Origin of the sequence: Cellulosimicrobium sp. CpK407 (assembly GCF_051844275.1) — a bacterium.
Classification (GTDB): Bacteria; Actinomycetota; Actinomycetes; order Actinomycetales; family Cellulomonadaceae; genus Cellulosimicrobium; species Cellulosimicrobium cellulans_G.
On sequence record NZ_JBGNYC010000033.1, the window covers coordinates 1 to 55,367 of the forward strand.

General features: G+C 72.3%; 43 protein-coding genes. 22 read left to right on the top strand and 21 right to left on the bottom strand.

The features are described from left to right. Positions 1–101 precede the first annotated feature (101 nt). A complete protein-coding gene (locus ABWU78_RS14310; RefSeq protein ID WP_439158757.1) occupies positions 102–2,573 on the top strand; it encodes an OmpL47-type beta-barrel domain-containing protein in 2,472 nt (823 codons plus the stop codon). Between the two features lie 259 nt (positions 2,574–2,832). Here ABWU78_RS14310 and ABWU78_RS14315 read toward each other — a convergent pair whose 3' ends face one another. Next, positions 2,833–3,462 carry a glycosyltransferase gene (locus ABWU78_RS14315; RefSeq protein WP_439158758.1) on the bottom strand — a complete coding sequence of 210 codons (630 nt, stop codon included), beginning with the start codon at positions 3,460–3,462 and terminating at the stop codon, positions 2,833–2,835. Between the two features lie 184 nt (positions 3,463–3,646). After that, positions 3,647–4,639 (bottom strand): SHOCT domain-containing protein, encoded by a 993-nt coding sequence (locus ABWU78_RS14320; protein WP_439158759.1) that lies wholly within the window; start codon positions 4,637–4,639, stop codon positions 3,647–3,649. Positions 4,640–4,792: 153 nt separating this feature from the next. Here ABWU78_RS14320 and ABWU78_RS14325 point away from each other — a divergent pair, with 153 nt between their 5' ends. Beyond that, a complete protein-coding gene (locus ABWU78_RS14325; protein ID WP_439158760.1) occupies positions 4,793–5,314 on the top strand; it encodes a hypothetical protein in 522 nt (173 codons plus the stop codon). Between the two features lie 575 nt (positions 5,315–5,889). Here the strand turns inward: ABWU78_RS14325 and ABWU78_RS14330 are convergent. The 5 genes from ABWU78_RS14330 to ABWU78_RS14350 form a co-directional block, all read right to left on the bottom strand. Continuing rightward, entirely contained in the window at positions 5,890–6,627 is a 738-nt protein-coding gene (locus ABWU78_RS14330) for a hypothetical protein (protein WP_439158761.1), read from the bottom strand. Between the two features lie 72 nt (positions 6,628–6,699). Further along, positions 6,700–9,951, bottom strand: a complete 3,252-nt coding sequence (locus ABWU78_RS14335; protein ID WP_439158762.1) for a helicase-related protein — start codon at positions 9,949–9,951, stop codon at positions 6,700–6,702. Next, positions 9,941–11,827, bottom strand: a complete 1,887-nt coding sequence (locus ABWU78_RS14340) for a hypothetical protein (protein WP_439158763.1) — start codon at positions 11,825–11,827, stop codon at positions 9,941–9,943. The genes ABWU78_RS14335 and ABWU78_RS14340 overlap by 11 nt, the downstream gene beginning before the upstream one ends. Beyond that, a complete protein-coding gene (locus tag ABWU78_RS14345; protein ID WP_439158764.1) occupies positions 11,827–13,104 on the bottom strand; it encodes a DUF6361 family protein in 1,278 nt (425 codons plus the stop codon). Before ABWU78_RS14345 ends, ABWU78_RS14340 begins: the two co-directional genes overlap by 1 nt. After that, the gene (locus ABWU78_RS14350; RefSeq protein ID WP_439158765.1) at positions 13,101–13,892 is read right to left on the bottom strand and encodes an EcsC family protein; all 792 of its coding nucleotides are present in this window, start codon (positions 13,890–13,892) and stop codon (positions 13,101–13,103) included. The genes ABWU78_RS14345 and ABWU78_RS14350 overlap by 4 nt, the downstream gene beginning before the upstream one ends. A 433-nt stretch (positions 13,893–14,325) precedes the next feature. Between ABWU78_RS14350 and ABWU78_RS14355 the strand changes: the two genes are divergently transcribed. Genes ABWU78_RS14355 through ABWU78_RS14370 form a run of 4 tightly spaced genes read left to right on the top strand, consistent with a single transcriptional unit; the run spans position 14,326 to position 21,468 of the window. Then, positions 14,326–15,864 (top strand): N-6 DNA methylase, encoded by a 1,539-nt coding sequence (locus tag ABWU78_RS14355; protein WP_439158766.1) that lies wholly within the window; start codon positions 14,326–14,328, stop codon positions 15,862–15,864. After that, entirely contained in the window at positions 15,861–17,354 is a 1,494-nt protein-coding gene (locus ABWU78_RS14360) for a type I restriction-modification system subunit M (protein ID WP_439158767.1), read from the top strand. Before ABWU78_RS14355 ends, ABWU78_RS14360 begins: the two co-directional genes overlap by 4 nt. Continuing rightward, positions 17,351–18,532, top strand: coding sequence for a restriction endonuclease subunit S (locus tag ABWU78_RS14365; RefSeq protein ID WP_439158768.1), 1,182 nt, complete (start codon positions 17,351–17,353; stop codon positions 18,530–18,532). Before ABWU78_RS14360 ends, ABWU78_RS14365 begins: the two co-directional genes overlap by 4 nt. Continuing rightward, on the top strand, positions 18,532–21,468 hold the full coding sequence (locus ABWU78_RS14370) for a type I restriction endonuclease subunit R (RefSeq protein WP_439158769.1): 2,937 nt from the start codon (positions 18,532–18,534) through the stop codon (positions 21,466–21,468). Before ABWU78_RS14365 ends, ABWU78_RS14370 begins: the two co-directional genes overlap by 1 nt. Positions 21,469–22,754: 1,286 nt before the next feature. Here the strand turns inward: ABWU78_RS14370 and ABWU78_RS14375 are convergent. Further along, entirely contained in the window at positions 22,755–23,207 is a 453-nt protein-coding gene (locus ABWU78_RS14375) for a response regulator transcription factor (protein WP_439158770.1), read from the bottom strand. A 10-nt stretch (positions 23,208–23,217) separates the two neighbouring features. Beyond that, complete coding sequence (locus ABWU78_RS14380; RefSeq protein WP_439158771.1) at positions 23,218–23,430, bottom strand: response regulator; 213 nt, start codon at positions 23,428–23,430, stop codon at positions 23,218–23,220. Between the two features lie 98 nt (positions 23,431–23,528). Between ABWU78_RS14380 and mug the strand changes: the two genes are divergently transcribed. Together mug and ABWU78_RS14390 are read left to right on the top strand one after the other, a co-directional pair. Beyond that, positions 23,529–24,110 carry a G/U mismatch-specific DNA glycosylase gene (gene mug / locus ABWU78_RS14385; RefSeq protein ID WP_439158772.1) on the top strand — a complete coding sequence of 194 codons (582 nt, stop codon included), beginning with the start codon at positions 23,529–23,531 and terminating at the stop codon, positions 24,108–24,110. A gap of 174 nt (positions 24,111–24,284) precedes the next feature. Next, entirely contained in the window at positions 24,285–26,462 is a 2,178-nt protein-coding gene (locus tag ABWU78_RS14390) for a family 43 glycosylhydrolase (RefSeq protein WP_439158773.1), read from the top strand. Between the two features lie 341 nt (positions 26,463–26,803). On the opposite strand, the gene ABWU78_RS14395 is transcribed toward ABWU78_RS14390, so the two are convergent. Further along, a complete protein-coding gene (locus tag ABWU78_RS14395; RefSeq protein ID WP_439158774.1) occupies positions 26,804–27,538 on the bottom strand; it encodes a PKD domain-containing protein in 735 nt (244 codons plus the stop codon). Positions 27,539–27,699: 161 nt separating this feature from the next. Further along, positions 27,700–28,272: a DUF6318 family protein gene (locus ABWU78_RS14400; RefSeq protein ID WP_353708216.1), complete on the bottom strand. Its 573-nt coding sequence runs from the start codon at positions 28,270–28,272 to the stop codon at positions 27,700–27,702. 381 nt (positions 28,273–28,653) lie between these two features. On the opposite strand from ABWU78_RS14400, the gene ABWU78_RS14405 reads away from it, so the two are divergent. The 4 genes from ABWU78_RS14405 (at position 28,654) to ABWU78_RS14420 (ending at position 33,015) form a co-directional block, all read left to right on the top strand. Beyond that, positions 28,654–29,787: an ABC transporter permease subunit gene (locus tag ABWU78_RS14405; RefSeq protein ID WP_439158775.1), complete on the top strand. Its 1,134-nt coding sequence runs from the start codon at positions 28,654–28,656 to the stop codon at positions 29,785–29,787. Next, on the top strand, positions 29,784–30,692 hold the full coding sequence (locus ABWU78_RS14410; protein WP_253054400.1) for a carbohydrate ABC transporter permease: 909 nt from the start codon (positions 29,784–29,786) through the stop codon (positions 30,690–30,692). The genes ABWU78_RS14405 and ABWU78_RS14410 overlap by 4 nt, the downstream gene beginning before the upstream one ends. A 152-nt stretch (positions 30,693–30,844) precedes the next feature. Continuing rightward, entirely contained in the window at positions 30,845–32,233 is a 1,389-nt protein-coding gene (locus ABWU78_RS14415; RefSeq protein WP_439158776.1) for an ABC transporter substrate-binding protein, read from the top strand. After that, on the top strand, positions 32,230–33,015 hold the full coding sequence (locus ABWU78_RS14420; protein ID WP_439158777.1) for a glycerophosphodiester phosphodiesterase: 786 nt from the start codon (positions 32,230–32,232) through the stop codon (positions 33,013–33,015). Before ABWU78_RS14415 ends, ABWU78_RS14420 begins: the two co-directional genes overlap by 4 nt. 54 nt (positions 33,016–33,069) lie before the next feature. On the opposite strand, the gene ABWU78_RS14425 is transcribed toward ABWU78_RS14420, so the two are convergent. Next, on the bottom strand, positions 33,070–33,639 hold the full coding sequence (locus tag ABWU78_RS14425; RefSeq protein WP_253054392.1) for a dihydrofolate reductase family protein: 570 nt from the start codon (positions 33,637–33,639) through the stop codon (positions 33,070–33,072). A gap of 108 nt (positions 33,640–33,747) precedes the next feature. Further along, complete coding sequence (locus tag ABWU78_RS14430; RefSeq protein WP_253054386.1) at positions 33,748–34,689, bottom strand: ribonuclease Z; 942 nt, start codon at positions 34,687–34,689, stop codon at positions 33,748–33,750. A 97-nt stretch (positions 34,690–34,786) separates the two neighbouring features. Here ABWU78_RS14430 and ABWU78_RS14435 point away from each other — a divergent pair, with 97 nt between their 5' ends. The 7 genes from ABWU78_RS14435 to ABWU78_RS14465 all read left to right on the top strand — a co-directional run bounded on the left by ABWU78_RS14435 (position 34,787) and on the right by ABWU78_RS14465 (position 42,364). After that, positions 34,787–35,476, top strand: a complete 690-nt coding sequence (locus ABWU78_RS14435) for a histidine phosphatase family protein (protein WP_253054384.1) — start codon at positions 34,787–34,789, stop codon at positions 35,474–35,476. A gap of 61 nt (positions 35,477–35,537) precedes the next feature. After that, positions 35,538–36,407, top strand: a complete 870-nt coding sequence (locus ABWU78_RS14440) for a tryptophan 2,3-dioxygenase (protein ID WP_374615174.1) — start codon at positions 35,538–35,540, stop codon at positions 36,405–36,407. Continuing rightward, positions 36,404–37,561, top strand: coding sequence for a hypothetical protein (locus ABWU78_RS14445; protein WP_253054382.1), 1,158 nt, complete (start codon positions 36,404–36,406; stop codon positions 37,559–37,561). The genes ABWU78_RS14440 and ABWU78_RS14445 overlap by 4 nt, the downstream gene beginning before the upstream one ends. Further along, on the top strand, positions 37,558–38,802 hold the full coding sequence (locus tag ABWU78_RS14450; RefSeq protein WP_253054380.1) for a kynureninase: 1,245 nt from the start codon (positions 37,558–37,560) through the stop codon (positions 38,800–38,802). Before ABWU78_RS14445 ends, ABWU78_RS14450 begins: the two co-directional genes overlap by 4 nt. Next, the gene (locus ABWU78_RS14455; RefSeq protein ID WP_253054378.1) at positions 38,799–39,686 is read left to right on the top strand and encodes a PaaX family transcriptional regulator; all 888 of its coding nucleotides are present in this window, start codon (positions 38,799–38,801) and stop codon (positions 39,684–39,686) included. The genes ABWU78_RS14450 and ABWU78_RS14455 overlap by 4 nt, the downstream gene beginning before the upstream one ends. A 19-nt stretch (positions 39,687–39,705) precedes the next feature. Beyond that, positions 39,706–40,041, top strand: coding sequence for a nuclear transport factor 2 family protein (locus tag ABWU78_RS14460; RefSeq protein ID WP_253054376.1), 336 nt, complete (start codon positions 39,706–39,708; stop codon positions 40,039–40,041). A 172-nt stretch (positions 40,042–40,213) separates the two neighbouring features. Beyond that, positions 40,214–42,364: a fibronectin type III domain-containing protein gene (locus ABWU78_RS14465; protein ID WP_439158778.1), complete on the top strand. Its 2,151-nt coding sequence runs from the start codon at positions 40,214–40,216 to the stop codon at positions 42,362–42,364. Between the two features lie 70 nt (positions 42,365–42,434). On the opposite strand, the gene ABWU78_RS14470 is transcribed toward ABWU78_RS14465, so the two are convergent. After that, on the bottom strand, positions 42,435–43,811 hold the full coding sequence (locus ABWU78_RS14470) for an ADP-ribosylglycohydrolase family protein (protein ID WP_439158779.1): 1,377 nt from the start codon (positions 43,809–43,811) through the stop codon (positions 42,435–42,437). Positions 43,812–43,837: 26 nt separating this feature from the next. Between ABWU78_RS14470 and ABWU78_RS14475 the strand changes: the two genes are divergently transcribed. Continuing rightward, positions 43,838–44,317: a heme-degrading domain-containing protein gene (locus ABWU78_RS14475; protein ID WP_253054368.1), complete on the top strand. Its 480-nt coding sequence runs from the start codon at positions 43,838–43,840 to the stop codon at positions 44,315–44,317. Positions 44,318–44,444: 127 nt separating this feature from the next. On the opposite strand, the gene ABWU78_RS14480 is transcribed toward ABWU78_RS14475, so the two are convergent. The 4 genes from ABWU78_RS14480 to ABWU78_RS14495 form a co-directional block, all read right to left on the bottom strand. Continuing rightward, a complete protein-coding gene (locus ABWU78_RS14480) occupies positions 44,445–44,978 on the bottom strand; it encodes an Hsp20/alpha crystallin family protein (protein WP_439158780.1) in 534 nt (177 codons plus the stop codon). Between the two features lie 139 nt (positions 44,979–45,117). Next, positions 45,118–46,470: a carbohydrate-binding protein gene (locus ABWU78_RS14485; RefSeq protein WP_439158781.1), complete on the bottom strand. Its 1,353-nt coding sequence runs from the start codon at positions 46,468–46,470 to the stop codon at positions 45,118–45,120. Positions 46,471–46,623: 153 nt separating this feature from the next. Then, positions 46,624–47,649, bottom strand: coding sequence for a hypothetical protein (locus ABWU78_RS14490; protein WP_439158782.1), 1,026 nt, complete (start codon positions 47,647–47,649; stop codon positions 46,624–46,626). Continuing rightward, positions 47,646–48,983 carry an exonuclease domain-containing protein gene (locus ABWU78_RS14495; protein ID WP_439158783.1) on the bottom strand — a complete coding sequence of 446 codons (1,338 nt, stop codon included), beginning with the start codon at positions 48,981–48,983 and terminating at the stop codon, positions 47,646–47,648. Before ABWU78_RS14495 ends, ABWU78_RS14490 begins: the two co-directional genes overlap by 4 nt. 208 nt (positions 48,984–49,191) lie before the next feature. On the opposite strand from ABWU78_RS14495, the gene ABWU78_RS14500 reads away from it, so the two are divergent. Beyond that, positions 49,192–50,958, top strand: coding sequence for a M28 family peptidase (locus ABWU78_RS14500; protein ID WP_253054357.1), 1,767 nt, complete (start codon positions 49,192–49,194; stop codon positions 50,956–50,958). Positions 50,959–51,080: 122 nt separating this feature from the next. Then, positions 51,081–52,340, top strand: a complete 1,260-nt coding sequence (locus ABWU78_RS14505; protein ID WP_439158784.1) for a hypothetical protein — start codon at positions 51,081–51,083, stop codon at positions 52,338–52,340. Between the two features lie 3 nt (positions 52,341–52,343). Here ABWU78_RS14505 and ABWU78_RS14510 read toward each other — a convergent pair whose 3' ends face one another. The 3 genes from ABWU78_RS14510 to ABWU78_RS14520 form a co-directional block, all read right to left on the bottom strand. Then, a complete protein-coding gene (locus tag ABWU78_RS14510; protein ID WP_253054353.1) occupies positions 52,344–53,027 on the bottom strand; it encodes an SDR family oxidoreductase in 684 nt (227 codons plus the stop codon). Between the two features lie 147 nt (positions 53,028–53,174). Further along, a complete protein-coding gene (locus ABWU78_RS14515; RefSeq protein WP_353708220.1) occupies positions 53,175–53,768 on the bottom strand; it encodes a hypothetical protein in 594 nt (197 codons plus the stop codon). A 112-nt stretch (positions 53,769–53,880) separates the two neighbouring features. Further along, entirely contained in the window at positions 53,881–55,200 is a 1,320-nt protein-coding gene (locus tag ABWU78_RS14520; RefSeq protein WP_439158785.1) for an NAD(P)/FAD-dependent oxidoreductase, read from the bottom strand. Positions 55,201–55,367: the final 167 nt, after the last annotated feature.

Genomic DNA, 55,367 nt, shown 5'->3' on the forward strand with positions numbered 1-55,367 from the left:
GGCGGCCCCCGGGGCAGGCCGCATGGCCCGCCCGACCCGCGCCCGACCAGCCCGAACCCAGCCTGACAGAACCCCAGACACCCCCGGAGGAGTGCACCCTCATGGAACGACGTACCAGTCCCGGCGGCTCCCGCCGCCGCGGCCCGCGGCGGCTCCTCGCCGCCACGGTCGCCGGACTCACCGCGACGACGGTCCTCACCGTCGCCCCGGCCTCGGCGACCCCCACCGCACCGGCGACGGCGTCGTCCGCCGTCGTGTCCGCCGCCGACGCCACCGTCGCCGCCGAGCAGGTCCTCACCTGGACCGCGGACAACAGCGTGACCGACTACAAGACCTTCCCGGCAACGGCCGAGGCCGGCCCTGCGACTCTCGTCTTCGAGAACAGCATGGCGACCGGCAGCACGTTCGGCATGAGCCACACGCTCACGTTCGACACGGGGACGGCCGGCTACAACCACGACGTCGACGTCAACATCCTCGCGAGCCCGTTCGACGCCAACGGCGGGCGCCACGAGGTCCAGGTGAACCTCACGCCGGGCACGTACCGCTACTTCTGCGCCATCCCCGGGCACGGGGAGATGTGGGGCGAGCTCGTCGTCACCGACGGCGGCGGGGGCGACGACACGACGGCCCCGTCCGTGACCGCCCAGGTCACCGGCGAGCAGGACGGCGACGGCGCCTACGTGGGCGGCGCGACCGTCACCCTCGCTGCGACCGACGACGACTCGGGCGTGGCCGGGGTCGAGTACGACCTCGACGGCGCGGGCTGGCAGGCGTACACCGAGCCGTTCCTCGTCGACGCCGTCGGCGCGCACACCCTGCAGTTCCGCGCGACCGACACGGCGGGCAACACGTCCGAGGCCCAGACCGCGGAGTTCACCGTCGTCGAGGGCGACGTCGAGGAGGACACGACCGCGCCGACCGTCGAGCCCATGGTCATGGGTCAGCAGGACGAGAACGGCGCGTACATCGGCACGGCCGCGTTCATGCTCCACGCCTCGGACGAGGGGTCGGGCGTCGCGTCGGTCGAGTACCAGGTCGACGGCGGCGCGTGGCTGCCCTACACGACGACGGTGCCGTTCACCGAGCTCGGCGAGCACACCGTCTCCTACCGCGCGACCGACGTCGCGGGCAACGTGTCCGAGGTCGGCTCGGTGACCTTCACGGTCGTCGAGGACGGCGAGCAGGACACGACCGCCCCGACCGTGACCGCCGAGATCACGGGCGAGCAGGACGACAACGGCGCGTTCGTCGGGTCCGCCACGGCGACGCTCACCGCGACGGACGACGCGTCCGGCGTGGAGACCGTCGAGTACGACCTCGACGGCGCCGGCTGGGCCCCGTACACCGCGCCGCTCGTCGTCGACGAGCCCGGCGAGCACACGCTCGTCTACCGGGCGACCGACGTCGCGGGCAACGTGTCCGAGGAGTCCGTCACGGAGTTCGTCGTCGTCGCCGACGCCGGCGAGGACACGACGGCCCCGGTCGTCGAGACGCAGCTCAGCGGCACGCAGGACGAGGACGGCGCCTACGTCGGCTCCGCGTCCGTGCAGCTCACCGCGACCGACGACGGCTCCGGCGTCGCGTCCGTCGAGTACGACCTCGACGGTGCGGGCTGGACCGAGTACACCGAGGCCGTCGTCGTCGACGAGCCGGGTCGGCACACGCTCGCCTACCGCGCGACCGACGTGGCGGGCAACGTCACGGAGCCCGCGAGCCTCACGTTCGACGTCGTGGCCGGCCAGGGCGGCGACACCGTCGCCCCCACGGTCGACCACCGCGTGATGGGCGGGACGAAGAACGAGGCCGGCGAGTACCTCTCGACCGTCTTCCTGCGCCTCCTCGCGACGGACGCCGACTCCGGCGTCGCCTCGGTCGAGTACCAGGTCGACGGCGGGGAGTGGCTCCCGTACGCGAAGCAGATCTCCGTGCGGACCCCCGGCGCGCACACCGTCACGTACCGCGCGACGGACGTCGCGGGCAACGTCTCCGCCCTGAAGACGGCGACGTTCGTCATCGCGGGCGGCGAGGAGCCGGGCGACACCGACGGCCCCGTCGTCACGGCCGCCGTCAGCGGCAGCCGGACCCGCGACGGCGACTTCGTCGCCAGCGCCCGGGTCACGCTGACCGCGGTCGACGAGGAGTCGGGCGTCGACCGCATCGAGTTCCAGGCCGACGGCGGTTCCTGGCAGCGCTACGCGGCCCCGGTCGCGTTCGCGGCCGACGGCCAGCACGTGGTCCGCTACCGCGCCGTCGACGGCGTCGGCAACGTCACGACGGGCGAGGTGACCTTCACGGTGCTGCAGCTCGTCCGTGACCGCTGCGTGGGCTCGGACGTGCGTCCGACCGTCGTCATCGACGGCCACGACAGCACCGTCCAGAACTACGACGACGGCACGGGCTGCACCGTGAACGACTACGTCGCCGAGACCGACGAGTACCCGACGCACCGCGAGTTCGTCGACCACGTGAGCCTCGTGACCGAGGACCTCGTGTGGGACGGCGTGCTCGACGACGCCGAGCGCGAGCTCATCATCGCCGCGGCCGAGCTGTCCGACATCGGTCGCCGCTGACCGACGCCTGACGGTCCGACCTGACCAGTCCGATCGACGACGGCCCGACCCCGCACCCCCCAGGTGCGGGCTCGGGCCGTCGTCGTACCCGCTCCACCCGGTCCACCCGGCTGCCGCCCTCCCGTTCCCGCGCCGAACACGACATGAAGGTCGTTATCGGTCGCCTGGCGACTCTCATGTCGTGCTCGACGGCGGGTGAGGTCGTGTTCGGGGAGCTGACGTCAGGGAGGCGGCGGACGGGGCGACGTCGGCGGCCGGGTCAGGCGGGCGGGTCGCCGTAGACCGGGCGCGCGAACGCGAGGACGATGCCCACGCCGCCGCGCTGCGCGAGGCGCGCGCGGTCCTCCGGGTGGTCCAGCAGGTGCCGCAGGACGCGGGCGACCGCCTCGGCGTCCGCGACGTCGACCGAGTCCGGGTCCGGCCCGTTCGCCGGGCGGACCTGGAGCAGGTCCTCGCCCTCGGCGTGCCGGGCCCGCGCGCCGTCGCGCAGCTCGACCCGCAGCGCCGGACGCCGCTCGCCCTCCAGCACCCGCACCCCTGCGACGTCGTCCCACCGCACGACGACGCGTGCCGGCTCCGGCCCCACGGGCAGCTCGATCTCGTGCGGGCGCAGGACGACGGCCTGGTTCGACGGCCCGCGCACGTAGGCCATCAGCGCGACGCCGAAGCCGACGACCAGGAAGCACGAGACCGCCGCGGCGACCCCCTCCTCCTGGAGCAGCAGCCACACGACGAACCACACCGACCCGCCGAAGAGCACGAGCAGGACGAGCAGGACCGCGAGGTAGTCGACGACCGGGGTCAGGCGCTCGCGCCCCCGCACCCCGCCGGGCACGGCGGCCCACACCATGCCGGTCCGGTGCGGGGGACGGGGCGGGCGGCTGCTCACGGGGACAGTCTGCCGGGACTCCGCCCCGGCGCCGAACACGACATCGACGTCGTTATCGGGCTCAGAACGACACGGATGTCGTGCTCGACGGCGCGCAACCTCGTGCTCGACGGCGCAGCAGGGGTGGGTCCGACGACGCGCCCGGTCGGTTGGGTGCGCCGTCCTCGCCGGGGCGTCCGGTCGGTCAGGACCCGCCGAGCAGCATCCGCTTCGCCGCGGCGAACTCGTCGTCGGTCAGGGCACCCGAGGCGTGCAGGTGCGCGAGCTCCGAGAGCGCCGCCGCGATCCCGTGCTGCAGGGTGACCTCGGGAGCGCCCCCGCCGCGGGTCGTCCGGGTCGTGGTGGTCGTGGTCGTCGACGAGGCCGGCGTGGGTGAGCCCCAGGCAGGCGTGTCCTCCGGTGTCCTCGGGGTCACCGGGCTCAGGGACTCGGCGACCGGCGACTCGGCCACCGGGGACGCGGTGACCGGCGCGTCGGTGACGGCGCCGGGGGCAGCCGCCCGTGCGGCGTCGTGCAGGGCGCGCGTGCGGTCGCGGCGCGCCTGCACCACGACCCGCTCCCCGGGCAGGCGCCACACGACCACCGGGTCGCCGGGCTGCGGGACCTCCGACGGGAGCAGGTTCGTCACCGGCGCGAGACGCGTGACCGTCGTCGTGAGCGCGCCGTGCCGCACGCGGACCACGCACTGCGCGACCCCGCCCGAGTCCGTGCGGTCGGTGACCGACGCGGTCACGACGCCCTCCTCGCGGACCGCGGCCTTCCGGTCGCGGTGGTACTGGGCGTAGAGCGGGGCGTCGTCGCGCGACCGCCGCAGCGACCGCGCGTACCCGGCCCAGAGCGGGCCGAGGAACACCCACGGGAAGATCGTCCACACGACGTTCCAGAACCACGGGAAGAAGCCGTCGTGGTCCCACGCGTTGACCGTGACGAGCCAGACGAAGCCCCCGGACAGCAGCACGAGCAGCACGCCGTTGCGAATCTTCGTCCCGACGCTCGACGGCGGGTCCAGGAGGCCCTCGGGCGTGCGCGGCAGGTCGTCGACGGACCCGTCGTTGCCCACCAGCCGCAGGATGGCCCTCTGGTCGGCGACCTTGCGCGCGAGAGCGGCGGACGGCGGGAGAGGCGGTTCGTCGTGCCGAGGGTCCGGGAAGGACGCCCTCGTGGTGTGGTCAGACATCATCCCGATCCTACGAGCGAGCGCTGTCACGCTCCCGCCGACCATGGGGTCGACGATCGTCTTGCGCCGAACACGGTCGATGACACCCCGGCTGGCGGTCGATGACCGCGTGCTGGCCTCGAGCACCGTCACGATGCGTGGCAGGGTGGCGGCATGACGACGCTCTCGCAGGTCCGCGCGGCCGCTCTCGCCCTGCCCGAGGTGGCAGAGGGCGCGGCCACCGGGACTGTGTCCTTCGTAGTGCGCGGGCGACGGTTCGCGGCGGTGACGCGGGACGCCGTCGTGCAGCTCCGCCTCGCGGACGACGACGTCGCGCGCGTGCTCGCCGAGCACCCCACCGGGCGCCGGTGGACCCGTGGCGACCACCTGCTCGGCGCGAGCGTGCCGCTCGCCGCCCTCGACGGCCAGCAGGCCAACCACTGGGTGCGGCGCGCGTGGTTCGCCCGCGCGCCGCAACGGCTCGGGGCTGCTCTCGTCGCGGCCGACGCCGCGGAGCCCGGCTCCGTCGGCGACCTCCCCGCCGCCATCGGACGCCCGGCCACGCGCGCGCTCGCCGGTGCGGGGATTACCACGCTGTCCGACGTCGCGCGGCTCAGCGATCGAGAGCTGCTCGCCCTGCACGGGGTCGGGCCCCGGGCCGTGCGGATCCTGCGCGAGGCGCTCGCGGCGCGCTGACCGGCAGCGGTGTCCTCGAGAACGCCTCGAAGGAGTACACGCACGCCGCGATCAAGGCGCTCGTCACCGAGCGTGAGGAGCAGTTCGGCTGGACGTTCCTCTACATGGTCACCAACCAGGACGCCATCGAGGTCGGTGCGTCCATCGGCGTGAAGCGCGAGCGCTAGCTCACGTACGACACGGCGAACGTCGACCAGGCGTACGCCGCGACCTCGCGCAGCATGGCCGCGATGCGTGGTGCCGTCTACGCAGGTGCCGCACCGGCCGCCGCGCGTGACCAGCACGCGGCGTACACCGAGTCGGACCGTGCCGCGGCGAGCACCGGCGCCGGAAGTTCGCGGCGCCGATCGTCGCGTCTGGTCGCCGCGGTCCTGCCGGAGACGGCAGCAAGGCGGCGCCGTTCTTGGAGGGCGAGCTCCTCGCCCACCTGCGTGACTGGCTCCGCACCAGCGAAGGCCCGCTGGGCCGCGTTGCCGCCGTGCGTTGACTGTCCGACGACATAGGGCGGGTCGTCGACGGCGGCCAGCCCCGTCGCTCGTGGCGGAACATCTCTTGTCAGGGCGCAGGCGCCACGATCACGACAGCGAGAAGATCACGCGCTCGACCGTGGCACGGGAGAGCGTGCCCGTCGGGCGCACGGACCAGGCGTCGAGCAGCTGGAGGTACCGGTGGTACCCCCATGTCTTGTCGAGCCGGAGCTGGACCTCGGCGTTCGTCGCGATCCAGTCCCGCACACGCATGTCGAGCACGGGCGCGGCGTCGGCGCTGTCCGGTCCCGTCGTAGCGGTCGCAAAGTACAACCACTTCGTGAAGAACGCAGGCCCGAGGTACGCCACTCGACCAGGTCGGTTCCTCATCGCGTAGAAGCCGGAGAGCGCGCCCTCTTCGCGAGCCGTCCGCGCACCTGAGCGAAGGCGCTCCAGGACCGACTGGTCGACCTCGTCGGAACCACCTGTGAGGACGCGTGCCGTGCGGTAGGCGCCGTAACCGGATGACCCGTAGCCCCAGATCATCGCAGCGACGAACGCCAAATCGGTACGGCCCGCTCCCTCGGAGTCCCTCACGCTCGTGACGATGGTGGCGCGGTCGACGGTGCTGGGGAGCGAGGCGAGGAAGTCATCGATGTCCGGAACGGCGGACAGCCGACGTGCCCAGGGTTCGCGCGTCCAGCGCATCCCTTCTTGCGGCGGTGGGGGCGCAGACCCGTCTCCGAGGGCCTCGGCCAGCCGCCCCGGTACGGCCGGGACGTCGTCGAGAGGGCGAAGAAGTGACGCGTAGGGCGTGGTCGTCTCTGCGGACCTGTCGATCACCATGGGGTCACCGTAGACGTGGTCGGTGACATCACTGAGAGCCAGGGGCGACGTGCGCCACGCGAGCCGGACGCACTAAGGCGCCAGGTCGATGTGCGCCCACGACAGATCGGCGTCGCCGGCGAGGCGGAGCAGGTCCTCCTGGCGCGCCTGGCCGATGACGCTGCGGTACGCCCCGACCGTCCGGCGCAGGCGTCGGTAGCGGGACGCCTCCTTCGACAGCGGCAGCGCGGGGACGTAGCGCTCGATCGCGGCTCCGCCAGGCGCGGCGCACACCCACGAGGGGAAGATCTCCGTCGCTCCGTCGGGGCGGTCCTGGGAGGCGGCGTCGAACGCGGCAGTCCACGGGTCGCCCTCGTCCGACGTGAAGGCGGCGTCGCCGTACCGCTGCGCGACGTTCTTGCGGACCGCGTGGCCCTTGTACCTGTGGACGCGGCCCTCACGCTGCTCGAGGTCGACGGGGTTGCCGGGGAGGTTCCAGTGCACGACGGCGTGCGAGTACGTGTGGAAGTCCAGCCCCTCCTGCCCGACGGACGTGGACGCCAGGACGAACGGCCAGAACGGTGAGTTGAACGCCGTGCGGACGTGCTCCTCACGGATCTCCGCGCCCTGGTCCGAGGTCGCGTGGCCGAACCGCGCCGCGAAGTGGGTGCGCATGTTCCGGTCCTCGACGCGCACATGCCCGTCCTCCGCCCGGATGTCGTCGACACTCGCTCGGGCCGTACGCAGCTGGAGGGCGTCGCGCAGCACCTGCCCGATCCGACGAGCCCTCTCGCTCACGGTCTTGTCCACGAGGCCCTCGGACTCGACGAGCGTGTGGGCGTACTCGTCGAGCACGGCCTGAAGCCCGCCGTCGGCGCAGTAGTCCAGCACGGAGCGCCAGTACGCGGTGTCGTCGCGGGCTTCCTCGGACCGCCCGGCGTCGACGAGTGCCTGCGTCTCGGGACGGTTGAAGAGCGAGCGGAACCCGCCGCCGATCCCGAAGGCGATCTTCCGCACGACCGGGTCTGATATCCACCACCCGTCGGGGGCGGCGTCCGAGGCCGACCCGACGGCCCGCCCGAGCGCGCGCAGCGCGCACGTCCCGGGAGCGGCGAGAGCAGCGACGGTGAGCACGTCGGTGAGATCGTGGGGTCGTGCGCCCAGGTCGTCCGCGCGAATTTCCTGGGCGGCCGCGACGTGCCGCTCGAACGCCCGTGCGTGCCCGGCGCCGTCCGGCTCATCAGCGTCCTCGTCGTGGCCGAGGACGTCGAAGAAGCCGTCCTGGCCCGCCACGCGTGCGGCGTCGAGCAGGAGCGGCGCCGCCCAGTACCAGCGCTGATCGGCACCCGGACGCAGCGAGGAGTCGCCGGGTGGCAGCGATGCGAGCATCGACTCCACCCCGGCGCGCACGGCCGCCTCGACCTCGCCGCGGGTCAGGCGACGTCCTGCGGCTCGCGCGTGCCGCAGCGGGTCTCCCGCGTCGGCGAGCGCGACGGACGGGTAGGAGAGGAGGAACGTCGGCATGCCGTCGAGCCGGCCCTCGGAGATCCGGTACTGCAGGCGCGGCGTGGGCGCCGGGTCGCCGTACCGGCGTCGGCCGCCGCTCGCCACGGTGGTCACACGACGCTCCGCCTCGTAGCTCACGACGACGGAGATCGCCTTGGGTGCGACGTTCCAGGCCGAGAACGCGAGCCGCTTGGTGAACCGCGCGAGCGCCGGGTCGGCGAAGGGGCCGGCGGGCTCGTAGTACGGGAGCGACGGCGGGAGCCACGCGAGCCGCCATGCCCCGCGGTCGAGCACGTCGGTGACCAGGCCGCGCATCTTGGCGTTGCCCGGGTCGAGGCGCTCGTACGCGTCGACGACGTCGTAGGGCAGCAGCCCGCGTGCGCTCGCGAGCGCGGAGGTGACGGTCGGCGCGTGCGCGGCGACGGCGTCGTCGAACAAGGTCTTCACCTTGTACGTGCGTCGGTCCATGAGGTTGAGCGTGTACGGGGTCGAACGCCAGAACTCGAGCATGTCCTGGCGCTGGGCACCCGACGCCGCGTGCACGGCTCGGGCGACGCCGTCGAGCGACGCGTGGTCCAGGAGGTCGCCCGCGGTGACCTCGACCCCGGGGAGCGGGACCTCGCGAAGCATGCCGTCCTTCTCGCGCGTCGCGGCCAGGCGTTCCGTCCTGCAGATCACGCGCCGCAGCTCGTGCTCGACGGCGTCGCGCGCAGTGATCGCGCGCGCGACGGCGGACTCGTCGGTCGGCGCGAGCATCCCCTCACGCATCGTCGCGAGCCCTGCCCGGACCGTCGCCGCGCGATCGGCACCGGCGAGGAACTCGACCGTGCTGACGAAGTCGCGGTAGTGGTCCTCGCCGTCGGGCTCGTCGGGCAGCGTGTACATCTTGTACGGCGTCGCGGAGAGCAGCAGGGTGCGCACGGCGGTACCGTCCGTGCCCGCGTACCTGACGAGGGAGTGCAGCAGCTCTGCGGCCTCGTTCTCGGCGTCGGGCCGCATGAGCTCGCTGAAGCGCTGGAACTCGTCCATGACGACGAGGTCGGGCTCGAGCCGCTCGATCGCGAGCCGTGCGACGGTGGCGCGCATCGCGCCGATGATCCTCGACCGTCGGCGCGAGAGGTCCTTGGCAGGGTTCCCGCGCAGGTAGTTGAACTCCTGGACGCACTCGACCAGCTCGTCGAGGAGCTTCCCGCCGCGCGGCCCCCGGTCGCGCGAGAGCTGCTCGGCGAACTCGGCAGCGAAGTCCAGGTCGAGCTCGTGCATCCGGTGGCGTCGGAAGCGCTCGACGTCCGCGGTGAAGTTCTTGAGGCTGGAGGAGTCGCGGAAGAACTGGAGCCAGCGTCGGGGCCGCACGTCGAGGTCCTGAGACCCGCGCGCGAGCATCCAGTACATGACGACACGCTCGAGGGCTCGCCCCCCGCCGCTCGTCACCTGGAGCGACGTCCCGGGGGTGAACGAGACGAAGTTGAGCTTCTTGCCCGCGAGCTCGCCCGTGACGAGCGGCATGAGGGTGAGTCGCTCCGCGTGGAGCGGCTCGTGGCCGCGGAGGGTGAGGCGGGCGAGGTTCTGGCGGGCAATCTGCTGGTTGGAGCAGATGTACACGACGTCGATCCGGTCGACCGTGTCCCACAGCTGGTCGACGGCCTGGGCGATGACGCCCTTCGCGACCAACGTCTTGCCGAGCCCCACCTCGTCGGCGACGAGGAAGCGGTGGCTTGGGTCGACGTCGTCCCACAGTCGCGCGTGCACGTGGTCGACGGTGCGACGCTGAAAGTCCTTGAGGTGGCGCAGGACGTCGTCGACGTCCGGCCGCTCGTGCAAGTGGGGATCAGCGGGCACGGCGCGCCTCCTCGACGACGGTCCACAGCTCGGCGAATCCATCGGGGACGAGGTCGTCGCCGTCGGGCATCTCCGCCAACCGGTCGACGAGCTGTGCGACACGGTCGAGCGCTTCGTCGCCGTGCGCGACCGCGCGCACGAGCGGCTCGAACAGGTCCGGCGTCGCGCTGCCCGGCGCGACCCACGAGGCCCCGGCCGGGTCGCCGACCGGACCGGTGGCGAACGGGGACGCCGCCGCAGGGTCGGCAAGGAGCAGGGCGAGATAGCGCGCGACGTCGTCCCGGCTACGCAGGGCGTCGCGGACCGCGGCGTGCCGCCGCTCGGCGACGTCACCGTCCAGGCCGAGCACGACGACGCAGCGCCGGGTCGCACGCACGTCACCCCTCCCGGCTGTCGTCTCCACGGCGAGGAACGGCGTGACGGCACGGAGGCTCAGGCCGTCCCACGCGACGTCGGCTTCCTCGTGGAGCCCGCGTGCGTGGAGGTCGGAGTGCAGGGTCACCGGCCACGCGACCGTGGTGGCGCCGGGGACCGGGTCGGGCAGGCCCCGCGTCCCGACGACGAGGCGTGCCGTGGGGTCGCCGTCGCCGCGGTCCGCGTCATCGACGTCCACGGCCAGGGTGGCGCGCAGCCCGGATGCCGCGAGACGCCGGTGGAAGTCGTCGATGTCGAGGACGGTGGACTCGGTGGGGTCGACGACCGGCTCGGGCGAGCGCGGCGCGAACGGGTCCAGCACCTTTTCCAGGCCGGGGACGTCCTTCGCACCGTCGAGCGTCGCGCGGACACCGACGTCGGCGGTGCGGCCGTGCAGGGCGACCGCCAGCTCGACATTCCCGCCCCACGCCGCCGCGGTGAGGTTCGCGCTTCCTGTGACCGTCGTGCTGTCCCGACCGGAGTCCATGACGACCGTCTTGGCATGCAGACCGTCGCGGACGCGATCCGTCTCGCGGACGGGACCGGCGGTCGAGCGGGGGTCGCCCGGTGATGCGGCGTTCTCGTGAGAGGACGGGTCGCGCTCGGCCGCTGACGAGAGGGTCCGGGTCGCCCAGCGGTCGAGCGGGATGGTGCCCAGGCGGTCGAACGTCTCCGCGCGGGAGACGAGCGTGCGGTCGTCCGCGTCGGGGAGCCTGCGGAGCAGTCCGGCGTCGAGGAAGGGGCTCACCGCAAGGACGCGGTCCGCGGTGTCGGGGAACGGCCAGGGCGTCGCGACATCGTCGAGCCCGAAGGGCAGGATCTCGGCATTCCGGAACGGCGCCGGCGGGGCGAGCCGCGCGTCCGCGACCGACGCGGCGACGGACTCCACCTGCGCGGCGCGGTCCTCGGGGAGCGGGGACGTCGCCAGCCGGGGGAGAGCGCGCAGGAAAGAGCTGATCGGGGCGGGATCCACCGGCTCGGCGACCGACTCGTCCTCGTCCAGGACGAGCACGGTGTCCCAGGACAGGTCGAACGTCAGGTTGCGGCTGAGCACGACGAACCGGTGGCGGTACGCGCCGTCGTCGTCGACGAACCGCAGGGTCCACGACTTGGGATGGAACAACCGACCCCGTGCCCGGGCCATGACCTGGTGCACGGCCCCCTCGACGAAGGTGAGCACCGAGCGGTACGACGCCGGCACGCTGATCCCGCCGGCCTGGCAGAAGACCGTGGTGAGCTCGCTGTAGCGCTGGACGGCCTCGAGCAGGCCGATGGGATCGGTCGCGGCGAGGTCGTCGCCGTCGACCTGAGCGCTCGCGTCGAGCGTCGCGAAGGTCACGGGACCCAGCAGCAGTGCGGTGAGGTCGAGCGAGAACGTTGTGGCGATCGCGGCGTCGACGCGCAGGCCGGCGGGCGGGCGGAGCGCGTCGGTGAGCAGGACGCGGGTGTCCGGGGTGAGCATCAGGCGGTGGTCCCTGCCGTGAGGAGCGTGTCGGTGGGCTGCCCGCGTCGGATGGTGCTCGGAGAGTGCGGGAGCGCGGGGAGGAGATCGCCGAGGAGCCGCAGCGTCACGCCCCACCGATAATCGAGCCGGCCGGTCCCCGACTCGCCCTTCCACGACTCACGGGCCGACCTGTTCGTGAGGCGTGCGCGTCCGCCCTTGAGACGTCGCTCCCGCGCGGCGACGAGATCGCGCGCTCGCGACGAGTCCTCGATACGGTCGCCGTCGAGCAGGACGTCGAGCCACGCGTCGGTGAACCCGCGGGTCGGCAGCGGGATCCTCTCGTTGCGCGCGGTCAGGACGCTCCACAGTTCGCTCCGGTCCCAGCCATCGAGCGTGCGCGTCTCGACGAGCTCCTCGTGCCACTCGTCGAGGCGCTCGCGGTAGTTCTCAACTTGGCCGGGCAGGTCTGCGGCCTCGGCGACGAGCAGGTTGTACAGAAGCGAGGCGCCGTGGACGGCGAGGCTAAAGCGCGTCGCATGGTCGACGACGGTGCGCAGGTCGGTCGGCACGCCCGCGAGCGGGAGCTGCGCGACCGACGCGGCACCGAGGTCGACGGCGCCGCGATGCTCGAGGAGCCAGCCGAGCAGCGAACCGTGGGTCGTCGTGCGCAGCCGTTCGAGGAGGACCTCGGCCTCCTCGGGGCGCAGGTCGAAGGTCGTCGACCGCAGCAGGTCCCCGGGCGGCTCGAGGCCGGCGAGGTCGAAGCCGGTGTCCAGGAGCGTGTCACGGGCGCCCGCGTCGTCCGTCTCGGTCCGGCCACGGCTGGCACCACGGAGCGCGGAGGCCCGGCGCAGGTGCCCGACGACGCCCGTGTCCCAGGTGCGCAGGTGCCAGCGCCCGAGGGGTCCCCAGTACACCTCGCTCGGCATGCGCTTGAGCTTCGCGCGCGCGGTCTGGCCAAGGATGCCCTGGTTGCGGCCACGTTCCTCGTCGCGGTAGCCCTCGAGCAGCGACTCGATGAGCCGTATCTCGTCGGCGCGCAGGCGACGCACGGCGTCGTCGACGGTCGAGGTGCTGCGGACAGACCGTTCCACGAGCCACGGGACGAACAGCACGTACCGCAGTCGCGTGAGCAGCGTCGACGTCCCAGGGAACAGCGCGTCGGAGAACGTGTCCCGGATCGACCCGATCCCCAGCTCGTCGACCGTACCCTGCTCCTTGAACAGGTCGACGACCTCGAGCATGCGGCGACGCTGCGCGTGGTCGGTGTCGAGCCAGCCGAACGATGACGTCATGCTGCGTTGCCGTCGCCTCGGGAGCGGAACCAGCGCCGCTCGTTGCGAGCAGGCCGATCGGCGACGTCGAGCGGGAACATTGCGTTCGCCGTGCGTCCTACGAGCTGCGTCATGGTGGCGTCAACTGTTCCTCCCACCACTCCGCCCACGAGTGGAACAGCCTTTGCGATCGTGACCGCGGCGCGCTGTGTCCCGTACTTCGCGACGAGAAAGAAGCCAGCCTTCTTGTTGATGGAACGAAGGACGCTGATAGGTATAGCCTTGATCGCTTGGACGGCCGCCTTCTCACCGAGCTTGACGCCGAACGCGCTCAGGATCTGTTGTGTGGTCGAGCCTGCGGCGACCAGCGTGATGACAGTCTGAGTGTGAGGGTCAGCAAGGTCGTACCCACGGAGATAGGCGATGGCCCCCGCGAGTCGAGCATTGATGACGAGCGCGCCAGCCATGTTGGCCGGGATGGTCACTGGAAGCGCCACGAGCCCACCGACGCCCGTGACGAACCCGTTCACTCCGGCTGCCTGCGTGGCCTCCGTGATCAGACGCCGGATAACTCGGTCGACATCGTCTGCGTCTTCATGAGGCGCGCGGTTGCCTGCACGGCTGGAGTCGTAGCGATCTCCTTGGACCCGCTCCAGTCGTTTCTCAGACCAGGTCGCGGACCCAGTAACGGGTCCGAACCCGTCTTGAACGACAGTCGTGACGAGCTTGGTGAGGCTCGACGCGAGTCGCTCAAGTTTCGGTGTCTCGGAAGATTCCGGCGACTCGTCGGATGTTGTGGTCGATTCCATCGCTCACCCTCTTCGGCTTGGCCTGGACGAGCAGACCGTACATGCCCATGACCCATGCGTGCGCTGGCGACTGGGTGAACATCCTCGCGCGTAGCCGTGGCGAACCGAGAAGGGCGTCAGATCGAAGAGTTCGCGACGGTCGCCGACTGAACACTCGCCCGGGCTGGCGAGCAACTGCGCTCAGGGCGGACGTCGAAGCCGGGCAACGGCGGTCTTTGCGAGGTCCTGCTACTGAGGGTCAGGCGTCACCCGTTCCGAGCGATCGGCGGCTCAGGGCGTGTCTCACGTCGGGTGCGCGACGTGGTCGCACCGCTCGCTTTCGACGGAGGATCGCGGCACCTTGCCGCCGGGTAGTGTTGCCGCCGTTGACCGGTGTGGAGGCCGGCGTTCGGCTGGGAGTGAGAACGATGAGTGCTCGGGAGCGACACGACGGATGACTGACACCAAAACCGCGCCGGCCGAGCTTTTTGGTAGCGCGATGAGCCTCTCTGAGCTGGAACAATACCTCGCCAGGGCGGCTGACCTGCTGCGTGGCAGCATCGACCAGGCGGACTTCAAGGCGTACATCTTCCCGCTGATGTTCTTCAAGCGGATCAGCGACGTCTACGTCGAGGAGTTCGAGGCAGCACTCGGGGAGTCGGGCGGCGACCACGAGTACGCCGCCTTCGCCGAGAACCACCGCTTCGCGATCCCGGACGGGCACCTGTGGTCGGACGTGCGCGAGCGCACCGAGAACATCGGCACCGCCTTGCAGAGGGCGTTCCGCGGGATCGAGAAGGCCAACCCCGAGACGCTGTTCGGCATCTTCGGCAACGCCAGCTGGACCAACAAGGACAAGCTCCCTGACCGCACGCTCGCCGATCTGATCGAGCACTTCTCGACCAGGACCCTGTCGAACGCGGCCGTCCCGCCGGACGTGTTCGGCAACGCGTACGAGTACCTCATCAAGCGGTTCGCCGACCAGTCGAACAAAAAGGCCGGCGAGTACTACACCCCACGCTCGGTGGTCCGACTTCTGGTCAACATCCTTGACCCGCAGGAGGGCGAAAGCGTCTACGACCCCGCCTGTGGCACCGGCGGCATGCTCATCGAGGTCATCGAGCATGTCAAGGAGTCCGGCGGTCACGTCAACACCCTCTGGGGCAAGCTCTACGGCCAGGAAAAGGTCCTCGCCACCTCCGCGATAGCGCGCATGAACCTGCTGCTGCACGGCATCGAGGACTTCATGGTTGTTCGCGAGGACACCTTGCGCAACCCCGCCTTCTACGCCGGCAACCGGCTTGCCCAGTTCGACTGCGTGGTCGCCAACCCGCCCTTCTCGCTGAAGAACTGGGGCGAGGGCGAGTGGGCCTTGGACAAGTGGGGTCGCAACACGCTCGGCGGGGTGCCGCCGAAGGGGTACGCCGACTGGGCCTGGGTCCAGCACATGCTCACCTCAGCGCGCTCGACGACGGGCCGGGTCGCGGTCGTCCTGCCGCAGGGCGCGCTCTTCCGGCAGGGGGCCGAGGCGCGTATCCGCGCCCACGTTCTCAAGCACGACAAAGTCGATGCCGTGATCGGCCTCGCCCCGAACCTGTTCTACGGCACCGGGCTTGCGGCGTGCGTGCTGGTCCTGCGCCACACCAAGCCCGCCGAGCGGCGCGGCAAAATCCTGTTCATCAATGGCGAGTCCCTGTTCAAGCGCGGGCGCAACCAGAACACTCTCGAGCCCGAGCACGCCGAGCGGCTCTTCGAGCTCTACCAAGGGTTCGACGACGTCGACGGCCTCGCCCACGTCGCCGACCTCGCCGAGATCACCGGCAACAACGACAACCTCAACATCCCGCTCTACGTCGCCCCCGCTGACGGCGGCGAGAAGCTCACGCTCGCCGACGCACTCGCCAACCTTGAAGCCGCGCACGCTCGCGCCGCCGAAACACGCGCAGCGCTGGAGCAGGAACTTGCGAAGTGGGGATTGGAGGCCAGCGCATGAGCAAGCGCATCGCCCAGCGCGAACTGGAGTCCTACCTGTGGGGCGCGGCAATCGTACTCCGGGGTCTCATCGACGCCGGCGACTACAAGCAGTACATCTTCCCGCTCGTCTTCCTCAAGCGGATCTCCGACGTCTACGACGAAGAGCACGCCGCGGCAATGGAGATCTACGGCGAGGAGGAAATCGCCGACCTTCCAGAGAATCACCGCTTCGCCGTCCCCGCGGGCTGCCACTGGGACGACATCCGCTCGACGACGGAAAACATCGGCGCCACGATCCTCAAGGCGATGCGTGCTATCGAGTCCGCCAACCCCGACACGCTCCCCGGTGTGTTTGGCGACGGCGACTGGGGCAACAAGAACCTCCTGCCCGACTCGACCCTCGCCGACCTCATCGAGCACTTCTCCACCAAGACGCTGTCCATCGCGAACCTGCCCGAAGACGAGCTCGGCAACGGCTACGAGTACCTCATCAAGAAGTTCGCCGACGACTCCGGCCACACCGCCCAGGAGTTCTACACCAACCGCACGCTCGTGCATCTGATGACGCTGATGCTCGAGCCCCAGCCCGGCGAGTCGGTCTACGACCCCACCTGCGGAACCGGCGGCATGCTCATCTCGACCGTCGCCGAGCTCAAGCGTCAGCGCAAAGAGTGGCGCAACCTGCGCCTCTACGGCCAAGAGCTGAACTACGGGACCTCCGCCATCGCTCGCATGAACCTGTTCCTGCACGGCATCACCGACGGCCACATCGCCCACGGCGACACCCTCACCCGGCCCGCCTTCCTCAACACCAAGGGCGGCCTCGAGACGTTCGACGTCGTTCTCGCCAACCCGCCTTACTCCATCAAGGCGTGGAACCGCAACGCGTTCGCCAAGGACCCCTACGGCCGCAACATGTGGGGCGTCCCGCCCCAGGGCCGCGCCGACTACGCCTTCTTCCAGCACATCGCTAGGAGCCTCGACCCCAAGACCGGACGAGCCGCGATCCTTTTCCCGCACGGTGTGCTCTTCCGGCGCGAGGAAGCCGCCCTGCGCGAGGCGCTCGTTAAGTCCGACCTCATCGAGTGCGTCCTCGGGCTCGGTCCGGGCCTGTTCTACAACAGCCCGATGGAGGCCGTGGTCGTCACCCTGCGTGCGAGCAAGCCCGCCGACCGCAAGGGGCAGATCCTGTTCATCAACGCAGTCAACGAGGTCGGCCGCGAGTCGGCACAGTCGTACCTGCGGGAGGCCCACCAGCAGAAGATCCTCGACGCATACCGCGGGTTCGCCGACGTCGAGCAGTTCGCCGCCGTCACGACCCTCGACCAAATCGCCGAGAAGTCACACCGTCTTGCGATCCCCCTCTACGTCGCAGGAGCGAGGGCCGCAGGCGCAGGAGATCAGATTGACGTCGCAGACGCCGTCATTGAGTGGCGGTCCGCAGCGGACACAGCCGACACCGCCATCGCCGACGTCCTCAACCTCCTCCGATCGGAGGTCACGGCATGACCCTCAACCTCGACAAGTCTACGTGGAAGCGCGTCGCCTTCGGCGACGTCGTGCGCAACGTTAACGAGACCGTCCGCGACCTCGAATCCGCAGGGATCGATCGCATCATCGCGATGGAGCACATGGTCCCAGGCGAGCTGAAGATCAGCCGGTGGGGCTCAGCCGAGTCCGGCACTACGTTCACACGCCGCGTGAAGCCCCGCCAAACGCTGTTTGGCAAGCGTCGCGCCTACCAGCGCAAGGTCGCCTACGCCGAGTTCGACGCGATCTGCTCCGGAGACGTCTACACCTTCGAGGCCGACGAGATCCACATGCTCGGCGAGTTCCTCCCGTTCCTCGTTCAATCGAACGAGTTCTTCGACCACGCGCTCGGAACCTCGGCTGGCTCGCTCTCACCCCGCACCAACTGGCGCGACCTCGCCAACTTTGAGTTCGACCTCCCGCCACTCGACGAACAGAAGCGCATCGCCGACCTCCTCTGGGCTTTCGAACGCCACCGGCTCTCACTGGGACAGCAGTCTGTGGAACTTCTCGCGACACTCACGAGGTCAGCACTGCTGCAGTTTGAGAGTGCACTGGGTCCCGAACACCGCATCGCAGATCTTTGCGAGTCCGTAATCGGAGGAGTGTGGGGAAGTCCTGCAGGTGAGAACGAGGTCGACGTCCTCGCGCTCGGCCCAAAGTCCTACGCCGGAGATGTTATCTATGTCGATCCCACTGGCTCGCCGACACGTTCTATCAGTAGGAAGCAGGCCGCTGGCCGCATCCTCCGCGAAGGGGACATAGTTCTTGAGCGGTCGGGAGGTTCGTTTGACCAGGCGGTTGGCAGGGTCCTGATCGCCGGGCCGGACCTCCCCGACACCATCCCGACCGATTTTCAACGCCTACTCCGACCTGATAGAAGCCTGGTCGAGCCTGCATACCTATTCTGGAAGCTACGTCTCGACTGGCTTACTGGTGTAACGCGGGACTTTGCGCGCCGAACGACGAATATCTCGAATCTCGCGGTGCCCGACTACATTGCGCGGACGCTGATTGTTCCGTCGAGAAGGGATCAACTGGCACTCGTCGATCGAGTTGACCAACTAATCCGGGCTGTGGCCAAGGCAGAAGACGAAGCTAGGGCTCTTGGCGCACTACGTGGGGCCGCCATGTCGGACATCTTTGGAGGCGACTGATGGTCCCGCAGTTCAATGAGGCGAACACGGTTCGTGACTTCGTACGGGATCTCGTCCAATCCGCTGATGTGCAGTTCGTCCCGGGCAACGTGCTTCCGCGCCACACTGGCGAGGTGCTGCTCGAGGGCTCGATCAAGGCTGCGCTGGCGCGGCTGAACCCGGAGATTGAGGCGGACCCGGCCAAGGCGGACGAGGTCATCTACAACCTTCGCGCGGTCCTGCTCTCGGCCCGCACGTCGCCGCACCCGGTCCCCGCGAACGAAGAGCTCATGGCGTGGTTGACGGGGCAGAAGTCGATGCCTTTCGGCCCGAACGGTGAGCACACGACCGTCCGCCTGATCGACTTCGACCACCCCGAAGACGACTCGTCGAACCAATGGATCGTCTCCACGGAGGTCACCTTCACGCAGGGGCGCGTGGAGAAGCGGTTCGACGTCGTGCTGTGGTGCAACGGCTTCCCGCTCGTCGTCGGCGAGGCGAAGACCCCGATCCGCTCGGCGTACACGTGGATCGACGGTGCCGCTCAGATTCACGACGACTACGAGGCGTCGGTCGCCCAGTTCTTCGTCCCGAACGTCTTCTCATTCGCTACCGAAGGCAAGGACTTCCGGTACGGCACCGTTGGCATGCCCATCGAACTGTGGGGTCCGTGGCGTGAAGATCCCACCGACGAGGACGCGCCGGCCAAGATCGGCCTCGAGTCGGTCCGCGAGGCTGTCGAGGGCGTTCTCGCCCCTCGCGCAGTGCTGGAGTTCCTGCGGTTCTTTACGCTGTACGCGACCGACAAGAAGCACCGCAAGATCAAGATCATCGCCAGGTTCCAGCAGTTCCAGGCGACCAACCTCATCGTCGAACGTGTGCTGCACGGTCGGATCAAGCAGGGTCTGATCTGGCACTTCCAGGGGTCGGGCAAGTCACTGCTTATGGTGTTCACCGCGCTGAAGTTGCGGTCGATGGCCGAGTTGACGAACCCGACGATCCTGGTCGTCGTCGACCGGATCGACCTGGATACTCAGATCACCGGCACCTTCAGCGCCTCCGATGTACCAGGACTTGTGTCGACCGATTCGCGCGCCCAACTCCAGTCGCTGCTGAGCACGGGCGCGCGGCGGATCATCATCACCACGATCCACAAGTTCGGTGAGGCTCCCGGTGTCCTGGACGACCGGCACAACATCATTGCGATGGTCGATGAGGCCCACCGCTCCCAGGAGGGCGACTACGGGCAGAAGATGCGTCAGGCCCTGCCGAACGCGTTCCTGTTCGGCCTGACCGGCACCCCGATCAACCGGCGCGATCGCAACACCTTCATGTGGTTCGGGTCCCCGGAGGACGAGGGTGGCTACCTGTCGCGATACTCCTTCCACGACTCCATCCGCGACGGCGCCACCCTGCCGCTGCACTTCGAGCCGCGACTGTCGGAGATCCACATCGACCAGGAGGCGATCGACACCGCGTTCGCCGAACTGGCCGAGTCGAGCGACCTGTCCGAGCAAGACAAGACGACGCTGTCGAAGAAGGCGGCGTCACTCGAGGTGCTACTCAAGGCCCCCAATCGGGTCGCCGACATCGCCGCCGACATCGCCGCGCACTTCCGCACCAAGGTCGAACCCGAGGGGTTCAAGGCGCAGATCGTTGTCTACGACAAGCCCACGTGCGTCGTGTACAAGGAAGAGCTCGACAAGCACCTCAGGCCCGAGACTTCGACGATCGTCATGTCCAAGTCGCGCGGTGACTCCCCGGACTGGGCGAAGTGGACCCCGAATGCCGAGGAACTGGAGCAGGTCACCGCGCGGTTCAATGACCCAGCCGACCCGCTGAAGATCATCATCGTCACCGCGAAGCTGCTCACCGGGTTTGACGCCCCGATCCTGTACTGCCAGTACCTCGACAAGCCGCTCAAGGAGCACACGCTCCTGCAGGCGATCACCCGCACCAACCGGGTCTACCCGCCCCGCAAGACCCACGGCCTGATTGTCGACTACCTCGGCATCTTTGACGACGTCGCCAAGTCGTTGGCCTTCGACGAGCAGTCGGTCCTGAAGGTCATCACCAACATCGCCGAACTCAAGGTCCAGCTCGCCCCGGCGATCACTGCGGCGCTGGCATTCTTCCCAGGCGTTGACCGCACCGTCGGCGGTTACGAGGGACTGATCCAAGCCCAGACCGCCATCGCCGACGACGTCCAGAAGGACGCCTTCGGCATGGCGTACAGCGTCGTGTCCCAGCTGTGGGAAGCGATCAGCCCCGACATCATGCTCGCCGAGTACCGCGACGACTACCGCTGGCTCACGGACGTCTACGAGTCGGTCCGCCAGCCCGACATCACCGGTCGGCTCGTGTGGCACGCGCTCGGCGCCAAGACCGTCGATCTCATCAACGAGCACGTTGAGGTCGAGCTCCCCCAGGCGTCCGACACCATCGTGCTCGACGCCCAGACCATCGAAGACCTGATGTCGGGCAAGACGAACGCCACCCCGCAGGAGGTCGAACGGCAGATCACCGCTCGAATCGCCCGCCACCTCAACAACCCCGTCTTCATCGAGCTCGGCCAACGCCTCAACGCTCTTCGGGAGAAGTACGCCGACATCCAACAGTCCAGCCTCGACTTCTTGCGCGAACTGCTCGAACTCGCCCGGGACACCGTCGCCGCCGAGAAGGCCGTCAACGAGGTGCCCCGCGAAGAGCAGGGAAAGGCCGCTCTCACCGAGCTGTTCAGCGCACTGAAGACGGAAGGCACGCCGGTGATCGTCGAGAACATTGTCAATCGCATTGACGAGGTCGTCCGCGGTGTGCGATTCGACGGTTGGCAGTCGACGATCCGCGGCGACAAGGAAGTGCAACAGGCGCTCCGCAAGACGCTCTACGTTCAGTTCAAGATTCGAGACAACCGCGTCTTCCAGGAGGCGCTCAAATATGTGCAGGAGTACTACTGACTCAAGAGTTCGTCTTTTGTAGCAAAGCATCTCCTGTAGAAATGCGGGTTGCTCGACCTCACCCGTGTCGTGACCGAAAAGTTCCCGACCGGCACCAGAAGTAGGAGTTCCGTGTTTCCGCCGTCTGATGTGCTCGCACTCGAAAGAAAGTTCTACTTCTTCCGCCATTTGATGTCTCGCGTTCTCGCCTGTGCACCTCACTTGAGTGAACGTGTCGCGCTATCCGACGCCCCTCCAATACAGCTCCAGGTCTGGATCGGGCCAGGAAAGGTCATTCTTGACTTTGCGAAACAGGACTTCTTGACCGTCTGGGCCGTGGCTACCCCAGATGAACACGACTTTGGTACGGTCTGGCCACTGAGTGTGGACAGCGAAGTCCTCGCTAAGGCAGTCGTAGAGGCAGCGACGTCTGCACTTGAACGGCGGGAGCAGTCGTCGCCGTGGAGATGGGGCGAGTCAGAGGAGTCGTACATCACGAAGGTCGCCGATCTGTTCTCGGAGAGGGGGGTGGCCGTCAGGCGTGTGGTCGGAAGCTATGGACTGTTCGTGGAAGGGGCCGGGCCGGGCGGGTATTACTCGGTCTCGCGGGATCCAGGACGAGGAGCCTCTCTGGAGTTCAGCTCTCACGCTGGCGCGTGGTGGAGATTAACGCGCACACTTTGGCACGGCTGGCAATTGCACTACGTCCTTCGTGATCGCGCCGATTTCAATGCGACACATGCCCTGCGACTGTCACGCGAAAGCCAGGGCTTGGCGTGGGACGTCGTGGGTCGGAGCGCGGCGCCGGCACAACTCGTCGAGGCGGCGTGGGCGGCCGTGAAGGAGGGTGGCGCGAGCCGAGCCCCTTCGCCCGACGTGGACAACGTGCCCCCTAGTGATGATTTGAATTTCAACCTGGCGTGGGCGCTCCAGGCGGCAATGCCCGGGCTTCGTTACGATCCGCACTCTAGGCGATTGACCCTAGGTGAGGTCGAATTGATCGTCCTGCAGAGACCCAAACCGATTGGCCTCGGGGAAACTCAGAGGGAGTACGGAATCGCGGCCTCGCGAGGTGTCCGGCCCTGTTTCGTCGCACCGGCAGGATTCACGAGACCAGCGGTCGAGTGGGCGGACCAGGTGGGTCTGGCGCTGTTCCAGATCAATGAACGTGGCGATCAGATTCGTTCTCAAGGGCGCTGCTCGTCGGAACTCTCCGGCGTGTCATAGCTCAAAGCGGCACTATATGTTCACCAGTACCTTTGTCGCTGAACAAGTTCGTCAGTAAAGGTCGCCGGGAAGATCCGGATTCACGACAGGTCGCGCCTCGAACCGCATGTCATGGAGTTTTGCGGACTGCTCGTGGTGGACTGCGTCACGAGGGCGGCCAATTGCACGCGGTTCGTGAGGCCGAGCTTCGCTGTCGCGGCGGCGAGGTGCGTGTTGGCCGTCGCCTCCCCGAGGAACAGCGTCTGCGCGATCTCGGAGTTGGGCAGTCCTTCCGCGACCTGCCGCGCGACGTCGAGCTCATTCTCGGTGAGCATGGTGAGCTTCGCCGCGGCGACCCGCCGACCCGCTGCGCCGGGCGCGGCGCTGACCTGCGCCATCACCGTCCGTGCGGCGCGGGGGACAGTGCACCCTCCCCGGCGGCGACGGCGCGCACGGCCGAGACGATCTCGTCCGGCGACGCGTCCTTGGCGAGGAAGCCCGACGCCAGCGTGCACGGCGTCGAGGATGACGGACTTGGTGCCGAACGACGTCATGGCGATGACTTCAGGCGGGTCCGCTAGGCCCTAACGCTCTGCGTCGCCGCACCCCGTCGACCCGCCTCATCTGCAGATCCACGAGCACGACGTCCGGGTGATGCGCCTGCACCGCCGTGACGACCTCGTCGTCCGCGGCCTCGGCGATGACCTCGATGTCGTCGGTCCGCAGGATCGTCCGCAGCAGCTGTCGCGCCATCGGGTCATCGTCGACGACCAGCACCCTGATCACGGCCCGACCCTAGTTGCGCCCGCCCAGGCGCCGTGGCCGACCGGAAGATGCGATCGGCCGGAGCGTCGCCCGCGCGCGAGGATGATCGCGTGCCAATTGACCCGCCGTACGACCTTCCGACCGCCGACGACCTCGCCGCCGCGCGCGACCTTGAGATCGAGGACTGGCTGCGGCCGGACCTCGACGTCCTGTTCTGCGGGATCAACCCGGGGCTGTACTCGGCGGGGGTCGGGCTGCCGTTCGCCAACCCGGGCACGCGGTACTGGAAGGCGATGCACGAGGCAGGCTTCACCGACCGCGTGCTCGGGCCGTGGGAGCGCGAGGAGTTCCTGGCCGCCCGGCTCGGCATGACGAACGTCGTGCGCCGGGCCACGGCGCGCGCCGACGAGCTGATTCCGGAGGAGATCGTCGAGGGCGGGCGCCGCCTCGTGGAGACTGCGGAGGCGTACCGCCCGCGTTGGGTCGCGGTGCTCGGCGTGGGCGCGTACCGCACGGCGTTCGGGGACCGCGGCGCCGCGACCGGCCCGCTGGAGCGGCGCATCGGCCCGGCGCGGGCGTGGCTGCTCCCGAACCCGAGCGGGCTCAACGCGCACCACACGGTCGCGACGCTCGGCGCGGCGTACGCGGAGCTGCGCGTCGCCGCGGGGTTGCCCGACCGCCGTCGAACCTGAGCACCCGTGGGGGACGGCCAACCCCCCCGGGCACCGCGAGACGTAGACGTGCACGACTCGATTGTTGACTCTTGCGAGAAGTTGTTGACTTGTGTGAAAACGCCCGGGACACTCGAAACCCCGAGGTCGACGCCGTCCCGGGTTCTTGCCCCCTCACCGTCGAGAGGACACCCCATGAAGTTCCCCTTGTCCCGCGCGCGCTCGCGTGCCACCGCTGTCACGAGTGCGCTGGTCGCGCTCGGGCTGGCGGTGTCGGGCGCGGCCGCCGCCACGGCGGCGCCGGCCCCGGCGAGCGTGCCGGCCGCGGCAACCGCCGTGGCCGAGCCGACGATCTCCCCGGTCGTCGACGCCAACTTCCCCGACCCCGACATCCTGCTCGTCGACGGCGTCTACCACGCCTACGCGACCAACGACCAGGGCCAGAACGTGCAGCACCGCACGTCGACGGACCTCGTCACGTGGAGCGCCCCGACAGACGTCGCGCCCGACCTGGGCGCCTGGGTCAGCGAGTCGTGCACCTTCTCGCCGGGCGGGGCGACCGACCGCTGCGTGTGGGCCCCGGAGGTCTCCGCGGTCGAGGGCGGCTACGCCCTGTACTACACGGCGCGCGACGCGACGTCGCCGCGGCAGTGCCTCGGCGTCGCGCTGTCCGACACCCCGGATGGTCCGTTCGTCCCCGTCGGCGACGACCCGATCGTCTGCCCCAACGGCGAGGCCGGCACGGAGGACCTCGGCGGCGCGATCGACGCCGCGACGTTCGTCGACGGCGACCAGCTCTACCTGCTGTGGAAGGCCGACGGGAACTGCTGCACGGGCAAGACGGCGATCATCTTCGCCCAGCCGCTCTCGCCCGACGGCACGACGCTCACGGGCCCGCCCGTCGAGCTCATCCGCGTCGACACGCCCTACGAGGGCCGCGTCGTCGAGGGCCCGACGCTCCTGGAGCGCGATGGCACCTACTACCTCTTCTACTCCGCGAACGACTTCTACGGCGGGGCGTACCGCACGTCGTACGCGACGGCGTCGAGCCTCGCGGGCCCGTGGACCAAGGCGACGACCGAGCTCCTCACGAGCGACCGGTTCCAGGGCGACGTGCGCGGCCCGGGCGGGCAGGACGTCGTCACCGCGCCGGACGGCTCGGACGCCCTCGTCTTCCACGGGTGGAACGAGGCGTTCACGTACCGCGCGATGTACGTCGCGGACCTCGAGTGGACGGCCAATGACGTCCCGTTCGTCCCGCAGGCGTCCGACCGCTACCAGGCGGAGGACGGCGTGGTCACGAACGCGCGCGTCGTGGCCGACGGCGGGGCGTCGGGCGGGGCGAAGGTCGGCGGCCTGGACTTCGCGGACTCGTCCGTGACGGTCGAGGTGCACGCCGACGAGGCGGGCCCGGCCCTGCTGGGCATCCGGTTCGCCAACGGCTCCCTCGACGGCTCGACGCGCGTGCCCTCCACGAGCACGCTCGCCGTCAACGGCGTGGTCGCGGAGACCGTCGTCTTCCCGCACACCACGTGGGGCAACTGGCAGACGTCCGAGCACCTCGTCGAGCTCGTCGCGGGCACCAACACGATCACCCTGACCCGCGCGACGTTCTACACCGAGCTCGACGCGTTCGACGTCTACCCCGCGACGCGCGACCCGCGCCCGTCCGCCCCGCCCGTCATCCCGTCCGACGCGACGCGGTACGAGTTCGAGGACGGCGTCATCACGCGCGGCTCGGTCGGGAGCGCCGCGGGTGCCTCGGGCGGGCAGAAGGTCGGCGGCCTCGACTTCCTCGACAGCTCCGTCGCGCTGCAGGTCCACGCCGACGAGGCCGGGGCGTACACGCTCGGCGTCCGGTTCGCGAACGGCTCCGAGCGGGGCGGCTACACGCTCGCCTCGTCGAGCACCGTCACGGTGAACGGCGCGGACGCCGGCGTCGTCACGTTCCCGCACACCACGTGGGGCAACTGGCAGTCCGTGACCCACGAGGTCGAGCTGCAGCAGGGCTGGAACACCGTCGCCCTGACCAAGCTCACCTGGTACACCGAGCTCGACGCGCTCGACGTCTTCCCGGCCGAGGCCCCGCCCGTCGACCCGCAGGTCACCGTCACCGCGCAGCCCCGCTGCCTCGCCGGGACCCCGTACCTCGCCGTCCGCGCGACCAACGACGGCGACGAGACCGTCGCGATCGCCCTGCGGACGGACCACGGCGAGCGGTCCTTCGCCCAGGTTGACCCGGGCAAGAACGCCTACCAGTCGTTCAAGGCCCGCGGTGCGCTCGACGCCGGCGAGGCGCTCGTCGTCGTCACCGACGTCACGGGCGCGACGACGGAGGTGACGGCCGCGTACGACGCGCTCACCTGCGCGTAGCGCACCCACCGCCACGCCCGCGGCGCCGCTCGGCCGATGAGCGGCGCCGCGGGCGTCCTCGTGCGCCGAGATCGCCCCGATCTCGCGAGATCGACCCGCACGTCGCGAAGTCGACCTCCCGAGGGTCGATCTCGAACGCTGGGGTCGATCTCGGGAGGGGTGTGCCGCGCTCGGCTAGACGACGGTCCCGCGTCCCGGACGCTGGGGCGCCGTGCGCGGATGTGGACATCGGGTGCGGGAGGTGGGCGACGATGTCGGGCGGGAGGACGACGACGCGCGTCCGGCGGTGAGCGGTCCGTGGGGGGGTGCCCGACGCCGGGCGCACGTCCGGCGTGCGGGTGTCAGTCGGGCAGGTTGTCGGTGACGAGGCGGGAGCGGGCCTCGTAGACGCGCAGCGGGTCGGCGGTGCTGGTGGTGGTCGCGGTGCCGGTGACGTCGGTCCAGGTGGTGGTGCCGGTGATGCGGAACTGTCCGGACCAGGTCGTGGTGAGCGTGATCTGGACCTGCTCGGCGGGTTGGTCGTAGGTGTGCGCGACCGTGTGGTGGGGGTAGGCCGCACCGGGGTCGGTCGTGGAGACCGGGGGCGTGCCGTCGCCGTAGTCCCACGCGTACGAGCGTGGGGTGGCGCGGATCTGCACGGGGATGCCGAGCAGGGTCGTGTCCAGGGTCTGCTCGCCGGGCTGGGTGTAGGTGATGGTGGGGACGTTGACCAGGGTCCACCCGTCCGGCGGCTGGACCACGATCGGCGACGGCGCGATGGTCAGGGTGCGGAACGCCGCCTCGGCCTCGCCGGCCAGGTCGACGGCGCCGAGGCAGGACGCGTCGGCGACGAGCTCCCAGCCCGAGACCGCGGTCCGAGTGCCCTCGTCGGTGGTGGTCCAGGTCTGGCGGAACAACGGCTCCAACGCGACCTCGTCCCCAGTGCACCCGGGGTCGAACCCCGCCGGGCTCTGCCCGTCCGGGCACACCGGGACCAGCCCGGGCAGCGTCGTGGCATGGTCACCGTCGTAGCACCGGTACGCCGGCCCGCGCCGGTACGCCTCCGACGCCGGACCACCGTCCGTCGACGCGGGCACGTACTCCGCCCCACCGTCCGGAGTGTTCTCCCCGTGGATATAGGCGCGGTCATTCTGAAAGTGCGAATTGAGAGCGGTGTCTCCCTCGCCGGCGTACGCAGGAAGACAGATCGTGGTCAGCAGTCCTGCCATCAAGGTGCCCAAGATAGACGATCGGTAGTTCATTCGACGCTCGTCACGGCAAGTACGAGCCAGTCGCCAGTGGCTACCGATACGTCAATTTGCAGCCGTCCGCTGCCGCCACGATCTTCGGATACGACCGATCCGTCCGATGCCGTGCGGAGATGAGGAGTCTGTTGGAAGTCGAAAAGAACCGGATAGCCACCACCCAAGTCATCGAACTCGACGTCCGGGTTGGAAACAGTGATCTCCGCGCCCTCGTAGGTATCACCTGAGGCGGCGATCTCCTCGGCGTCGGACTTGACCTTTGCGCAGAACTCGCACGTCTCGGCCCACGTCATCGCGTCCCACTCGGCGGTGTCACCCGTCGCGAGCACGTACGCGTACAGCGACAGGAAGTACTCCGCTGCTGCTGCGGCACCCTCGGCGTCGTCGCGGTCCATCGCCGCGGGACGGTCCGGCTTCACCGGCCCGGTCTCGGTAGGCGTCGGCTCCGGAGACTCCGACTCCGACGGCGACGGCACGACCGGCTCGTCGACGGACGGTGACGGACCAGGGCCGCCACCACCGGTGCACCCGGCGACCACGCACCCCACCGCGACGACGACGCCCACGACGAGCGACCGCCGTCGGGCACGGAACGGCACACGAGAACGACGCACGAGACCCCCTGCAGATCGATGCGAACCACCCCGCACGCCACACCGACGGGGCGCGCGGGCTGCCCAGCAACCTAGCGAAACCGCACCGCCGACGGAACCGCACGTCCCGCCCTGTGGACGACGCGTCGCAGGTGTCCGCGACGTTGCGGCTCCACAGGTGCAGGTGGCACCCCGGGCACGAGGCGGTGAACGTTGGCCGAAGCCTCGTTCCGTCACCCGACATTTCGGGACCAAACCGGCGCGACCGCTTCCTATGCTCGCCGTGGCCGCCCACCCGCGGGACGGGTGCTGCGCCGGCCGCGACCACGTCCCTCGTCCGAGCGGATCCTTGCTGTGACCACCGTCCTCACCCCGGACTCCCCGGGTTCCTCCGGCACGCCCCGCGCCTCGTCGTCGGCCCCAGCGGCAGACACCACCACGGGCGCCATCACGCCCGGCGACCCCGCCACCCGGCCGACCGGCACCGACGCGCCCGCCGGCCGCACGCCGTCCGACTCCGCCGGACGCCCCCCGTCCGACTCCGCCAGCCTCCCGCCGTCCGACCCCGCCGACCGCGAGGCGCAGGCGCTGCACCGCAGCCGCCTGGGCGCGCGCCGGCGTCGACGGAACCTGCTGTGGGCGCTGCTGCTCGCGGGCCCGAACCTCGTGCTGCTGCTGGTGTTCGTCTACCGGCCGCTGCTGCAGAGCTTCTACCTCTCGACGCTGCAGTGGAACCTCGGGTCGCCGGTCGCGCGGCCGGTCGGGCTGGGTAACTACGTCGAGTGGTTCACCGCCCCGACGACGGGCCGCATCGTCACGACGACGCTCGTCTTCACCCTCGCCACGGTCGGCGGGGCGATGGTCCTCGGCCTGGGCCTGGCGCTGCTGCTGAACCGCCGCCTCCGAGGCCGGGGGGTCGCCCGGACGGTCGCGTTCGCGCCGTACGTGCTGTCGGGCTTCGCGGTCGGGATCCTGTGGCTGTTCATGTTCGACCCGCGCTACGGGTTGGTCCAGGAGCTGCTCGGCTGGGTCGGCGTCGCGTCGCCCCAGTGGTACACGCAGCGCCCGTGGCCGCTCGTGATGATCGTCGTGGTGTACCTGTGGAAGAACCTCGGGTACGTCGCGCTCATCTACCTGGCGGGCCTCCAGTCGGTGCCGCAGGACCTGAAGGACGCGGCCGCGCTCGACGGCGCGTCGTCGGCGCGGACGCTGCGCTCGATCGTCCTGCCGCTGCTCACCCCGACGACGTTCTTCCTCGTCGTGACGATGCTGCTCGCGTCGCTCCAGTCCTTCGACATCATCAAGGCGATGACGCAGGGCGGCCCGCTCGGCTCGACGACGACGCTCATGTACTCGATCTACGAGGAGAGCTTCGTCAACGGCCGGGCCGGGTACGCGTCGGCGGTCGCCACGGTCCTGTTCCTCGTGCTGCTCGCGGTGACCGCGGTGCAGATGCGGTTCGTCCAGCGGAAGGTCCACTACGCATGAGCGCCGTCGCGCCCGCCCGTCCCGAGACGGCGCCCGCCACGCCGGCCGCGCTCGCGCCGCGTGCTCCTCGCACCCCCCGGGCCCGACGCCGGGGCCTCCAGCCCGGCGGGTACCTCGCCCTGGTCCTCGCGACGGTCGTGCTCGGCGCGCCCCTGGTGTGGATGGTGCTCGCGAGCATGAAGACGCCCGCCGAGCTGTACACCGTCCCGCTGCAGTGGCTCCCGGGCAGCGTGAACCTCGACAACTACGCGCAGGCCGCGGACTCGATCCCGCTCGGACGGCTGCTCGCCAACAGCGTCGGGATCACGGTCGTGGGCGCGGGGCTCAAGGTCGCGCTGGGCCTCACGTGCGCGTACGCGCTCGTGTTCCTCGACTTCCCGTTCAAGAAGGTCGTGTTCGGGCTCGTCATCGCGACGCTCATGATCCCGCCGCAGATCACGATCATCCCCAACTACACGTTGGTCGCGAGCCTCGGGTGGCTCAACACCTACCAGGGCATCCTCGTGCCGGGCCTGGCGAGCGCGTTCGGGACGTTCCTGTTCCGGCAGCACTTCCTCACGCTGCCGCGCTCGATCCTCGAGGCAGCCGAGCTCGACGGCGCGGGGCACTGGCGCAAGCTCTGGCGGTTCGTCGTGCCGATGAGCACGCCGACGCTCGCGGCGGTCGCGCTCGTGTCCGTCGTGACGGAGTGGAACGACTACCTGTGGCCGTTCCTCGTCATCGACCGCCCCGACAAGATGACCCTCCCCGTCGGCCTGACGCTGCTGCAGAACACCGACGGCATGACGAACTGGGGCGTGCTGCTCGCCGCGACGGTCGTCGTGACGCTGCCCATCCTCGTCGTCTTCCTCGTCCTCCAGCGCCGCCTCGTCGCGGGCCTCACGGCCGGCGCCGTCACTGGCTGACCCGCCCCGCCGTCGTGCCCGACGACGGCGCCCAGCCGGCGGGCCGCGCACCCGCGCGCCCGCCCACCACCACCGAGCTCCCCGGTCCGCCCGCAGCGGTCCGGGTTCCCCGAAGCGCACCGAGACCCGGTGCACGACCTGAAGGAGCACCTGTGTCCCACCGCACCGCACCCGGCCGGCCCGCGCGCCGCCGTCGGGCCCGCGCCGCCGCCACCGCCCTCACGGCGGTCACCGCCCTCGCGCTCACCGCGTGCGCCGGCCCGAGCGTGGCCGGGGCCGACGGCGCCGGCACCGCGGGCGACGAGGCGACGGCCGAGGCCGTCGACTGGTCCGCCGTCGAGCCGGCGTCCGAGATCACCTGGTGGAGCAACCACCCCGGCACGTCGCAGGAGATCGAGCAGGAGCTCATCGACCGGTTCGAGGAGGAGTCCGGCATCACGGTCAACCTCGTGACCGCGGGCGCCAACTACGACGAGGTGGCCCAGCGCTTCCAGGCCGCGTCGCAGACCGACGAGCTGCCCGACCTCGTCATCGCGTCCGACGTGTGGTGGTTCCGCTACCACCTCAACGACCAGATCCTGCCGCTCGACGACGTGCTCGAGTTCGTCGAGGCCGACGCGGACGACTTCCAGCCCGCGCTCTACGCGGACTACACGTACGACGACCAGCACTGGGCCGTCCCGTACGCGCGCTCGACGCCGCTCTTCTACTACAACAAGGACCTGTGGACGGCGGCCGGCCTGCCCGACCGCGGCCCCGAGACGTGGGCCGAGCTGGAGGAGTGGGACGCGTCGCTCAAGCCGCTCGTCCCGGCCGGCGGCTCGACGTTCGGCCTCTCCACCGGCCCGTCGTGGGGCGCGTGGTGGTTCGAGAACATGATCTGGGGCCAGGGCGGCGCGTACTCCGACGGGTTCGACCTCACGCTCGACTCGGAGGAGTCGGTCGCGGGCGGCCAGTTCCTGCACGAGCTGTTCCACGAGAAGGGCGTCGCGACGCTCTCGGCGGACGACGCGATGGTCGACTTCTCGTCGGGTCTCATCGCCTCGACCATCGGCTCGACGGGCTCGCTCAAGGGCGCGCTCGACGCGGCGTCGTTCGAGGTCGGCACGGCCTACCTGCCCGACGGCCCCGACGGCGGCGGCACCCCGACGGGCGGCACCGGCCTCGCGATCCCGTCGTCGAGGTCGCCCGAGCAGCAGCTCGCCGCGGCGATGTTCCTCGCGTTCCTCACGAACACCGAGAACACGGCGTACTTCTCGCAGAACACGGGGTACATGCCGGTGCGCACGTCGGCCGTCGAGTCCGACGCGATGAAGGCCGTCTACGAGGCGACGCCGCAGTTCCGCACCGCCGTCGACCAGCTCGCCGACAAGGCGCGCCCGCAGGACGACGCGCGCGTCTTCATCCCGGGCGCCGACGCGCTCCTCAACGAGGCGATCGAGCAGATCGTCATCGAGGGCGCCGACCCGGCGGCCGCGTTCGAGTCGGTCGCCCCGCGCATCGAGACGGCGTACACCGAGAACGTGGAGCCGTACCTGTGACGGCGACCGCGCTCGCGCCGACCGGCGCAGGGCCCGGGCGGGCCGCACGCCCGCGCGTGATCGCGCACCGCGGCAACAGCTCGGTCGCGCCGCAGAACACGCTCGCCGCGTTCGAGGCGGCGTGGCGGGCCGGGGCGCACAGCATCGAGATCGACGTCCAGCTCACGGCCGACGGCGAGCCCGTCGTCATCCACGACGACACCGTGGACGCGACGACGTCGGGCAGCGGCACGGTGGCGCGGCTCGACCGCGCGGCGATCCGGGCGCTCGACGCCGGGTCGTGGTTCTCCCCGGCGTTCGGCGGCCAGCGCGTGCCGACGTTCGCCGAGGTCGTCGACCTCCTCGTGCGCCGGCCGGGCACCGACCTGCTCCTCGAGCTCAAGGGGTCGTGGACGCCGGAGCAGGTGCGGCGCGTCACCGGGCCGATCCGGTTCGCGGGCATAGCCGACCGGGTCGTCGCGCAGAGCTTCTGGCCCGAGACCGTCGCGGCGCTGCGCGAGGCGGACCCGAGCCTGCGCCGGGGGCTGCTCGTCGCGTCGCTCGACGACGACGTGCTCGCGCGGTGCGCCGAGCTCGGCGTCGTGGCGTGCAACCCGATGGGCCTGCTCCTCCTCGAGGACCCGGGGCTCGTGGAGCGCCTGCACGACGCCGGCCTCGAGGTCGCGGTGTGGACGCTCAACGAGCCGGAGCACTGGGCGGCCGCGGTCGAGCTCGGCGTGGACGCGATCATCACCGACCGTCCCGACCGCCTCGCGGGCTGGCTCTCGGCGCGCGTCGTCTAGGAAGCCCGAGGACGGACCCCGGGTGCGGGTGAGGCGGAGCCGGACGGCTCCGGCTCACCGCCCCGGGGTCGCGGGCCGGTAGCGCAACGCCACCGCACCCGAGCGGAACTCGCGGCGGTCCACGAGCTCGAGCCGGATGCGCTCACGGAGACCGGCGAGCAGCGTCGGCCCGTGGCCGGCGAGGACCGGCTGCACGACGAACTCGTACTCGTCGATCAGCCCCAGGTCGGCCAGCGCGAGGGGGAGCGTCACGCCTCCCACCCACAGGCCCTCGCCCGGCTCCTGCTTGAGCCGCTCGACCGCGGGCCCCAGCTCGCCCCGCAGCAGCTCGGCGTTCCAGTCGGGCGCGCTCAGCGTGCTCGACACGACGTGCTTGCGCGCCCCGTCGATCGCCTCGGCGAACGGGACCTCCCACTCGTCCATCCAGTCGGGCCACGTGCCCGTGGCCGGGCGCCGCCAGGCCGACTCCATCATCTGGTAGGTCACCCGGCCGAACAGGAGGGCGTCGGCGCGCTCCATCTCGGCGGTCCAGTGGCGCATCGACTCCTCGTCCGGCGGCAGGCCCGCCTCGTGGTGGCAGCAGCCGTCGAGCGTGACGTTGATCGAGTAGCGCAGCGGTCTCATCTCGGTCCTCTCCCGTGGCGCGCAGCGAGGCGCCCCCGTGTTCACCCGTCCGTGGTGAGACGGCCGCCCGCACCGTTTCTCATCGGCGACCGGCGGCGTCGACGACCGTCAGCCGGGTCGGCTGCGGTGGGGGACCCGCACGCGGTCGAGGTCCTGCGCGACCGTGAGCTCGCCGTCGAACACCTCGCGCGCCTCGCGCCAGAACTCCGTCGGGTCGGGGTAGCGCTGCGAGAAGTGCGTGAGCACGAGCGAGCGCACGCCCGCCTCGGCCGCGACGGTCGCCGCCTGCCGCGCGGTGAGGTGGCCCCACCGCTCGGCCTGGTCGCGGTCGCGGTCGAGGAACGTCGACTCGATGACGAGCAGGTCGACGCCGTCCGCGAGGCGGTGCACGGCGTCGCACAGACGCGTGTCCATGACGAACGCGAACGACTGCCCCGGACGCGGGGCGCTCACCTCGTCGAGGGTGACGGTCCGCCCGTCGGGCGCGACGACCGCCCCGGTCCGGCGCAGCTCGCCCACCACCGGGCCCGCCAGGCCGCGGTCCACGAGGAGCGCGGGGTCGAGCGACCGGCCGTCGGGCTCGTCGAGGCGGTAGCCCATCGCCTCCAGGGTGTGGTCGAGGCGTTCCGCGCGCAGCGTGAACCCCGGCTCGGGGCGGCCGGTCACGGGTGGGACGACGCCGTCCGTCGTCAGCGGCTGCAGCTCCAGGTGGCCGCGGCGGAAGTGGGCGCTCGCGTCGAGCAGGTGGTCCACCCACCGCTGGCCCGACGCCGGATAGGTCACCCCGATCGTGTGCCGCACGCCGTCGCCGCTGATGCGCTGGGAGACGCCCGCGAGCCCGAGGGAGTGGTCGCCGTGCAGGTGCGTGATCGCGATGCGCGTGAGGTCGGTCGCGGACACGCCCGCGAACGACATCTGCCGCTGCGTGCCCTCGCCCGGGTCGAAGAGGATCGCCTCGTCGTCCCAGAACAGCACGTAGCCGTTGTGGTTGCGCGTGCGGGTCGGGACCATGCTGGCGGTCCCGAGGACGACGAGCTCGCGGCGGGACATGGCCCCAGCGTGCCACGACGCGGCGGGTCGTGGCGCGGCTCGTAGGGTGGCAGGAGGCCCTGCCGAGAACCGGAGAACCCGGAGAACCTGGAGAACCATGCGCCTGCTCCTCGTCCGTCACGGACAGACCCCGTCCAACGTCGCCGGCCTCCTCGACACCGCGCTGCCCGGCCCCGGTCTCACCGCGCTCGGCACGCGCCAGGCAGCCGCGATCCCGGAGGCGCTCGCGGACCGCGTCGTCGACGGCGTCGCGGTCTCGACCCTCGTGCGCACGCACCTGACCGCCGCACCGCTGGCCGAGCGGCACCGGTTCGACCTGCTGGAGCTCGACGGGTTCCGCGAGGTGGACGCGGGCGACCTGGAGATGTCGGCCGCGCACGACGACCACGCGACCTACCTCGAGACCGTGTTCGCATGGGGCCGCGGCGAGCCCGGCCGTCGCATGCCCGGCGGGCCTGACGGTGCCGAGTTCCTCGCCCGCTACGACGACGCCGTCGCGAGCGTCGCGCGCACGGGGTGGCGCACCGCCGTCGTCGTCTCGCACGGCGCGGCGATCCGCGCGTGGGCGTGCGCGCGCGTCGCGGGGGTCGACCTCGACCTGCTCGCCCGGACCCCGCTCGCCAACACCGGGCTGGTCGAGGTCGAGGGCGACCCGTCGTCGGGCTGGCGGCTCGCGGGCCTGAGCGACGGCCCGCTGGGCGGCGCGGCGCTGGACGACCTCGCGGCCGAGGACCCGACGGGCGAGTCCGTCGCCGAGGAGGAGCGTCGCGCGGCGACCGACGACTGACGGTTCGCGAGCGTATGGCGAGAACCTGGCGCGCGTCACGGGAGTGACATACGCTCGGCGGATGGCCTACGCACCGCTGCCCGCACCGAACGAGCGCGCGCTCGAGCCCGACATCGTCACGGACCTGCGCGAGCAGATGACCTACGGGTCGTACCTGCACCTCGACACGCTGCTCGCGGCCCAGGCGCCGGTGAGCGACCCGGAGCACCACGACGAGATGCTGTTCATCGTCCAGCACCAGACGACGGAGCTCTGGCTCAAGCTGGTGCTGCACGAGCTGCTCTCCGCGCGCGACCTGCTCGCCGCCGACGAGCTGGGCGCCGCGCTCAAGCGCATCGCACGCGTCAAGCACGTGCAGCGCACGCTCACCGAGCAGTGGTCCGTGCTCGCGACGCTCACCCCGAGCGAGTACGCGCAGTTCCGCGGGTTCCTCGGCCACGCGTCGGGCTTCCAGTCGTGGCAGTACCGCGCCGTCGAGTTCCTGCTCGGCAACAAGAACGCGCGCATGCTTGACGTGTTCGACGCCGAGCCCGACGCGCGCGCCGAGCTCGCCCGCCTGCTCGCCGAGCCGAGCGTCTACGACGAGTTCCTGCGCCACCTCGCGCGCCACGGCCACGACGTCCCGCAGCGCGTCCTGGACCGCGACGTCACCGTCGCGCACACCCTCGACGACGACCTCGTCGAGGTCTTCCGCCGCATCTACGACGACCCGGAGGCGCACTGGTCCGCGTACGAGACGTGCGAGGAGCTCGTCGACCTCGAGGACAACTTCCAGCTCTGGCGGTTCCGGCACATGAGGACGGTGCTGCGCATCATCGGCACCAAGCGCGGCACGGGCGGGTCGAGCGGCGTCGGGTTCCTGCAGAAGGCGCTCGACCTCACGTTCTTCCCCGAGCTGTTCGCGGTGCGCACGGAGATCGGGCGGTCGTGAACGGGAGGCACCTCGGCCGGCCCGGCGACGGCGGCACCTGGCTCCCGCCGCTCGTCGACGCGCACGTGCACCTCGGCCTCGTCGACCCCGTCGCCGTGCGGCGCGGCGGGATCGCCGTCGTGCACGACCTCGGGTGGGTGCCCGACGTCGCGCGCACGTGGCTCGGGCGGCCCGGCTTCCCGGAGGTCGTGTTCGCGGGCGCGTTCCTCACCGCCCCCGGCGGCTACCCGTCGGACCGGTCGTGGGCGCCCGCCGGGTCGGTCGAGGAGGTCGGATCGCCCGAGGCGGCCGTCGCCGCCGTCGACCGCCAGGTCGCCGCGGGCGCGTCGTTCGTCAAGGTCGCCCTGCACTCCGACGCCGGTCCGGTGCCCGACGACGCCACCCTCGCCGCGCTCGTCGGGCACGCCCACGCGCGGGGCCGGGACGTCGTCGCGCACGTGGAGGGGCGCGGCATGGCGGCCCGCGCGTTCGAGGCGGGGGTGGACAGGCTCGCGCACGCCCCGTTCAGCGAGCGCCTGCCCGACGACCTGCTGCGCGCGATGGCCCGCCCGCGCGCTCGCTCCCAGACGCGGTCTCGCTCACGCCCGGCCGCCGAGCACGACCCTGCCCGCGGCCGAACACGACCTGAAGGTCGGAATAGCCCGGATAACGACCCTCATGTCGTGTTCGGCGGAGGTGTGGGGAGTCTTGTGAGCTGGGTGAGCACCCTCGACATTCATGGCTGGGGGAGTCCGACGGCGGAGCAGGACGTCGCGATCGACAACGTGCGGCGCTTCGTCGCGCTCGGCGGGACGGTCGTCTACGGCACCGACCTCGGCAACGGGCCGCTGCCGACCGGCGTCGACGCGCGCGAGCTGCGGGCGCTCGCGGCGGCGGGTCTCGACGCGCACGCGCTGGTCGCGGCCCTCACGCGCGACGCCACCGCCCGGCGTGGCGTTCCCGGCCGAGCGCTGCGTCCCGGGTCGCAGCACTCGAGCGCGGACGCATCGTTCGCGACCTGGGTCCCCGGCGACCCGCCCGACACCGACGACGCGGACGCCGTCGCCGCGTGGCTCGCGCGCGCCGTCGTCGTCGAGCGCGACCCCACCCCTGACCTCGCCCGCGACACCGCGAGCGACCCCGCCGACCCCGCCCCGTCGGAAGGACGACCATGACCGAGGACCACGCCGCGCGCTCCGCCGCGCTCGACGCCGCCGACCCGCTCGCGCGGTTCCGCGACGCGTTCGTCGGCTCCGACGAGGTGACGGCCTACCTCGACGGGAACTCGCTCGGACGGCCGACGCGCGCGTCCGCCGAGCGGCTGGCCCGCTTCGCGACCGAGCGCTGGGGCTCGCGGCTCATCCGCGGCTGGGACGAGGAGTGGTACGACCTCCCGCTCACGGTCGGCGACCGGATCGGCGCGGTCGCGCTCGGCGCGGTGCCGGGCCAGACGTTCGTCGGCGACTCGACGACGGTGATCCTCTACAAGCTCGTCCGCGCCGCGCTCTCGGCGCCGCAGGTCGCGGGCCGCGACGAGATCGTGCTCGACGCCGGGAACTTCCCGACCGACCGCTACGTGCTGGAGGGCGTCGCGCGCGAGCACGGCGCGACGCTGCGGTGGATCGCGCCCGACCACGACGCCGGCGTGACCCCGGAGCAGGTCGCGGGGGCCCTCTCCGACCGCACCGCGCTCGTGCTGCTCAGCCACGTGGCGTACCGGTCGGGGTACGTGAGCGACGCGGCGGCGATCACCGCGCTCGCGCACGACGCCGGCGCGCTCGTGCTGTGGGACCTGTGCCACTCGGTCGGCGCGCTGCCGGTCGAGCTCGACGCGTGGGGCGTCGACCTCGCGGCCGGCTGCACGTACAAGTACCTCAACGGCGGGCCCGGTGCGCCCGCGTTCGGCTACGTCCGCGCCGACCTCCAGGGCGCCCTGACCCAGCCGATCCAGGGGTGGATGGGCAGCGCCGCGCCGTTCGAGATGGGCCCGGCGTACGCCCCGCACGACGGCGTCCGGCGCTTCCTCTCGGGGACGCCCGCGATCGTCGGGATGCTCGCGATGCAGGACATGCTGGACCTGGTGGACGCGGCGGGGATCGCGGCGGTGCGCGCGAAGTCGGTCGCGCTCACCGCGCACGCGACGGCCCTCGTGGACGACCTGCTGCTCCCGCTCGGTGCCCGGTACGCGTCGCCGCGCGACCCCGAGCGCCGGGGGAGCCACGTCACCGTCGACCACGACGCGTTCGAGGCGACGCTCCCGCTGCTGTGGGAGCGCGGCGTCATCCCCGACTTCCGTCGTCCGGACGGCCTGCGCCTCGGCCTGTCCCCGCTCTCCACGAGCTTCGACGAGGTGCGCGTCGGCGTCGAGGCGGTGCGGGACGCCCTGGTGGAGGTCCTCGCGGACGGGGCCGCGTGATCCTCGACGACCTCGACTCCCGCCCGGGGAGCACGACGTCGCTGCTGCGCACCGTCGTCGGGCTGTACCTGCGCGACCTCGGCGGGGCGGTCGCCGTCGCCGACCTGGTCGAGCTGTTGGGGGCGCTCGACGTCCCGCCCGTCGGCGCACGCGGCGCGGTCTCGCGGGCGAAGGCGAAGGGGCTGCTCGTCCCGGAGACCGTCGGCGGCCGGGCCGGCTACTCGCTCGCGCCCGACGCCGCGCGGATGCTGGCGCGGGGCGACCGGCGGATCTTCGCCTACCGGCAGCAGGGCGACGACGACCCGTGGTGCCTCGTGTCGTTCTCGCTCCCGGAGGAGCGGCGTGCCGTGCGGCACCAGCTCCGGCGGCACCTCGCGTGGATCGGTGCCGGCACCGTCGCGGACGGCCTGTGGATCGCGCCGGGGCACCTCGTGGACGAGGTCGAGGAGATCCTCGTCGGGCTGGGCGTGCGCGAGGCCGCGACGGTGTTCGTGGCCGGGCCGCCGCGCGTCGCCGGGTCGTTCGCCGACGCCGCCGCGCGGTGGTGGGACCTCGACCGGGTCGCCGCGCTGCACCGCGACTTCCTCGCCCGGCACGGCGGCTCGCGGCCCGGGGCCGCCCGGCCCGACGGCGTCCGGCCCGACGGCGTCCGGCCCGACGGCGTCCGGCCGCACGGTGGGGACGCCTCGCCCCGCGCGGCGTTCGCCCGGTGGGTGCGCGCGGTCGACGACTGGCGACCCGTCCCGTACGCCGACCCGGGCCTGCCGCTCTCGGCGCTGCCCGCGGACTGGCCCGGCGCGGCGAGCGTCGCGCTGTTCGACGGGCTCCGCGCGGACCTCGCCGCGGCCGCGGCGTACCACGTCCGGGTCGTCGTCGGGAGATGATCGGGGCACAGTGGGTGGCATGAGCGACACGACGCCCGACCTCCCGCCCGCCCTGCGCACGCTCGTGGACGCGACGAACGCGGGCGACGCCGCCCGGTTCCTCACGGCGTTCACGGACGACGGCTTCCTCGACGACTGGGGACGCCAGTTCCGCGGGCACGACGAGCTCGCGAGCTGGGACCGCACGGACAACATCGGCAAGAGGTCGCGCTTCGACGTGACCGGGCTGCGCGACGGTGCCACGCCCGACGAGGTGCTGCTGGACCTCACGGTCTCCGGCGACGGGTACAACGGGCCCGCGACGTTCACGATCCTCCTGCGCGAGGGCCTGATCGCGAGCCTCGTCATCTCCTGACGGGTCGACCGCGCGCGCCGTGTTCGCCGGTCGGTCCTCGTGCGTTCACCGGGGCGACGGGTGCCCGCCATCCCGGGCCTCTAGCGTGACAGCGCTTCCCACCACGGGTCCGGCGCCGCCACGGTGGTCCGACGGTCGTCGCCGCGCGGACCCCTGACCTGCGAAGGAACCCATGAACCCGCACGCCTCCCGGCTGCCCGGCGCGCTGACGCGCGCGGCGGCGTCGGCGCTCGCCGTCTCCCTGGTGGGGACGGTGCTCGTCGCCGCGACCGCGACCTCGACGGCCGCCGCCGACGAGTCCCTGCTCTCGACGTCCGGCACGACCTGGCGCTACCTCGACGACAACACGAACCCAGCCGGCACCGCCGCGGACCAGCGCGTGTGGACGACCACCGCGTTCGACGACTCCGCGTGGAAGTCCGCGACCGGCGCGTTCGGCGCCAAGCGCGGCGCCGCGACGGGCATCGGGGACGCGTTCCCGATCACGACGCTCCTCACCCAGTACATCGAGGGCACGACGACGGACGTGCCCACGTTCTTCTTCCGCACCGACGTGGAGCTCACCGCGGAGGACCTCGACGGCGTCCCGGCGTTCGAGGGCGAGATCGTCTACGACGACGCGGTGATCGTCTACGTGAACGGCGAGGAGGTCGTGCGCCTGGGCGACGACGGCCGCGAGATCACGGAGAACCTGCAGTACCACGGCAACGGGCGCACGGACCCGGTGACGGGAACGTTCGTCGTGCCGGCCGACGCGTTCGAGCCCGGCGAGAACACGATCTCCGTCGCGCTCTACCAGGACGCGCCGACCAGCTCGGACATCTACCTCGACGTCCGCTCGCTCGTCCCGACGCACGGCGAGGTGCGCGACGTCGCGCTCAACGTCGGCGCGGACGAGACGCAGGCCAACGTCGCGTGGTTCTCGACCCTGCCCGGCGCGGGCGAGGTGCAGTGGACCCGTGCCGACGAGGCGGGCGGCGAGGTCGACTGGCAGGCGGCCGCGACGTCGTCGTCCCGGGACGGCACGGCCGCGGACGGCGCGACGTACCACCACGCGACGATCACCGGGCTCGAGGAGGACTCGGCCTACGCGTACCGCGTCGGCAGCGCGAGCACCGGCTGGTCCACGCCGACGACGTTCACCACGGGCACGTTCGGCGACGAGTTCAGCGCGCTGTTCATCGGCGACGCGCAGATCGGCGCGAGCGGCAACGCGACGAACGACGCCACGCGGTGGGCCGCCAACCTCGACACGATGACCGCGCGCCACCCGGACACCGCGTTCCTCATCTCCGCGGGCGACCAGGTGGAGAACGCGGGGAGCACCGCGCAGTACGCCGGGTTCCTCGCGCCGCGCGAGATGCGCGAGCTGCGCTTCGCCGTCCAGGACGGCAACCACGACACCGCGTCCGCGCTCTACGACCAGCACTACGCGATGCCGAACCTGTCGACCGAGCAGCGCCGGGACTACTGGTACGCGTACAACAACGTGCTCGTCGTGGCGATCGACTCGAACGACTTCGACCCGGCCGAGATCGCCGGCCACGAGGCGTTCCTGCGCGACGTGATCGGCACGCACGGCGACGCGTACGACTGGGTCGTCGTGACGTTCCACCACTCGCTGTACAGCCAGGCGTTCCACTCGCGCGACACGGACGTGGTCCGCATGCGCGAGGCGCTGTCGCCCGTCTTCAGCGACCTGGGCGTCGACCTCGTCCTCGCGGGCCACGACCACATCTACACGCGCTCGTACCTCATGGAGGGCGCGACGCCCGTCGTCCCGGCCGAGGCGCCGGCCGAGGGTGACGTGCTCACCCCGGACGAGGACCAGGTCCTCTACCTCACGGGCAACTCGTCGTCGGGCTCCAAGTTCTACGACTTCGACGGCGCCAAGCCGTGGACGGCGCGCTGGGAGCAGTCGCGCGAGGCCAGCTACTCCGACCTCGACGTCACGCCCACGTCGCTGACCGTCACCACCTACGCGACCGGGTCGCAGCGCGTCGTGGACCGGGTGACGCTCCAGCGCGAGGACGCGGCGGGCCCCGCCCTCGACGTCGAGACCAGCGCGCGCTGCCTCGCCGGCACGGCGTACGTCGCGGTCCGCGCGACGAACACCGGCGACGTGCCCGCCGACGTCACGCTCACGACGCCGTTCGGCACGCGCACGTTCGCGGCGGTCGCGCCCGGCAAGGCCGCGTACCAGTCGTTCTCGACGCGGTCGGTCGCGGCCGACGCGGGCTCCGTCACGGTGACGGGCACTCGACCCGACGACGCTGCCCCCACGGTCCAGGACGCCGCCTACCCGGCGGTCGCCTGCGGCTGAGCCCGCCGCCGAACCCGGGGTCGTTCCCCAGCGCACGCTCGCGCTGGGGAGCGACCCCGGGTTCGGCGTGTCAGGTCGACGGCTCGTCGAGCGGCTCGACGACGATGCCGCCGAAGCGGGCTTCGCGTGCCCGGTGCTCGACGCCGCCGATCCAGACGCGGCCGTCCCGGACCGCGTCGGAGGCGGGGGAGCGGTCGAGGTAGTGCGCCTGGTAGCCGCCGCCGAAGTCCACGTTGGACAGCGAGACCGCGCGCCCGGCCTCGTCGGTGACGTCACGCTCGCACCACGTGCACACGTGCCGCGGGTAGCGGGGGTTCCAGCGGACGAGCGTCCCGCACAGCGGGCAGAACTGCGTGCGCACCGGCTCGGCGCCGGTCGGCTCGAGCGCGCCCGAACGGACGAGGCCGGCCTGCGCGGTGTGCCGAGCGAGTGCGGTGAGCTGGCGCCCGGCGATCCCGGGCCAGCCGTGGACGGCGGTCGCCCACTCGTACGGCACGGCCCGGGCTCCGTAGCACGCACCGAGCAGGGCGCCGGCGATGGCCGCGACCGTGTCCGTGTCGCCGCCGATCGAGACGGCGGCCTGGAGCGCGGCCACGAGGTGGTCGCGGTGGGCGAACGTCGAGCCCTGCGGCGCGGAGGTCGTCGCGATGGCGTGCCACGCCGCCTGGAGCGCGGTGACGGTGAAGCCGTTCTGCCGCAGGTCGGCCGTGGGCCGCGCGCGCTCGGCGTCGGCGATCCACGCCGACCAGCGCGCCGCGGCGTCCGGGTCGAGGAGGTCCAGCCCCGCGCGCGCGTCCAGCCGCTGCTCGGTCACCGCGACCCGCACCGCCTCCGACCAGAGCACGCACGACTCGGCAGCGAGCGGGTCGGTGTGCGTGATCTCCGCGACGGCCCGCGCCGCGCGGGCGGTCGCGTCCCGGTCGTCCAGGGCCACCAGCCCGACGACGCCCGTGCGCATGAGCGCGCCGTTCCCGGCCGTGCGTCCGGTCGCCGCGTGCAGCGCGGCCGACGCCTCGCGCAGGCGCCTCGCGGCGGGTCCCCGGCGGGCGGCGGCGTCGCGCAGCACGGCGGCGGTCTGCGTCCCGACGTCGGTCGCGCCCCCGGTCCGCCACGCCTCGAACGCGGCGGCGACCTCGTCGAGCGGCGTCGCGCCGAACGCGTCCGGGACGGGGGAGAGCACGTCGCGGGCGGCCGTGACCCGCGCGACGCACACCGACATCTGCGTGTCGTCGCTCCACTCGCCCGGCGCGTACGGGCCGAGACCGCCGCCGCGCATGACCGCGACCGACTCTGGCTGGCCCGGGCCGGGCGGCTGCGCGAACTCGTACGGGACCCCGAGCGCGTCGCCCGCCGCCTGGGCGAGCAGCACGCCCGACGCGCGGTCGAGGAGGGAGAAGCCGAGCGGGTCGAGGGGTTCGCGGGCGGGCGGGGGCGGCGTCGTCGTCACGGCGTGATCGTGCCACGATGAGCGGCATGACGACGACGCCCGACGACCTCGCCGCCCTGATCGCCTCCGTCGAGGCGGACGAGCGCGACCTCGTGCTCCGCACCTTCACGCACGACGACGCCTGGCGTCTCGGCTGCCTGCTCGTCGAGCTCGCCGACGAGCGCGACCTGCCCGTGACGATCGACGTCCGCAAGGGACCGCAGCAGGTGTTCCACGCGGCGCGCGAGGGCACGACCCCGGACAACGACTCCTGGGTCGAGCGCAAGGTGCGGGTCGTCGAGCGGTTCGGGGCGTCGTCGTACCTCGTGGGCCTGCGCGCCCGCGCGAAGGGGACGACGTTCGCCGACCAGCACCAGCTCCCGCTGCAGGAGTACGCCGCCCACGGCGGAGCGTTCCCGGTGCGTGTCGAGGGCGTCGGGATCGTCGGGGTCGTGACCGTGTCCGGGCTCGCCCAGGGCGACGACCACGCACTCGTCACCGAGGCCCTGCGGTCGTTCCTCGGCTGAGCCGGGCAGACGGACGGGGCCGGCACCCGAAGGTGCCGGCCCCGTCCGTGGTCCGGGCGCGCAGGGGCGGGCGCGACCGGGGTCGGAGCGCCGGCGCGACGTCGTCCGCCGCGCCGGCGGTGCGGCGTCAGGCCGCGCGCGTGACCTCGATGCGCTGGGGAGCGCGGCCGGCGAACACGCCGGCGACCGTCACGGTGAGCACGCCCGCGTCGTAGGACGCCCGGACGGCGTCGGCCTCCGCGGTCTTCGGCAGGGTGACGGTGCGGCGGAACGCGCCGAACCGCACCTCGCGGACGCGGCGCCCGGCCGGGGCGACCTCGGCCGCCTCGTCGGCGCCGGTCTCGTCCGCGCCCGACTCGGGCTGCTCCCCGTCGGCCGCCTCGGTCGTCTCCGCCGCGGGGGCCTCGACGACGCGCTGGTCGCGACGCTCGCCGCGGACGACGAGGCGACGACCCTCGAGCTCGACGGTCACGTCCCGCTCCGGGTCGACGCCCGGCAGGTCGAAGCGGGCGACGAGGTCGTCGCCCTCGCGGTAGACGTCCGCGGCGGGCGCGTAGCCCGTCCGCGCGACGGGCGCACCCGCGGGCCGCGCCCAGAGCTGGCGCACGACGCGCTCGGTGGGCAGCGGGCGGAACGGCGCCACGGTGTAGGTGCTGATCATGGTGGTCCTCCAGGCCTGTCGTGCCACGGTCGGCCCGTGGCGTCCTGACCTGTCCAACCTTGAGCGTGCCCGGCTCAGTCCCGCGTTCGCGGACGACGAACGACGCGGTGCCCGACCCGCTCCGCCCGACCCGCGGGCGTCAGCAGAGCGCGACGTGCTGCCACGGCCCCCACGCCGCGGACGACGGCGTCTCGCCCTGCGTCCACCACCGCGCCTGCCACAGGCTCCCGCCGTGCAGCACCCGGTCGCCGCCGACGTAGACCGTCGTCGCGGACCATCCGGCGAGCGACGGGTCGTCGCACTCCGCGGGGTGCTCGGGCTCCGGCGTCGGGGTGTCCGTCGGGTCGGGGTCGGGGTCGGGCTCGTCGGTCGGGTCGGGCGTGGGCTGCTCCGTCGGGTCGGGCGTCGGGGTGCCGCCGCCCGTGGCCGTCACGGGGACGCCGGGGTTCACGAGCCCGTCCCCGCCGACGACCGTGTTGTCGTCCGTCACCGTGACCGGGCAGGTCACGGGGTCGTGCACCGTCACCTCGATCGCGTACCGGCCGCTGCCCGTCGCGCCCGTGAGGTCGGCGTGGTTGCCGCGGAACACGGTGCCGCAGCCCCACCCCGGGGACTGCTGGTGCGTCTGGAACCCGGACTTCGTCGTGACCGTCCCCACGTTGTCCTCGACGACGTAGTCGTTGCCCTTCACGTCGACCCACGAGTCGTCGTAGTTCGCCCCCGTGAGCCCGTCGCCGACGAACGTGTTGCCCGCGATCCGGCCGCCCGTCGTCCCCTCCTTGACGTCGACGTTCTCCCCGCGCACGAGCGGGCCGATGGTGTTGTCGAGGATCTGCACGTGGTCCGACCGGTCGGAGTAGTCGTTCGCCGAGCCGACGTAGACCCCCTCGCCCATGCCGCGCAGGTTCTGGCCGGTGTCGTGGATGGTCGACCCGCGCACGATCCCGTACGAGCTCGACGACCGGAAGTGGATGCCCTCCATGTCGAGGTCGTGCACCGTGACGGCGTCGATCGTCACGTGGTCGGACGAGTCGACCATGATGCCCTTCTGCGCGTGCTGGACGGTGATGCCCTGCACCGTCCAGTGGTCGGCGTCGGTGAGGTGCAGGACGTTGCCGCCCCCGCTCGACGTGCGCAGCACGGCCGCGGCGCTCCCGCGCAGCACGACGGGGTCGCTCGCCGTCCCCGCCCGGCCCGTGACCTTGAAGTTGCCGACGTACGTCCCGTCCGCCAGCTCGATCGTCTGGCCCGGCACAGCGGCGCCGAGCGCAGCGCGCAGCTCGTTCGCGGTGGCGACGTGCACGACGGCGTCGCTCGCCACCGCGCTCGTCGCGGCGGCAGGTGCCCCGGCGAGCACGGCGCAGGCTCCGACGACCAGCCCGACGAGCGCCGTGCGGCGGCGACCGGGCCGGGTCGGAGCCGAGGTCGAGGCCGGGTGCAGGGCCGGGAGCGAGTGGGCGGCGGCGGCGTCGCCGCGTGCGGTGCGGGGCATGGGCCGACGGTGCCGCCGCACCCGCCGCAGGTCAACGGTCGGTGGCCGATCGTGTGGTTCTCCCGCACCGGCGTACGGGGATTCCCTACCGCTCCGTAGCGCGTCGGTCGGCGCGGCACGCACGCGTCGGACGCCGGGACCCGGTGGGTCCGCTCACCCGCGGCGCGCGGTGCGCCGGGCCTTGCGGGCGGCCGCGGCGCGCTCCTCGGCGGCGTCGAGCCGCGCGTCGGCGTCGTCGAGCGACTCCTGGGCCGCTGCGACGGCGTCGCGCGCCTCGGCGAGCCGCGCGCGCAGGTCCTCGCGCTCGTCGGCGAGCCGGGCCAGCTCGTCCTCGACGCGCCCGAGCTCGTCCTCGACCTGCCCGACGGCGTCGCTCGCCGCGCGCACGCGCGTGTCCGCCTCGTCGCGCTCGGCCTCGAGGCGGTCGACCTCGGCGGCCGTCTCCTCGACCTCCCGTTCCGCGGCCGCCACGGCGTCCTCCGCGGGGCTCTCCCCGTCGGCCGAGCCGGCGTCGGCCCGTGCGGACCGGGCTCCGCGCCCGCCGCGCGTCGTGCTCGTCCCCGGGCCCGCGGTCCCAGGCCCGCCCGGCCCCGCGGTGCCGCCGGTCCGCGCCCGCAGCTCGACGACGTCGGCGGGCTCGCCGCCCTCGTCGACGATCCCGAACCCGACGTGCTGCAGCGCCTGCGAGAGCCGCCCCGCGCGCACGAGCGCGCCCGCGTCCGGGTTCATGACGGCGGCGGTGAGCGTCTCCGCGAGCCGGTCGAGCGCCGTCGCGGAGACCGCCCGGCCGGCGACCTCGCCCGCGTCGCGCAGCTCGCCCACGACGCGCTCCACGCGCTCGCGCCGCAGCCGGTCGAGCGTGCGGATGCGTGTGCGGTCGCGGTCGGCCGTCGCGTCGCGGAGCTCGTCCCCGAGGCTGACGAGGGCGGCGACGTCGTCGGGTCGCTCGCGCGCGACCTGGTTGACGACCCACGCCGCCACGGTCGGCTTCGCGAGCCGTGCCACGCGCTCCGCACCCACGGCGTCCCCCGACGCCTTGATCTCCTTCGCCGCCGCAGTGCGGGCGACGACGAACTGCTCGAGCGGCAGCGCGAAGAGCCCGTCGACGAGCGCGTCGGCGTCGGTACCGGCATCGGCCGGTGTGCCGGTGCCGGTGCCGGGCGAGGCGTGCGGGCTCATGACGCCCAGCGTCGCACCCCGGCGCCCGACGTGCGTCCGCTCGGCCCTCCCCGAGCCGTGAGCAGCGCCGCGAGGGCCGCCTCGGTGACGACGGGGATGCCGTACCGCCGGGCCGTGCGGGCCTTCGTCGAGAGCGAGTCCGGATCGGCGGCGACGACGAGCCGGCTCCGGCGCGTCACGTAGGGCCAGGGCGAGAGGCCGGCGGCCCGCACGTCGCGCTCCCAGGCCTCGCGCGTGCGCGACATCGACCCGGTGAGCACGACCTCGTCGCCGTCGGCGAGCACGAACGCCGGGCGTGGCGCGACGGCGAGCTCGGCCGCGAGGCGCGCCCCGAGCGCCGCCTCGACGGCTCCCGCGACGTCGTCGGCGTCGAGGCCGAGCTGGCCGGCGACCTCGTGCAGCGCGGGGTCGTCGCGGACGGAGCCGCCGTCGTCGCGATCGCCCGTGGCGGTCGCGCCGTCGAGGGCGTCGAGCTCCGCCCGGGCGAGGGCGGTCAGGTAGTCGCGGTGCAGGCCCTCGACCGCGGCCCGGTCCAGCCCGGCCCGCCGCGCCTCGGCGAGGAGCGCCGCACGCTCCGAGTGCGAGACGTAGCGGTCGAGGAGCGCGGCGTCGAGAAGACGCAGGTAGGTCTCGGTGTCGACGTCCGGGCGCTCGGCCTGGGCGCGCGCGTCGCCCGCGCGGGTGCTCGGTGCCTCGTCGAGCCCGGCGAGCCAGTGCCCGCGGGCGCGGCTCGCGCCGCGCAGGACCGGCTCCACGCCGGGGAGCGAGGCGGGCAGCGACCACCGCACCCCGTCGGCCGCGGCGCGTGCCACGTCCCAGCACTCGTCGTCGGCCGCGACGTCGAGGTAGTACCCGAGCAGCCCCGCGGTGGCGCGCGCGTCGCCCAGGGCCGAGTGGACGCCGTCGTGCACGACGCCCACGGCCGCGCAGCACGCGGCGAGCGCGCGCGAGCCCGTGAGGTACCGGCCCGCGAGCTGCTGCGTGCACAGGCACGCGACGGGGTCGATCGCGGCCGCGATGCCCGCGCGCCCGATCTCCGCGCGCAGGAACCGTGTGTCGAACGCCGCGTTGTGGGCCACGAGGACGCGCCCGGCGAGCAGGCGCAGGAGCGCGGGGGCCACGCGGTCGAACGTCGGGGCGAGGGCGACGTCGGCCGCCGCGATGCCGTGCACGTGCTGGGGCCCCAGGTCGCGCTCGGGGTTGACCAGGGTGGACCACTCGTCCTCGACCCGGCCCGCGGCGTCGACCAGCACCACCGCGACCTCGGCGACCCGGTCGCCGAGACGCGGGGAGAACCCCGTGGTCTCGAGGTCGACGACGGCGAATCCGGGCACGGGCACAGTCTGCCCGACGCCGCCCACGCCTGGTCGCCACCCGGGCCGACCACAGCCGACCCGTGCGCGCCCAGGGGTTTCGCGCGTGGCCGCGTGGGCCTACGCTCGCGAGCACACGAGCCCTCGCAGCGTCGCGTCTCGTGTGCGACTCGGCCGGACCCCGACACGACCGGGGTCGGTCGGCGGGGGCCACTGTCGAGGAGGATGCGTGAGACCACGAACGATCGTCCCGTCTGCCGCCGCCGCGAGCCTCGTGCTCGCGGCTCTGACCGCAGCGCCCGTCGGCGCTGCCCCCGGGGGCGGCCTCCGCGCCGCCGACGGGCCTCCCCCGCTCGAGGACCTCGTCACCGGCGACGCGGTCATGCAGCGGCTCCAGGACTTCCAGGACATCGCGGACGCCAACGGCGGCAACCGCGCGATGGAGACGCCCGGCTACGAGGCGAGCGCCGTCTACGTCGAGGACGCCCTGCGGGCCGCGGGCTACGAGCCCGAGCGCCAGTACTTCACGTTCGAGGACCTGGTCACCGACGACCTGTCCCTCACCGCGGCCGGCGTCGAGGTGACGTCGGACGTGTACCCCGCCGAGTTCGCCCCCGACACCCCGGACGACGGCGTCACGGGCCCGATCGTCCAGCCCGCCGACGCGCTGGTCCAGGGCTGCACCGCCGACACCTGGGACGGGGTCGCGGTCGACGGCGCCGTCGCGCTGGTCAGCCGCGGGTCGTGCCCGTTCGCGGACAAGGCACGGTTCGCCGCGGAGGCCGGCGCCGCCGCCGTGATCCTCTACAACAACACCGACGGCGCGCTCAACCCGACCCTCGGCGAGGCCAGCGACGTCTGGGTCCCGACCGTCGGCATCACGCAGGCCGACGGCCAGGCGATCCTCGCGGCGATCGCGGGCGGTGCCGAGGCGGTCGCGACCTACGACCTGCAGACGCACGTCGAGGAGTTCGAGACGTTCAACGTGCTCGCCCAGACGCCGGGCGGTCGCGACCACAACGTCGTCATGGTCGGCGCGCACCTCGACGGCGTCGAGGACGGCCCGGGCATCAACGACAACGGCTCTGGGTCGGCCGCGATCCTGGAGGTCGCGGTCCAGCTCGCCGCCGCGACCGACGGCGGCCAGGACGTCGAGAACGCGGTCCGGTTCGCGTGGTGGGGCGCGGAGGAGGTCGGGCTGCGCGGCTCGACGCACTACGTGAGCGACCTCGTCGAGAACGACCCCGCGGCGCTCGACGACATCGCGACCTATCTCAACTTCGACATGGTCGGCTCGCCGAACTACATCATCGGCGTGTACGACGCGAACGAGTCGACGTACCCCGCGCCCGTCGAGGTGCCGCCGGGCTCGGCCGAGACCGAGGCGGTGTTCACCGACTACTTCGACGGCATCGACCAGGCGTGGGTCGACACCGAGTTCTCGGGCCGCTCCGACTACCAGGCGTTCATCGAGAACGGGATCCCGGCGTCCGGCCTGTTCACCGGCGCGGACGGCTCGAAGACAGCCGAGGAGGTCGCGCTGTTCGGCGGCACCGAGGGCATCTTCTACGACCCGAACTACCACTCGCCCGCGGACACGATCGACAACGTCGACGCGACCGCGCTCGACATCATGTCCCGCGCGATCGGGCACGCGGTCGCCTCGCTGTCCGAGGACACGTTCGCGATCAACGGCGTCGGCAACCCCCGCGTCGACGCGATCGAGGCGGAGGCGCGGTGCCTGAACGGCACCGCGTACGTCGCCGTCCGCGCGACCAACGGCGAGGACCAGCCCGTGTCGCTGCGCCTCGTGACGCCGTTCGGCCAGCGGGCGTTCGGCCAGGTCGCTCCGGACGCGAACGCGTACCAGTCGTTCTCCACCCGGTCGGCCTCGGTCGACGCGGGCACCGTGAGCGTCGTCGCGCGCCTCGCGGGCGGCGGGGAGAACCACGCGCAGACGTACGACGTCGCGTACGACGCGATCGCCTGCGGCTGACGCCGCGCGGGTCGCACGACGGCGGGGCCGTCCTCCACGGGAGGGCGGCCCCGCCTGCGCCCCCACCAGGTCTACGCTGGCCCGCGGTGCGCCGTCGGGAGGCGCGACGGACAGGGGGTCACGTGGCGAAGGAACCGTTCCTCACGACGACGGACGACGAGCCGGGCGAGGGCCCCGACCTGCCCGGCACGACATCGGGCGACGGGCGCAGCACCCTCGCACGGCTGCTCGGCGAGAAGCGCCTCCTGCGCGTCCCGGCGGTGCCGCGCCCCACGCTCCCGCGCCCCTCGTTCTCGCTGCCCGGCCCGCTCGGCCGGCGCGCTCGGGGCGACGTCGGGCAGCCGGCCGGGCAGCCGGCCGAGCAGCCCGGCACCCGGCCCGGCGAGCACCCGGTCGACCTGCTCGAGGGCGGACAGGCGGCCGTGCGCGGCGCCGTCGACCCGGGGGCCGACCATGGCGCCGGACCGGACCTCGACGCCGCGCTGGAGGACGCGCTCGTCGAGGCGCTCGCGGCCGACGGTGCGGAGGCCGACGGCGGGACGGGCGCCGGTCCCGCCGACGACGGTGCGTTCGACGAGGTCGTCGCGGAGTGGGTGCGGCGCGCGATCGCCGCGTACCCGCGGCCGTCGTACCCGCTCGACCGCGAGTGGGACGTGTCGGTCCAAGGGGTCGTGCGGCTCGTCCCCTACGTGCCGCGGTTCGCGACGGCGCCGCTCGCGCTGCTCGACCGGTTCGGCGCGGTGACGATCGGCCCCCGGCGGGTGGGCCTCGACGGCAAGGACGTGGACTGGGAGCGCGTGGTCGAGGTGCGCACGGCGCCCGCGTGGACGTGCCTGTCGGCCGAGGCGCTGGAGGTGAACCTCGCGCAGTACGTCGTGGCGCTGCCCCCGCTGCCCGGCCGAGCGTGGGTCCTGCGGAAGATCAGCGAGCTCCTGCTCTCGCTCTACCTCGCCGTGCTCCCGCCGGAAGCGGACGGCGACGACGCCGTCGCCGACGCCCAGGCCCTCCTCGGGACGGCCGGCGCCGAGGGAAGCGTCCCGGACCTGCCCGACGACGATGCGGAGGCCCCGGGCGCGGACGTCGCCGACACGGTCGCGGACGCGCCGTCGGACCCGATGTTCGACCGGGTGGTGACGCAGGTGGTCTACCGGCGGCGGTTCGGGACGGGCGAGGCGCAGGCGAGCACGACGAGCGTCCTGCTCCAGCTCGCGCTGCGCGGCGCCACGGACACGATCGTCCGCACGGCCGCCGAGCGCGGCGTCGAGGTCGTGCACGTGCGCGCCGAGGACACGAGCGTCGGGTCGGTCGTGGCGCGCGCGGCGACGTGGCGCCGCACGGCGCTCGACCTGCGCGAGCGGGTGGGCCGCCGACTCGGGCGCTGACGGCTACCTGTCGAGCGCCTCGAGGATCGGCGTGCCGCCCGCGGTGAACCGCACGAAGCGCCCGACGGTCGCCGGGGTGCGCACGGCCTGCGCGACGACCATCGCGACGTCTGCGCGCGACACCCGTGACGCGGCGCCGCTCGGGACGTCGTCGGCGCCGTCGAGCCCGTCGGGGCCGTCACCGACGACGCGGATCGCGCCGGTCGGGCCGTCGTCGGTCAGCGTGCCGGGCCCGAGGATCGTCCAGTCGAGGTCGGTGCCGCGCAGGTGGTCGTCGGCGGCGAGCTTGGCGTCCGCGTAGGCGAAGAAGCTCGAGTCGGGGTCGACGCCGTGGTCGGGCACGGACCCGATCCACGACACCATGAGGTACCGGCTCACGCCGGCGGCGGAGGCGGCGTCCATCGAACGGCTCGCGGCGTCGCGGTCGACGGCGTAGGTGCGCTCCCGGTTCCCGCCGCCCGCCCCCGCGGACCACACGACGGCGTCGAACCCGCCGAGCGCGGCGGCGAGCTCGTCGACGGACGCGCTCTCGACGTCGAGCAGGAGCGGGTCGCCGCCCAGGCGCCGGACGAGCGGGAGCTGCTCCTCGGCGCGCACGATCCCCGTCACGGCGGCGCCGTGGTCGACGAGGATCGGGACGAGCAGCCGGCCCACCTTGCCGTGGGCACCGACGAGGGCGATCTTCATGCGGCGTGCTCCTGTCTGCGGGCGTCGAGATCGACCCGAGTGGCCGAGATCGACCCCCGGAGGGCCGATCTCGAGACCGTCAGGCCGATCTCGCGGTCTGGTCCCACGGTGCTCCCGCACCGGCCGCACCGCCACCCGAGGGACTGGTCAGGGGCACTGGCGGGCGTTCGGGGCGGCGCCGAGGACGACCGTCTCCGACGCCCGGACGAGGTCGCCGCCCGTCGGGTCCTGCACGCAGACCGTCCAGCCGTTCGACGCGCCCGGCAGAGCGCCCGCCTGGGGGTCGCGTGCGTCGACGACCACCACCGTCACCGCGCCCCGCTGCTCCAGGTCGGCGCGCGCCTGCTTGAGCCTCGTCTCGACGAGGTTCGGCATCGGGAACGCGGGCTCGATCTCGACCGAGAGCTCGATGCCGTCGGACCCGCCCGGCGGGACCGGGCTGCCCGGCCCGGTCGTCGGGCCGTCGGTGGGGCCGGTCGTCGGGTCGCCGGTCGGCTCCCCGGTCGGGCCCGTGGTCGGCTCTACGGTGGGCGACGGCGTCGGGGTCCCGGGACCGCCCGGCACCCCCTCGACGCGGCAGCCCGCCAGCGCCGCCACCGCCACGGCCGCGAGCACGACGACGCGCGTCCGTCGCGGTACCGCCGTCGTGCGCGCACGCCCGACGCGGTGCGCCCCGTGCTCCTGGGAGATGTCCTTCTGCCGGCCCGTCGTCGTCGACGGTGCCGTCGTTCGTCCTGCCACCACACGTGCCCCCGTTGCCCCTGCGAACTTCCCTGCGTCTTCGAGGGTACGTGACGGTCGCCGCGCGTGCGGCCGGGGGAGGGGGCAGGGCCGGGTGATCCTCGAGCGCGGGTCAGCCGCCGCGCGGGGCCGTGCGCTTGGGCGGCCGGACGGTCGGGACGTCGCCGACGATGGGGATCGGCCGCCGGTGGAACGGGAAGCCGTAGCGCGTGACCAGGCCGGCGAGCGTCGTCAGCCGGTTGCGGGGCCCGATGAGCCCCATGATGTGGACGAACAACCACGCGAGCCACGCCACGCCCCGCGTGAGCCGCAGCCGCCCGACGACCTCCGCGATCGCCGCGCGCCGCCCGATGACCGCCATGGTGCCCTTGTCGAAGTAGCGCAGGGACGTCGTCGGGCACCCCGCGAGCAGCGCCTCGATGTTGCGCGCGACCTGAGCGCCCGACTGGATCGCCGGCTGCGCGAGCTGCGGCAGCCCCGCCGGGGAGATCGCGATGTCGCCGGCCGCGAAGACCCCGGGCAGACCCTCCACCTGCAGGTCGTCCCCGACGACGACGCGCCCGCCCTCGCCGCGCGGCAGATCCCAGTCGTCGACCTCCTCGTGCGGGTGGACGCCCGCCGACCAGACCGTGAGGTCGGACCGGATGCGCGTGCCGTCCGTGAGCACGACGGCATCCGGCAGCACCTCGGCGACCCCGGCCCCCAGGTGCAGGCCGACGCCGCGACGTCGCAGCTCCTCGGCGGCGTACCGGCGCAGCCTCGGGTGGAACGACTTGAGCACCTCGCCGCCGCGCTGGACGATCTTCACCTCGAACGCGTCGCCGTGGATCTCCGGGTAGGCGGGGCGCAGGCCCGCGGTGCGCAGCTCGGCGAGCGCCCCCGCGACCTCGACGCCCGTCGCGCCGCCGCCCACGACCACGACGCGCAGACCCTCGTCCGTCCCGGGGTTCGCCGCCGCCTTCTCGAGCCGGATGAAGAGCGTGTCGCGGATCTTCATCGCCTGCGACCGCGAGTACATGGGGAACGAGTTCTCCTTGGCGCCCGGGGTGCCGAAGAAGTTCGCCGTGACGCCGTTCGCGACGACGAGGAAGTCGTAGTCGACCCACTCGTCGTTGAGGAGCCGGATGCGGCGCGCCTCGTGGTCGATCCCGACGAGGTGCTCGTGCACCACCCGCACGTTCTTCTGCTTGAGCCGCAGCCCGCGCAGGAAGTACGTGACGTCACCCGGGTTCAGGCCGCCGGTCGCGACCTGGTAGAGCAACGGCTGGAACGTGTTGTAGACGCGGCGGTCCACGAGCGTCACGCGCACGGGGGCCTTCGCGAGCCCCTTGACGACGGCGAGGCCGGCGAACCCCGCACCGACCACCACGACGTGCGGCAGGGAGTCGGGGGCTGCTGCCGCACCAGGCGCAGCGGTGACGGGCTCGGGCACGGGGCCTCCTCGGGGCGACGGGGTGGGAGAGCGCCGGTGCCCGCCCGCCTGCGTCGCGGACGTCGCCGACGACGTCTGCCAGGTTACGGCGAACCCCGCCCCCGCGCCGAACAGGCGCCGCGACGCGCGATAGAGCCGTGGTCCTGCCCGACGGCGGTCTGGTCACC

Coding starts and splice junctions, on each gene's coding strand:
- ABWU78_RS14310 (WP_439158757.1), top strand. CDS start 102: ATGGAACGACGTACCAGTCCCGGCGGCTCCCGCCGCCGCGGCCCGCGG.
- ABWU78_RS14320 (WP_439158759.1), bottom strand. CDS start 4,639: ATGTCTGACCACACCACGAGGGCGTCCTTCCCGGACCCTCGGCACGAC.
- ABWU78_RS14325 (WP_439158760.1), top strand. CDS start 4,793: ATGACGACGCTCTCGCAGGTCCGCGCGGCCGCTCTCGCCCTGCCCGAG.
- ABWU78_RS14330 (WP_439158761.1), bottom strand. CDS start 6,627: ATGGTGATCGACAGGTCCGCAGAGACGACCACGCCCTACGCGTCACTT.
- ABWU78_RS14340 (WP_439158763.1), bottom strand. CDS start 11,827: ATGCTCACCCCGGACACCCGCGTCCTGCTCACCGACGCGCTCCGCCCG.
- ABWU78_RS14345 (WP_439158764.1), bottom strand. CDS start 13,104: ATGACGTCATCGTTCGGCTGGCTCGACACCGACCACGCGCAGCGTCGC.
- ABWU78_RS14350 (WP_439158765.1), bottom strand. CDS start 13,892: ATGGAATCGACCACAACATCCGACGAGTCGCCGGAATCTTCCGAGACA.
- ABWU78_RS14355 (WP_439158766.1), top strand. CDS start 14,326: ATGACTGACACCAAAACCGCGCCGGCCGAGCTTTTTGGTAGCGCGATG.
- ABWU78_RS14360 (WP_439158767.1), top strand. CDS start 15,861: ATGAGCAAGCGCATCGCCCAGCGCGAACTGGAGTCCTACCTGTGGGGC.
- ABWU78_RS14365 (WP_439158768.1), top strand. CDS start 17,351: ATGACCCTCAACCTCGACAAGTCTACGTGGAAGCGCGTCGCCTTCGGC.
- ABWU78_RS14370 (WP_439158769.1), top strand. CDS start 18,532: ATGGTCCCGCAGTTCAATGAGGCGAACACGGTTCGTGACTTCGTACGG.
- ABWU78_RS14375 (WP_439158770.1), bottom strand. CDS start 23,207: ATGACGTCGTTCGGCACCAAGTCCGTCATCCTCGACGCCGTGCACGCT.
- ABWU78_RS14390 (WP_439158773.1), top strand. CDS start 24,285: ATGAAGTTCCCCTTGTCCCGCGCGCGCTCGCGTGCCACCGCTGTCACG.
- ABWU78_RS14410 (WP_253054400.1), top strand. CDS start 29,784: ATGAGCGCCGTCGCGCCCGCCCGTCCCGAGACGGCGCCCGCCACGCCG.
- ABWU78_RS14425 (WP_253054392.1), bottom strand. CDS start 33,639: ATGAGACCGCTGCGCTACTCGATCAACGTCACGCTCGACGGCTGCTGC.
- ABWU78_RS14430 (WP_253054386.1), bottom strand. CDS start 34,689: ATGTCCCGCCGCGAGCTCGTCGTCCTCGGGACCGCCAGCATGGTCCCG.
- ABWU78_RS14435 (WP_253054384.1), top strand. CDS start 34,787: ATGCGCCTGCTCCTCGTCCGTCACGGACAGACCCCGTCCAACGTCGCC.
- ABWU78_RS14440 (WP_374615174.1), top strand. CDS start 35,538: ATGGCCTACGCACCGCTGCCCGCACCGAACGAGCGCGCGCTCGAGCCC.
- ABWU78_RS14450 (WP_253054380.1), top strand. CDS start 37,558: ATGACCGAGGACCACGCCGCGCGCTCCGCCGCGCTCGACGCCGCCGAC.
- ABWU78_RS14460 (WP_253054376.1), top strand. CDS start 39,706: ATGAGCGACACGACGCCCGACCTCCCGCCCGCCCTGCGCACGCTCGTG.
- ABWU78_RS14465 (WP_439158778.1), top strand. CDS start 40,214: ATGAACCCGCACGCCTCCCGGCTGCCCGGCGCGCTGACGCGCGCGGCG.
- ABWU78_RS14475 (WP_253054368.1), top strand. CDS start 43,838: ATGACGACGACGCCCGACGACCTCGCCGCCCTGATCGCCTCCGTCGAG.
- ABWU78_RS14480 (WP_439158780.1), bottom strand. CDS start 44,978: ATGATCAGCACCTACACCGTGGCGCCGTTCCGCCCGCTGCCCACCGAG.
- ABWU78_RS14485 (WP_439158781.1), bottom strand. CDS start 46,470: ATGCCCCGCACCGCACGCGGCGACGCCGCCGCCGCCCACTCGCTCCCG.
- ABWU78_RS14490 (WP_439158782.1), bottom strand. CDS start 47,649: ATGAGCCCGCACGCCTCGCCCGGCACCGGCACCGGCACACCGGCCGAT.
- ABWU78_RS14510 (WP_253054353.1), bottom strand. CDS start 53,027: ATGAAGATCGCCCTCGTCGGTGCCCACGGCAAGGTGGGCCGGCTGCTC.